The following is a 57,671-nucleotide window of genomic DNA, read 5'->3' as shown; positions in this document are numbered from 1 at the left end:
CGGCGATGAGCAGCCGGGGCTGGCAGGCCACCGCCATGGCGATCAGGGCACGCTGGCGCATCCCGCCGGAGAGCTGGTGGGGGTACTCCTTCAGCCGCCGTTTCGGATCGGGGATGCCGACCCGGTCGAGCAGCTGCGCCGCCTCCTTCGCCGCCTTCTCCCCCTTCATCCCCCGGTGCCGGGTCAGCACCTCGGTGACCTGGAGTCCGATCGGCACGACCGGGTTCAGCGACGACAGCGGATCCTGGAAGATCATCGCGATGTCCCGGCCCCGGATGTCCCGTCGTGACCGGTCGTCGAGCTGGAGCAGGTCGGTGCCATCGAAGACCGCCTTGCCGCCGACCCGAAGGCCCGGCTGCTTCGGCAGCAGACCCATGATCGCCAGCGAGGTCACCGACTTGCCGCAGCCGGACTCGCCGACCAGGCCGACCACGTCGCCCGCGTCGACGGAGAAGGAGACGCCGTCGACGGCGCGTACGGTCCGCTGGCCCCGCCGAGCGAAGGTGACGGAAAGATCTTCGACATCAAGCAGTGCCATGCCGCACCGCCCTTTCGTTCATAGCCGTGGAAGTCGGGCGCGCACCGCTCATGCTCGCCACACCTACTTCCGCAGCTTCGGATCGAGGGCCTCACGCATCGCCTCACCGAGCAGGGTGAACCCCAGCGCGGTGATGATGATGGCGACCGCCGGATAGATGGCCAGCTCGGGCCGGACGCCAAGATACTGCTGGGCGTCGGCCAGCATGACGCCCCATTCGGGGGTCGCCGAGTCGGGGTTGCCGAGTCCGAGGAAGGACAGCGCGGCGGCCTCGATGATCGCGGTGGCCAGGGTCAGCGTCGCCTGGACGATGACCGGAGCGACCGAGTTCGGCAGTACGTGGGTCAGTGCGATCTTCGACTTACGCACCCCGAGCGAGGTGGCCGCCAGCACGTAGTCGCTGTTGGACTGGGCGATCATCGAACCGCGCAGCAGCCGGGCGAAGACCGGCACGGACACCACGCCGACCGCGATCATGACCGTGGTCAGGCTCCGGCCGAGCAGCGCGGCGATGCTGACCGCGAGGAGCAGGGCGGGCATCGCCAGCAGCATGTCGATGAACCGCATCAGGGTGCTGTCGATCCAGCGCCCCCAGCGGCCGCCCAGGCCGGCGGCGGCACCCGCGATACCGCCGATCAACATGCCGACGGCGAGACCGATCAGCGTGGCCACCACGCCGACCAGCAGGGTCTGCCGGGCTCCGACGATCATGCGGCTGAAGACGTCCCGGCCCTGGTGGTCGTAGCCGAACCAGTGTTCGCCCGAGGGTCCGGGGATCAGCCCCGGCTTGATGACGCCTTCCCGGATGCCGATCGTGTCCGTCGGCCCGTACGGCACCAGGAACGGTCCGATCAGCGCGACCAGGACGAAGATGGTGAGGATGACCGCGCCGATGATGGCGGCCGGGTTGCGCCGCAGCCGACGGAAGGCGTCCTGCCAGAGGCTCACCCCGCGCTCGTCGTCGCGGGCAGCCAGTTCGGCGAGCCGGTCGATCTTCTCTCGCTTCTTGCCACTGATGGTCGTCATCGGACCCTCACCCTCGGGTCGATCAGGCTGTACGAGAGATCCACGATCAGGTTCACCAGCACGTACACCACCGCGATGATCATGATGAAGCCCATCAGGACCGGATAGTCACGCTGGTTGATGGCGTCGGCGAGGAAGGCGCCGATCCCGCTGAACGCGAAGACCGTCTCGGTGAGCACCGCGCCGGAGAGCAGGCCGCCGGTGAGCAGACCGATCGACGTCACCACCGGGAGCATGGCGTTGCGCAGCACGTGCCGGCGTCGGACGACGTTCTCGGTCAGCCCCTTGGCCTCGGCGGTACGGACGAAGTCCTCGTTGAGCACCTCGAGCACGCTGGCCCGGGTGATCCGGACGATGATCGCCAAGGGAATGCTGGCCAGCGCCAGCCCGGGCAGCACGAGGTGCCAGAGCGCGTCGGCGGCGGCGTCCCACTCACGGGTCATCAGCCCATCCAGGACGAAGAAGTTGGTGATCCGGGTGGCCCCGATCGTCGGGTCCTGCCGGCCGCTGGAGGGGAACCAGCCAAGGTTCTCCGAGAAGATCGCCTTCAACACGTACGCGAGGAAGAAGACCGGGATGCAGATGCCGATCAGCGAGCCGCCGACGGAGGCGTGATCGAGGAACCGGCCGCGTCGACGGGCGGCCAGGTAACCCAGCGGGATGCCGATGCCGATCGCGATCACCATCGCGGTGACGGTCAGCTCGACGGTGCCGGGAAAGCGCTGGAGGAACTCGGTGGTGACCTCACGCTTGGTGGAGATCGAGGTGCCCAGGTCGAGACGGACCATCCGCCGGACGAAGCGTCCGTACTGGATCAGGATCGGCTCGTCGAGCCCGAGGTTGCGGCGGATGGCGGCGCGCATCTCGGGTGTGCCCCGCTCGCCGAGGATGGCGGTCTCGGGGCCGCCGGGCAGTCGCCGGAGCCAGATGAACAACAGGATGGAGAGCCCGAACAGCGTGGGTATCAGCTGAAGCAGGCGTCTGACGATGAACCGGAACACGGCGGCCTCGAAAGGGGTGCAGGGATCACGGGCGGGCGCTGTGGGTAACAGCGCCCGCCCGCGGTCAGTGCGTCAGATCAGGACTTGAACTCGGCGGTGGCGAACCGCTCGTCGGTGAGCGGGCTCGCCTTGACCCCGGTCACGTCCTTGCCGAACACGATGGCCGGCGGCGCGTGCGAGATCGGCACACCCGGCAGGAAGTTCATGATGTCGGCGTTCAGCTCCTTGTAGAGCGCCACCTTGGCCGCCTGGTCCGCGGTGGAGTCCGCCTGCTTGAACTTCTCGAACAGGGCCGGGTTGTTGAAGCCCCACTCGTCCTTCTGCCGGTCGAAGAACGTACCGATGAAGTTGTAGCCGTCGCCGTAGTCACCGGTCCAGCCGAGGAAGTGCAGGTCGTGCTTGTTGCCGGAGGTGGTGGCGTTCAGGTAGTCCGGGCTCCACTTCAGCGGAATCGGCTCGATCTTGATGCCGGCCGCCTGGAGGTCCGCCGACACCAGCTCGAAGAGGTCCTTCGGGTTCGGCATGTACGGGCGGGTGACCTCGGTCGGGTAGTGGAACCGCAGGGTCAGGTCCGACGCGCCGGCCTCGGCCAGCAGCGACTTGGCCTTCTCGACGTCGTACTCGTACTTGGTGACGTCGCCGTTCCAGCCCTCGACGGTGTCGGGGAAGAAGTTCACCGCGACCTGAGCGCCCGGGGGCAGCTTCGAGTCGACCAGGGCCTGTCGGTTGACCGCGTGAGCGATCGCCTGCCGGACCTTCAGGTCGGCCAGCTTCGGGTTCCCCTTCTGGTTGATGGCCAGGTAGAGGATGTTGAAGGCCGGGCGGGTCAGGAGGTTGAAGCCCTCGTTCTTCAGCGGCTCGACGTCGGCCGGTCCGACCAGGTCGTAGCCCTGGATGTCGCCGGAGCGCAGCGCCTGCTTACGGGCGTTCTCGTCGGAGATGGTCCGGAAGATGAGCGTCTTCAGCTTGGCCTTGTCGCCCCAGTAGTCCTCGTTGCGCTCCAGGGTCAGCGTCTTGTTCGGGACGTCCCAGGACTTGAACTTGAACGGGCCGGTGCCGGTCGGGTGCTCCGTCGCGTACGCCGGGTACTTGATGTCGTCGGCGCTGCCCGTGACGTTGCTGGCGTCGTAGTCCTGCAGCGCCTTCGGGCTGTGGATGGAGAAGGACGGCAGCATCAGGGCGGCGGGGATCTTGCTGGAGACCCGGCTGAAGGTCAGGGCGACCGTGGTGGGGTCGGTGGCGGAGCAGGACTTGAAGAGGCTCTCACCCAGGGTGTCGTCCTCGTTGGCGGCGAAGCCGCCCATGATGTCCTGCCAGTACGCGGTCACGTCCGGGCTCTGCATGAGGCCCTTGGCGTTGTACCAGCGGTCGAAGTTGGTGCAGACGGCCTCGGCGTTGAAGTCGGTGCCGTCGTGGAACTTCACGCCGGAACGCAGCTTGAACGTCCAGGTGGTGCCCGCGGCGTCCGGCTCCCAGGACTCGGCGAGGCCGGGGCTGACCTTGGTGCCACCCTCCTCCGGGCGGACCAGCGTCTCGAACACCTGGCGGGCCACGCGCAGCGACTCACCGTCGCTGGCGAAGCTGGGGTCGAGCACCTTCGGGTCTCCGGCGACGCCGAAGACCAGGGTGTCCTTGTTACTACCGCCGGAACCTTCGCGGTCGCTCTCGGCACAGCCTGCTACCGCGAGGGCCGCGGCCGCCACGGCCGCGATAGCGACCTTCGGCCTGGATGCACGCATGGTGCTTCACCTCGTCCTTGGGGGTACGGACAACGTGGTGACAGGGTCACCGATGGCGGTGACCTTAGCCCCCGTTCGGACCGGCGGGAAATGGCTGTCGAAGCGGTTGGTACCGGATCGTGTCTTAATCGTTGGGACAGCGGCGAAAGGCCAGCACAGACGACCGGCAAAGAACCTTTTTGCCCGATTTGGTCGATGCAGATTTGTTACATCGACTGTCAGCCAGCCCGTCCACATGTCAGAACCCACAGTGGACCCCGGAGGGCCTCAGACGGCCCGGCGGCCCTCGAAGGCCCGGCCCAGGGTGATCTCGTCGGCGTACTCCAGATCGCCGCCCACCGGCAGCCCGCTGGCCAGCCGGGTCACCGCGATCCCCATCGGCTTCACCATCAGCGCGAGATAGGTGGCGGTCGCCTCGCCCTCGGTGTTCGGATCGGTGGCCAGGATCAACTCGCGGACCGCGCCCCCGCCGAGGCGGGTCATCAGCTCGCGGATGCGCAGATTGTCCGGCCCGATGCCCTCCAGCGGGTTGATCGCCCCGCCGAGCACATGGTAGCGGCCGCGGAACTCACCGGTCCGCTCGATCGCCACCACGTCCTTCGGCTCCTCGACCACGCAGATCACCTCGTCGGTGCGGCGCGGGTCGCGGCAGATCCGACACTGGTCGGACTCGGCGACGTTGTAGCAACTGGTGCAGAACCGCACTAGCTCCTTGACCTTGCGCAGCGCGCCGGCCAGCCGGTTGACATCGGCCGGGTCGGCGGACAGCACGTGGAAGGCGATCCGCTGGGCACTCTTGGGGCCCACGCCCGGCAGCCGGCCCAGCTCGTCGATCAGATCCTGGATCGCGCCCTCGTACATCTGCGGGCTCAGAACCCGGGCAGGCCGAGGCCGCCCATCCCGCCCGCGACCGGGCCCATCTTCTGCTCGGTCAGCTCGCGGGCCGCCTCGGTGGCGTTGTGCAGGGCGGCGACGACCAGATCCTCCAGCGTCTCCACGTCGTCCGGGTCGACGGCCTTCGGGTCTATCTTGATGCTCTTGACCTCGCCGGAACCGGTGACGACAGCGGTCACCAGACCACCGCCGGCAGTGCCGCTCACCTCGGCCTCGGCCAGCTCGGCCTGCGCCTTGGCGATCTGCTGCTGCATCTTCTGCGCCTGCTTCAGCATCTGCTGCATGTTCGGCTGTCCACCAGGCCGCACGATGACTCCCTCAACTCGCCCACTCTGCCGCCGCCACCCTAGCGCCCCCCACCGACCCACCCGCCCCGGCTCGCCGATCTTGCACTTCTGGTCGCCGTGATGCCGGTTTCGATGACATTTGTGGAGGCAGAAAGTGCAAGATCGGCGCTGAGTGGGGGTTGGGTCAGTCGCCGATCTTTTCGACGTTGCCGAAGGTCTCGCGGAGCAGGCGTACGGCCTGTTCCTCGCTCGACTCGCGGGCGGTCTTCTCGTCGATGATCTCGTCGAGTGGCTCGTCGCCCGGGTCGAAGCCCTCGTAGGAGGGAGTGGCGGCCGGCCGGGCACCGCCGGGCCGCCCCGCGCCACCGCGCAGCGGGCCGTCGAAATCCGGATCGTACGGTGGCTCACCGGCGAACTCCACGTCCGCGGTCTGCCGGGTCGCCTGACCGGTACGCGGACCCCGGCCGGCCGCCGCCGCCCGAGCCGCCGCGATCGCACTGCTCACCGCTGCGCCACCGGGACGACCGGACATGCCGTTGCCGTTGGTCGTCGCGGTCTGCCGGGGCGCGACGTTCCCCGCCGCACCACCCGAGCCAACGCTCCCGGCCAGCCCGCCCGAGGCGACGTTTCCCGCCAGCCCGCCCGAGGCAGTGCTCCCCGCTGCCCCACCCGTGGCGACGTTCACTGCCCCACCCGAGGCGGTGCTCGCAGCTGGACCGCCCGATCCGGCGGCGGCTGAGCCGCCCGCCGGGTCAGCACCGCGGCCCACCGGGACGCCGGACGGGGTTCGTCCGTCAGCCGAGGCGTGCGGCGTAGCTGCCCGAGGTGCGCCGGACGGGTCCGCCCCGATGTCGGGGGAAGAGACGCCGGGGCGGGCCGGCTCCGGCCAGTCGTCGTCGGACGTGCCACCGGCGGCGGGCGAAGTCGGGGCACTGCCACCAAGGCGGGCCGGCTCCGGCCAGTCGTCGTCATCGGTCACGGTGGCGGCCGGGTCACCCGGCCGTTCGGTATCGGAGGTGGCAGCCGGCCGCCTGGTGTCGGAGGCTTCACCGGAGCGACCTCGGTCGGCTCCCGGCATGGAGGCGCCCGGACCGGCCACCGGAGGGCTGACAGGGCCGGCGGCGGGCCCGCCCCGAGCCGAGCCGGCAGACACTCCACCCCGCTCGCCCGCCACCTCGCAGCGGATCTGCCAGCGTCCGCCCAACTCCTCGTAGAGCGCGTCGGTGAGCACCTGCGCGTGGTCGGACATCATCCGGGCCAGCACCGCCGACTTCACGGTCAGCACGAGGGTGTCGCCGTCGAGGTCGCGGACGACCGCGTCGCGCATCAGCGCCGCGATCCGCTTGTTGCTCCGGTTGACCTTGCCGACCACCTCCGGCCAGACCCGCCGCACCGCGACCGCGTCCAGCGCACCGGGGCTCGCCGCGCCGGGGCGGGGCGGCTCCGGGGTCGCCGGGTCCGGCATCACGGCCGACGGCGGCACGGCTCGCCGGGGCGTAACCGCACCGGTGGCCACACCATCCTGGGCGGCATCCCGCCGGCCTGGACGGCCGTCACCGGGTCCACCGGCCGGACCGGCAGTCGTCCCGTTCAGGCCGGCACGGTGACCCGCTTCGGCCCCACCACCCGCGGTGCCGTCCGTCCCCGCGATCGCGGTCGCGCCGTCAGGACCGGTCGACCCGTCGCCAGGAGAGGAATGCCCGCCGCCACGATCGGCCGACGGGGACGCGCTGCCACCACCGGCCGGCGGGGCGGCGCTCGCCGAGGGGGCGGTAGCCGGCGCGGCAGCGCCGGTCCCGGCCCGGGTCGCGGCGGCAGCCGCGGGCGCGGCGGGAGGCTGGGTGCGTACCGCCGGGGGGTTGGCGGCGGGCGCGGAGCTGGCGGTGGCCGGCGGCGCGTCGGTGCCGGCGAGGGTGAGCCGTCGCTCCATGCGTTCTAGGCGCTGGAGCAGGCCGCCGGTGGAGTCGTCGACGCCGGGCAGCAGCATCCGGGCGCAGATCAACTCCAGCAGCAGTCGGGGCGCGGTGGTACCGCGCATCTCCACCAGGCCGTCGTGCACGATGTCGGCACACCGGGACAGGGTGCCCGGGCTGAGCTGCTGGGCCTGGGCGGCCATCCGCTCGATCTGGTCGTCCGGCCCGTCGATCAGTCCCTTGGCCACCGCGTCGGGGACCTGCTGGAGCACGATCAGGTCACGCAGCCGCTCCAGCAGGTCGGCGGCGAACCGGCGGGGGTCGTGCCCGGCCTCGGCGACCCGGTCGACGGTGGCGTACGCGGCGGCGCCGTCCCCGGCGGCCAGGGCGTCGCACATCTCGTCGATCAGCGCCGCGTCGGTGACGCCGAGCAGCGCGGCGGCCCGGGCGTAGCTGACCCCGTCGGGCCCGGCACCGGCGATGAGCTGGTCTAGTACGGAGAGGCTGTCCCGGGCGCTACCGCCACCGGCGCGCACCACCAGCGGGAACACCGCCGGCTCGACCTGCACTCCCTCGGCCTCACAGAGCTGCTCAAGGTAGGGCCGGAGCACCTTCGGCGGGATCAACCGGAACGGATAGTGGTGGGTCCGCGACTTGATGGTGCCGAGGACCTTCTCCGGCTCGGTGGTGGCGAAGATGAACTTGACGTACTCCGGCGGCTCTTCGACCAGCTTGAGCAGGGCGTTGAAGCCGGCCGACGAGACCATGTGCGCCTCGTCGATGACGTAGATCTTGAAACGGCTGTTGGCCGGCGCGAAGAAGGCCTTCTCGCGCAGCTCGCGGGCGTCGTCCACGCCGCCGTGGCTGGCCGCGTCGATCTCGATGACGTCGATCGAGCCGGCCCCGTCCCCGGACAGCGACCGGCACGAGTCGCAGGTGCCGCAGGGCTCCGGCGTGGGACCGTGCTCACAGTTGAGCGAGCGGGCCAGGATGCGGGCGCTGGAGGTCTTGCCACAGCCACGCGGGCCGGAGAAGAGGTACGCGTGGTTGAGCCGCCCGCTGCGCAGCGCCTGCGACAGCGGCTCGGTGACGTGTTCCTGCCCGATGACCTCGGCGAAGGTACGCGGCCGGTACTTGCGGTAGAGCGCCAGTGCCACGGCGTCCCGCCTCCTCTCGACCGAGCCATTCTGCGCCGACCCGCCCCGCCTGACCACCCACCCCGCCGAGTCGGCGCTGGTGATCCACTCTCGGTCGCGCCATGTCCCCGCGCTGGTGATCCACTCTCGGTCGCGCCATGTCCCCGCGCTGGTGATCCACTCCGGTTGCGGCATCTTGCGGCCTCCGGCGGCCGGGAAACCCCGAGATGCCGTAACCGGAGAGCGCCGGAGACAGAAAGGCCTCCCGTGCACCCGGCAGAGCTCGCTTATCCTTGCTGCCTTCCGGCCCTGGGGAGGTTCACGAGATACCGCCGCACGGGAGGTACGCCCAGCCTACCCGACCGACCGTGGATCTTCAGGGGGTGGTGGGGTGGGCGACTCGGCGCGGACCTGTATCCTGGCTCGCGGAGGATTCGCCTAGAGGCCTAGGGCGCACGCTTGGAAAGCGTGTTGGGTTAACACCCTCACGAGTTCGAATCTCGTATCCTCCGCTCACCTGAGCAGCAGACGACAGGGCCGGTCCCCATGGGGACCGGCCCTGAGTCATCTCTACTGTTCACCGGCGACCTGACCGGCACCGTCGGCCGGGTCACCGGTCCGGCCGCGCGTACGCGACCTCGGTCGCGGCCCGGAGCGGGTACGGGTGTCCGGTCAGCGCAGCGACCGGAAGGCGGTACGCAGTTCCTCCGCCAGGAGTTGCGGCTGCTCGAAGGCGGCGAAGTGACCACCTCGGGGCAGCTTGTTGTAGTGGATGAGGTTCGGATAAGCCTGCTCCGCCCAACTCCTCGGGGTCACGTACATCTCGTCCGGGAAGACGCTCACGGCCGCCGGGACCGAGACACCCTTGGCGGCGAAGAAGGAGAGCTTGTTCTCCCAGTAGATGCGCGCCGCGGAGGTGCCCGTGTTCGTCAGCCAGAAGAGCGTGATGTTGTCGAGGACGTCGTCCCGGGTGAGACCGGTGTCCTCGCCGGCGAAGGCTCGGCAGATCAGGTCCAGGCTCGCCGCGTCGTGATCCATCAGGTACGTCGCCAGGGCGACGGGTGAGTCCGCGAACCCGGTGAGGGTCTCCGGGCGCGTCCCCATCATGAGGGCGTACGCGGAGTGCTGCCAGAAGAAGTTGAGCTGCTCGCAGGCCTTCCGTTCCTCGGCGGAGAGGTTGGCGGGCAGCGAGTCGAGCGGGTTGCTCGCGCCGCTGATGCCGGACTGCAGCAGCGCGTCGATGTCGGGTGGGACGACGCCCGGCATGTTGGTGTGGATGCCGATCAGTTCCGGCGGCCCCTGTAGGGCAATCACGTCGGTGATGAGCGCGCCCCAGTCGCCGCCCTGCGCCACGAACCGGTCGTAACCGAGACGCCTCATCAGCTCGGTCCAGGCGCGGGCGATGTGTTCGGGCCCCCACCCGGGCTCGGTCGGCTTGCCCGAGAATCCGAAGCCGGGCATGGACGGGATCACCAGGTGGAAGGCGTCGGAGGCGTTCCCGCCGTGCGCCGTGGGGTCGGTGAGCGGGCCGATGATCTTCAGTTGCTCGATGACGGATCCCGGCCACCCGTGGGTGACGATCAGCGGCAACGCGTCCTCGTGTCTCGACCGGACGTGGATGAAGTGGATGTCGAGACCGTCGATCTGGGTCATGAAGTTCGGTACGGCGTTCAGCCGCGCCTCCACCTTGCGCCAGTCGTACTCGTGCTGCCAGTAGCGCGCCATCTCCTGGCTGGTCTCCAGCGGCACGCCCTGGGACTGGTCGTTCACGGTCTGCCGCTCGGGCCACCGGGTGGCCGCGATGCGCTCCCGCAGAGCGTCAAGGTCCGCCTGGGGAAACTCGATCCGGAACGGCCGGATGTCGGCGGTGGGGCGGGTCATGGTCTTGACGGCCACGGGGGCCTCCTTCTCGGTCGTGTCGGTTCTCCGGGCGTCAGGTGCGGTTCTCCGCTCGCCGAGGCAGCTTCCAGTCCGGGCGCGGGAAGTGGCAGGTGTAGCCGCCGGGGTGCTTCTCCAGGTAGTCCTGGTGTTCCGGTTCGGCCTCCCAGAAGGGACCGGCCGGGCTCACCTCGGTCACCACCTTGCCGGGCCACAGGCCGGAGGCGTCGACGTCGGCGATGGTGTCCTCGGCGACCCTGCGCTGCTCGTCGTCGCAGTAGAAGATGGCCGACCGGTAGCTCACCCCGACGTCGTTGCCCTGCCGGTTCTTGGTGGTCGGGTCGTGGATCTGGAAGAAGAACTCGAGCAGGTCCCGGTAGGACACCTGCGCCGGGTCGTAGGTGATCTCGATCGCCTCCGCGTGCGTGCCGTGGTTGCGGTAAGTCGCGTTCGGCACGTCTCCGCCGGTGTAACCGACGCGGGTGTCGAGCACGCCGGGCCGCTTGCGGATGAGATCCTGCATCCCCCAGAAGCAGCCGCCGGCCAGGATCGCCTTCTGCGTCGCCATCGCTTTCCTCCCTGTGCTGAAAGGCCTAGGGGCCGAAGGTGAAGACGTACGCACGCAGGCCCGGTTGGTCGGTGAGGAGCGTCAACAGCCGGTTCCCCCGGGACGCACCGGCGACGAGTCGGATCATGCGTGCCCGGTCGATCCGCGCCACGCCGTCCGGACCGACGTCGGGGCCGCGCTCGTGGCCGATCGGGTTCCCGTCGAGCAGCACCTGGAGGGTCGCCGGCCCATCAGGTCCCGGGTCGACGACGAGGTTCACCTCGCCGGCGTCGAAGGGCAGCGCGAGTTCCCCGCCGCCGCTGACCAGTTCGACGTGATCGCCGTCGCTGCGCCAGTCGCCGGCCACCGCGTAGCTGCCCGGCACCCCCCGGTCGGCACCGAGGTACGTCTCCGGGGTGATGCCGAGGTAGGAAGGCTCCCCGGTGGCGGCGAACTCCACCGTCTCCGCGCTGACCGGCGGCAGCCCGGTGCCCGGTGCCCGGACCTCGATGAGCCGCCGGATCTCGGACTCCACCCGCTCGTAGGCGCCCTCACCGATCCACCGGTCGACGAGTCGCCCGTCCGCGTCGAAGAGGTACTTCGCCGGCCAGGCGTCATTGCGCAGGGCACGCCAGAACGCGTACTCGTTGTCCATTGCGACGGGATGGCTGAGCCCGTGGTCCCGGACGGCCTGGTCGATGTTGCCCGGGTCCCGGCCGAAGGCGAACTCGGGCACGTGCACGCCGACGACGCTCAGGCCGAGGTCGGCGTAGTCGCGGTGCCACGCCTTGACGTACGGGGCGGTGCGGATCCAGTTGATGCAGGTGTACTCCCAGATGTCGACCAGCACCACCCGGCCACGAAGGTCGTCGGGCGTCAGCGGCGGCGAGTTCACCCACCGGTCGACGGTGAACGGAGGTAGCCGCAGGGTCAGGCCGGTGGTCATGTCGGCACCTCCACCGCCGTGGCGCCGACGATGGCCCGCTGGCCGTCGTTCTGGACGTAGCCGACCACCATCGCGTTGCGGGGGTCGAGTTCCGGGGGCACGTCGAGTTCCACCCGGCCGTCGGTCACGTTGAGACTCGCCGCCGTGAAGGCACGGACGACGCTGTCCTGCCGGAGCCTTCGCCCGGCGTTCTCACCCCGGGGGACGTCGTTCTCCAGGCCGTCCTCCACGACCGCCACGTTGAGCGTGCCCAACGCCGGTGGCCGGTCCACCTGGTAGTCCACCGCCACCCGACGTCCACCGTCGCTGGTCTCGACCGACAGCGTCACCGGCGTGACGGGCGCCGCCGACAGGGCGGAGGTGATCGCCGACGACGCCGCCTGCTGGTTGGAGCCGACGAACTCGACGGTGCCGTTGACCACCATCTGCGGCGTGTACAGCCCTCCGGAGCCGAAGGCACGCGCGTAGTCCTCCTGGCGGCGGGTGTGCGCCGAATCGCCGTACGGGTCGGCCCAGCCGAGGTGGTCCCAGTAGTCGACGTGGAAGCCGAGGGTGAACACGCGCTGTCCCCGTTCCCGGGCGGCGCGCTCGATCTCGGACAGCACCTCCTCCGCCGGTGGGCAGCTGTCGCAGCCCTGGGAGGTGAACATCTCGACGACGGCGAATCCGCCGTCCACCGACGCGGAACGCGATGGGTCCGCCATGGGGTGCGTCCTCTCTCGGTCCGGTCTCGCTGGCCGCACTGCCTTCCCAGCGCGGCAGCGATCATGCCCGGGCCCACGGAGACCCAGTCCGGGACGTCAGGACGTCCACCGCCGCCGGAACGCGACGCGCAACGGACGTCAGGACGTGCGCAGCGGCCGGAACGCGGCGCGCACCTCGGCCGCGAACAGTTCGGGCTCCTCCCAGGCGGCGAAGTGGCCGCCACGGTCGACCTCGTTGAAGTACGCGACCCCGGGGTACACCGCCTCGACCCAGCTGCGCGGCGCGGGAAAGATCTCCCCGGCGAACGACGTGAAGGCGACCGGAACCGTCACCGGCGGAGGAGCCTGGCCACCCGTGGCCGCCCGGAACCGCCCGAACTCCCAGTACCAGCGGGCCGACGAGGCGCCGGTGCCGGTCAGCCAGTACAGCGTGATGTTGTCGAGGATGCTTTCCCGGGTGAGCCCGCCGACCGGCTGGCCGTCGACGAACGCCCGGGAGATCTTGTAGTAGCTGTCCGTGTCGTGGTCGAGCATCCACGCCGCCAGCCCGACCGGGGAATCGAGCAGGGAATAGCCGATCGTCTGCGGCCGGGTGGACTGCTCCAGGAAGTAGCCGAAGCCGTCCGTGGTGAACGTGTTGAGCGCCTCGTGCGCCGCGCGTTCCTGCTCGGACTCGTTCGGCAGTTTTTCCTTGAGGCCGATCGCCCCGGCGAGCAGGTTGACGTGGATGCCGAGCAGCCCCTCGGGTCCCCGGCGGCCCATCGCGTCCGTGACGGCCGCGCCCACGTCGCCGCCCTGGGCGACGTAATGCCGGTAGCCGAGACGGTTCATCAGCTCCGCCCATGCCCCGGCGATGCGGCCGTTCTCCCAACCGAGTTCGGTCGGCTCGCCGGAGAAGCCGTAGCCGGGCAGGGACGGCAGCACCAGGTGGAACGCGTCGTCGGGGGTGCCGCCGTGCGCGGTCGGGTCGGTGAGTGGGCCGACGGCTCCGAGCAGTTCGACGACCGAGCCCGGCCAGCCGTGAGTCATGATCAGCGGTAGGGCGTTCTCGTGCGGCGACCATACGTGGACGAAGTGGATGTCGACGCCGTCGATCTCGGTCGTGTACTGCGGCAGGGCGTTGAGCTTCGCCTCGCATGCGCGCCAGTCGTGCTCGGTCGACCAGTAGCGGGCCAGCTCCTGGATCGTCGCCAGCTGCACGCCCTGGGAGCGATCGGCGACGAGTTCCCGACCGGGCCAGCGGGTGGCCGCGATCCGCCGTCGTAGGTCGGCGATCGCGTCTTCGGGCGTGTCGAGCCGAAAGGGACGAACGTCCTTGTCGCTGGCCATGTTCTCCACCTACCGGATCGGGTCGAGCGGCGCGGGGCACCCGCAGAGCTGGGCCCACGCCCAGTCTCGCAGCGGCTCGACGACCGGCGGACCGAAACGCGATTACCAGCAGTTCAACCCACCGACCTCCAGCGAACGGTTGACGTTATATAACGGCAGCCGTACTATCGGCTCATGCAGGAACCCACCTTTCTGATCCTCACCGCACTGGCCGCGCAGCCACTGCACGGGTACGGGGTCATCCGGGCGGTCGACGAACTGTCGGCGGGCGAGGTCAAGCTGCGGCCGGGCACCCTCTACGGCGCGCTGGACCGGCTGGCCGAGCAGGGCCTGGTCACCGTCGACCGGGAAGAGGCCGTCGAGGGCCGACTGCGCCGCTACTACCGGCTCAGCGACGCCGGGGCCGCCGCATTGCAGACCCAGATCGAGCGACTACGCCGGCACGCCACCGCCGCGGAGATCCAACTCGGCAAGCGTCTCGGCGGCGCGCTGAGCTTCGGCCTGGTGATCGCCCCGACCGCCGGCGCGGTGACCGGATGACCGCCGCCTGGCCGGCGGCCGACCCCGGCGGCGCCTGGCCGACACCCGACCCCAGCGCCGCCTGGCCGGCGGCCGACAACCGCCTGGAGCGTGGGTACCGCAGGCTGCTGCTCGCCTACCCCCGTCGGCACCGACGGCGGCACGGCACCGAGTTGGTGACCACGCTGCTGGAGATGGCGGAACCGGGTCAGCGCCGCCCCCGGCTCGGCGAGGCCCTGCACCTGATCGCCAGCGGCCTGCGGCTGCGGTTCCGGCTGCCCGTCGGTCGTCCGCTCGTGGCGGTCGCCGCGCTGCTCACCGCGCTGACCATGGGCGGTTTCGGTGCCGCCGCCGGTTCGTGGCTGGGCGCCCAAACCTTCGCCGACCTGCCCGACGACGCCGCCTTGGCCCGGCTCACCCAGCAGGCCGGTGCAGGAAACGGTGCCGAAAACCGCTTCTACTCGACGTCACCGTGGACCGCCGAGAGGGCCTTCGCGAGCGGACCGGTGGATGGCGTCTGGGACGCCGAGCAGATCCGGCAGCGGTTCGCCGCCGATGGCTGGTCGGTTTCCGACCTCACCCCGAGCAGCGGCGGGGGGAGCATTTTCAACGATGACGGATCGATCACTTATGTCCCGTTACACGGCGCACGGTTCACCGCCAAGTCGAACGGACTGATCCTCCATATCGACGGCTCAATCCCCACAGACCCCCATCTCGTTGCGACAAGCGTAGGCCACGTCGGCGTAAATATGTGGCCGGAGCGCACCGCTGCGTTCCTGCCGCTTGTCGTCGTCGGCACCGCCGTCGGGTTGCTCGCCGGCTGGCTGGTGGCGGCGGCCGTCGCGTACCGGATGGCGGCAGCGCCGCCCGGACGCCGCCACACCGCCGCCGCGCTCTGGAGCGCGGCCCTCGTGGCGCTGGCCCTACCGGCGGTCGCCCTCTACGGCAACGTCATGCGGGTGTTCCGGGACGGCCGCGCCGAAGACGGCCCGCCGCTGACCGTGCACAGTGCCTTCACGCCCGGCGAGTACTACCCCTTCGGCCCGCACTGGCAGGTGCTCGGGCTCACCGTCGCCGGGCTCGTGGTCGCCGTCGCCGCGATCCTCGCCGCCCGTCCGGGCGAGCAACCACCACAGCCCACCGTCGTGCCGGGCTGACGCGCGACAACGGGGGAAGGGGCCGTTCCGACCGGGAGCGGCCCCTGGTCGCGCGCCGGGCCCGTCCCGGTCCGGCGCCCGCGACGGTACGCGGACAGCCTCCTCACCTCCGCCCACGCGCCCAGGATACGAAGCGCTCGAACAGCCCGACCGTCGACGTCCCGTCACCGAGTTGTGCACTGGCCTGCACGTACAGCGTCGCGAGGTGCACCAGCAAGGCGCCTCGATCGTCCCGGTACTCACCCAGCAGCCGGAGCTTCGCCGCGCTGCACGGCCACGCGACACCGCAGTTCCGGCACCGCCATGTCGGCCGCGACGGCGCATGGTCCGGGCGACGCCGACTCATCGGCGGAGCGCCCCGGCCGGGCGGCCCGCCCAGGCGCGGGATCCCACCGGCTGATCGCCGCTCCGGATCAGGCCGGCCGGCATCACGAACAGTTCGCGGCGCTCGACCGCGTCGCCCCGCGCGTCGAGCTGGTAGCACTCGATCCAGGTCCACCCGTCATAGGTGGTCAGGTCGGTGCGGTGCCGGATGACCCGCACCGTGATCGGGCGGACGAACTGTGGGGACGCCGCGCGGGTCAACAGGAGAAGTTTCCCCGGCACGATTGACCCGGGGCATTCGCACGGCTCGGGGCGGCGGCACCGGTGCGACCCCACGGCGGCCCGTTGGCCCCCGACAGCATTTCGCCGCGCAGCGTCTCCACCTTCACGAACGGCCAGCGACCGATTCACGGTGTGCTCCGGCACCGGTCACCTCCTTCCGTTCTCAGCCGGGCCAACCGACCGCCGCAGCCACCCCGCCCAACCACTGCGACCACCCGGACCCGAGCCCGCCCAACCACCGCGACCACCCGGACCCCGATACCCCCGACCACCGCAACCACCCCGCCGGCCAGCACAAGCACCACCACCACCGACCGCTGCCGCCGGGCACCGCGACGAACCACCAGCTCGCGCCGCCGCTGGTTCGTCGGGCTGAATCGTCTGTGCTCTCAGCTCGACAGGCCACACAGGTGCATCCACCCTTTCCCTCCCGGTTCTGCGACGGCGCGAGGTCCGAGCCGGCCCACCCGCAGCCCGGACCTGCCCACCGGTACCCAGCCGGCCCAACAGCCGTCCGGGCCGCCGACCAGCGCCCAGCCCGCCCACCCACGCGAGCCCACCCAGCAGCCCCGCGACCGATACGACACCGACACGCCCATGGCCGCCGCGTGCTGGATGGGGGCCGCCGTGGTTGCTCGCCCGGCGGCGGCCCCCGATGTCACGACCGCCGGGTCAGGGGGATGAACCTCCACCGGCCGCGCCATCTGTCCACAACTTGCCGCCCGTGACGAGACAACTACATGGCGTGTGGGTATGGTCGGCGGATATTCGAGACGTCCGATGGGAGGCGGCCATGAACGACGCGCTGCGGGTGGCGCTGCGGGACACCGGGCACACGATCGAGTCGCTCGCGGAACGCGTCGGTGTCGATCCGAAGACGGTCAGTCGGTGGTTGCTCGAAGATCGGATCCCGCACGCCCGACACCGACTCACGGCGGCAGATGCGCTCCGGAAGAATGTCTCGGACATTTGGCCGGACATTTCGAGACGTCGCGCGCTGGCCTGGTTCCGGCCGTGGCAGGAGATCGAGCGTGAGGCGACCACGCTTCGGTGGTTCGAATCCCTGGTGGTGCCGGGCCTGCTCCAGACCGAGGCGTACGCCCGCGCCGTGCTCGCGGGTGGCGGCCTGATCCCACGCAGCGAGGTGGAGCGGCTGGTCGACCACCGGATGTCCCGCCAGTTGATCCTGCGTCGCGAGGAGCCGCCACTGCTCACCGCCGTGCTGGACGAGGCGGTGTTGCGCCGCCCGGTGGGCGGCCCGGCCACCATGCGCGAGCAGTTGCTGGCGCTCGCCGAGGCGTGCGCCGAGCCGCACATCCGGGTGCACGTGGTGCCGTCCACAGTGGGCGAATACGCTGGGCTGAACGGCCCGTTCATCATCGCCACCGCGTCGGATCACCGCGTCGCCGGCTACCTGGACAACCAGTTACAGGGGCAGGTGGTCAGCGAGCAGGCCGAGATCGCGGCGATACTGGCCGCGTGGGAGAACGTGCGTGGCGAGACGCTGTCGCACTGGCAGTCGGTCGAGCTGATCAGGGAGGTGGCGGAGTCATGGCAGTGAACGACATCCCGGCGCTGTCCGGCGCCCGGTGGCGCAAGAGCAGCCGCAGCAGTGGCAACGGTGGTGCCTGCGTCGAGGTCGCCGGGAACCTGCCCGACGTGGTGGGCGTACGCGACTCGAAGGACCCGACCGGCCCGGCACTGGTCTTCACCCCGACCGCCTGGCGTGCGTTCCTCGCCGAGATCGACAAAGCCTGACCCCGTCGTACACATGTTCTATCCACAGGCTGTGGACGCCGGGTGAGCTACCAGCTCAGCGCGATCGTCGCGGACGCCGACCTGCTGCGCGAGGAGACCCGCGAGCTGGATCACGCCGTCCTCGGTGAGCTGCGGCAGGACTTCGCGTTGCTGCCGGTCACGCCGCAGCTCGTGCAGGAGCTAACCGGCACCCCGCCCGACTACACCATCGACGAGCCCGACCCGGAGCGCCCGTTCACGCTGGTCCTCTCCGCGGCGCTGACCGAGGTGCTGGCCCGCTGGTCGCTGCGCGGTCCGGTGGCGTACGTCGAGGCGGAGTTCGCCGGTGGGGCCGGGCACCAGGCGGCGGCGGTCTGGTTGGCCGGCGACCTCGCCTGGGGGCCGCGCTTCGACGCGGCGTTCGACGGGCCACGCCCGGAATGGCCGATCAACGCGGCGCTGGTCGAGCTGGGCGCGGAGCCGGGCCGGTGGATCGACCCCTTCGCTGAGCTGGGATTACACGTCGAGCGGAGCACCGAAGGCTGGCTCGCGCACGGGCGGCGCGGGCTCAGCGCCGACTACTGGGACGAATTGGCCGACGAATGGGAGGCTCGGCAATAACCTCTGCGCCCCCGTCACGTTGGGGACTGGGGGATTCTGATGAAATTGCGACAATTCGGCTTCATCGCCGCACTGCTTCTGGCTGCCTCGGCATCGGGTAGCGGAGTCATGCCACCGGACACCATTGCCGTCCGCGAGCCCGTCGCCTCGGTCAGCGTCGTCGATCTCGACGGGGTGGCCGAGGTGGACTTCGGCGACTCGGAGAGCGAGCTGACCCGGCGTGGCATCCTGCGTACCGACGTCGACGCCTGCGGCCCGACGCTGGCCGGGCACGACGAGATAAGCCCGATCTTCATCGACGATCGGCTGGTGCTGCTCTGGGCCGGCGACCCGGTCCGCACCCCCGAGGGGATCACGGCCGGCTCACCCATCGCCGATGTCCAGGCCAGCTATCCGACCGTACGCGAGCTCCACGCTCCACAGGGGACCCACCGCTTCGACGGCCTGCTCGCCCGCGACGGCGACCGCGCGTACCTGTTCCTGCATGACGGCGAGACCGTCCGCAAGATCATTGTCGGCTACGCAACCTGGGCCCATCGCCTCTTCGTCGAGGGCCACGCCCCCTGCTGACCAGATCTTGGTGCGAACCTGCCCTCCGAGGGGCGCGTCCGCACCAAGATCTCGCTGCGGGTGCTCAGTAGTAGAGGCCGCCGGTCTGGGGGGTGGCGAGCCGACGGCCGTACCACTTGGGCCAGACGAAGTCGGTACGCATGCTCAGGCCGCTCCACGAGGCCGACTGCGGGACGAGCCCACCGGAGCCGCCGTGGAACAGGGCGACCAAACCGGACCCGAGCCCTGCCGAGTCGCCGGAGACCTCTTCACCGGGCGACGTCACCACCGCGTCCAGCGGGCCGGTGCCGTTGAGGTTGAGGATCGCCACCGAGCCACCGAACCGGTCGCCCCGCTCCGCGCCACCCGGGACCACGGCGTGGTCCTGGTCGAAGCCCTGGGAGCCGGTGCCGGTCAGCCCGGAGGCCGATCCCTTCAACAGCGCGACGGTGCCCGCCTCAACCTTCGTGCCGATCGCCTCACCGGGCGCGCCCACCAGCACGTCCGCCCGGCCGTCGCCGGTCACGTCACCGACCGCGAGCGTCGCGCCGAACAGGTCACCGGCCTCCGGCGATCCCGGCACCCCGGCCGTACGCTGCGAGAAGAGCTTCACCGAGCCGCTGGAGAGCCCGGTCGAGTTGCCGGGGAAAACCGCGACCATGCCCTCGTTACCCTTCGGGCTCTGCGCGTACGGCGCACCGGCGATCACCTCACCCGACCCGTCGCCGTTGACGTCGCCGATCGCGAGCGCCATGCCCAGGTCCCACACGTAGCTGTCGCTGCGGCCCGTCGCCTTGCGCAGCGCCGCCCCGGTGACCGAGGTGGCACCGCTGAGCTTCACCCCGCTCGCCGAGCCCCACATCAGCGTGAGCATGCCGCTGCCCGTCGACGAGCTGCTCTGGTTCTCCTGCGGTGCCCCGATGACCAGATCGGCGTACTTGTTGTTGTTGACCTTCCCGATGGCGAGGGTCCATCCGAAGTGGTCGCCGCGTTCCGCCGAGCCGGGCACCGCCGCCTGGTTCTGGTGCAGGTGCTGGGCACCGGTCGCGCTCAGGCCACCGACCCCGCCGTACAGCACGGTGACCGCGCCGGCCTCCCTGATGGTGCCGATCGCCTCGCCGTACGCCCCGATCGCCAGGTCGTCCCGGCCGTCGCCGTTGAGGTCACCGGCGGCCAGCGCCGAGCCGAACCAGTCCTCCTTCTCGGAGGTGTCCGGTACGCCGGGCGAACTCTGGTTGAAGTGCTTGGCCGAGCCGATCGCCAGGCCGGTGCTGCTGCCCGGGATCACCCACACTCCTCCGGCGTGCACCTTCGCCGTCGGGTCGTACTCGCTCAGGTCCCCGCTCGCCAGGTCGTCGTAGCCGTCGCCGTTGAAGTCCCCGGCGGCGAGGACCTCACCGAAGGTGACCCCACCGCCGGCCGGCGAGATGAGGCTCGTGTAGTAGTCGACGTGCGGCGCCGACGAGTAACGCACCACCACCAGACCGGCCGGCGACTCCGGCATCGTGTGCTCGAACGGGTCCGCCGAGGCCGCGATGTCGTCGACGCCGTCACCGTCGAAGTCGGACCGGGTCTGCCCGGTCCCCTTGACCGGGGTGGTCGCCTTCGCCACCCGGTGCACCTGGAGGGTGACCCCCTCCCGGGTGACGGACCGAACCTCAGCCGCCGCCCCGGCGGGCGTACCCACCGCCAGGCTGGCCACCACCGCCAGCACCGACACTCCGGCAACCCTACGCCGCACTGTGACCCCCGCTTTCATGGCCGCTTCAGCGGCCTGTGCAGAAACAACTCGACGACTCAGTACCACGGACCACTGCTCTGCGGACCGGCGATCTGCTGGCCGTAATGCTGCAGTTCGAAACGGTTGGTGTTCAGGGAACGACCGCTCCAGGAACCGGCCTGGGCGACGATCCCGCCCGAGGAGCCGTGGAACCGGGACAAGGTCGCGGAGGGGTAGCCGGCGATGTCGCCGGCGACCTCCTCCCCGGTCGATGCCACGAGGGCGTCCAGCGGACCACTGCCGTTGAGGTTCAGCAGCGCCACCGAACCGCCGAACCGGTCACCGCGTTCGGCACCGCCCGGCACCACCGAGTGGTTCTGGTCGAACCCCTGAGCACCACTGCCGGTAAGTCCGGACGAGGAGCCCTTGAGCAGGGTGATCATGCCTGCCTCGGCCTTCGTACCGATCGCCTCGGTGTAGGCACCGACCAGCACGTCCGCCCGGCCGTCGCCGGTCACGTCACCGGCCGCTAACGTCGCGCCGAACCGGTCTAGGTCCTCCGGCGAACCCGGCACCCCGGTCGTACGCTGGGTGATGATCTTCACCGCGCTACCGGAGAGGCCGCCGGTACGTCCGGTGAAGACCGCGACCAGGCCACCGTCCAGGTGCGGGGTCTGGGCGTTGGGCGCCCCGGCGATGACCTCGCCCAGCCCGTCCCCGTTCACGTCACCGATCGCCAGCGACATGCCGAGATACCAGGCGATGGTGTCCTTGCCTCCGGCCGCCTTGTACACCCCCGCGCCGGTGACCGAGGTAGCCCCGCTGAGCTTCACCCCGGTCGCCGAACCCCACATCAGGGTCACCATGCCGGTGCCACTGGCTCCGCTGCCGTCGTTCTCGTGCGGCGCGCCGATGACGAGGTCCGCGTACTTGTTGTTGTTGACCTTGCCGATCGCGAGCGACATGCCGAAGTGGTCGCGGCGCTCCGCCGAGCCGGGCACCGCGGCCTGGTTCTGGTGCAACTGCTGGGCCCCGGTGCCGGTCAGGCCACCGCTTGCGCCGTACAGGACGGTCACCGCGCCGGCCTCCTTGATGGAGCCGATCGCCTCCTTGAAGGCACCGATCGCGAGGTCGTCCCGCCCGTCGCCGTTGATGTCACCGGCCGCCAGCGACGCGCCGAAGGCGTCGTAGTTCTCCGAGTCGCCGGGAACGCCCGGGGAACTCTGGTTGAAGTGCGTGGTCGAATCGACCACCAGGCCGTTACGGCTGCCCGGAATGATCCAGACACCACCGCCCCGGGTCTTGTTCCGGGTGTCGATCTCGTCGGCATCGCCGATCGCCAGGTCGTCGTAGCCGTCACCGTTGAAGTCGCCGGCCACCAGCGCGATGCCGAAGCTCGATCCGGTGTCCGTCGTCATGGCCCCGATGAAATAGTCGACCTGCGGCGCGGAGGAGTAGCGCACCACGACCACCCCGGTCGGGTAGTACGGCAGGCTGTGGTTGAGGGTGCCGGCCGAGGCGGCGATGTCGTCGACACCGTCTCCGTCGAAGTCGGAGCGCGTGGCCCCGGTCCCCTTCACCGGGGTGACCGCCTTCGTCACCCGTTGGTACTGCATTATCAGCCCGTCCCGGGTGATCGTCCGGAACTCGTCCGCCGCCTGCGCCGGCGCACTCACCGCCAGCCCGGCCAACACCGTCAGAACACTGAGACCGGCAAGCTTTCGCCGCATCGAAATCCTCGCATCCCCGTAGTCGCTCCCACATCCTAGGGACACGTAGATCAATAACCATGTCCGGTCGGCCAGACACGACGAGCCGGACGGGCGGAAACCGGACGGGCGGCGCTGTCAGGAAGCGGAACGCCCGGCCGGTCCTGACGGACCGTGCCGGGCGTTCTCGCTGTTCACGAGCGGTGGCGGAGGGATTTGAACCCTCGGAGGGCGTAAACCCTCACACGCTTTCGAGGCGTGCTCCTTAGGCCGCTCGGACACGCCACCGCCGACGAGGGTACAGGACCGCCGGTTCCGACACCGAACCGGTCCCGGGCAGGCTGGCCTGGCAGGATCTCTGCCATGAGTACGCACATCGGCGCGAAGCCGGGCGAGATCGCCGAGCGGGTCCTGATGCCGGGTGACCCCCTGCGGGCCAAGTGGATCGCGGAGACCTTCCTCGAGGGCGCGAACTGCTACTCGACGGTCCGGGGGATGCTGGGCTTCACCGGCCGCTGGAACGGCGTCGAGGTTTCGGTGCAGGGCTCCGGCATGGGCATGCCCTCGGCCTCGATCTACGCCCACGAGCTGGTCAACGAGTACGGGGTGAAGTCGCTGATCCGGGTCGGCTCGTGCGGCGCGCTCACCGAGGATCTCCAGTTGCGCGACGTGATCGCGGCGATCGGGTCGTCCACCGACTCGAACATGAACCGGATGCGCTTCGACGGGCTGATCGACTATGCCCCGGTCGCCGACTTCGGGTTGCTGCGTACCTCGGTCGAGGTGGCCGAGCGGCGTGGCATCGCGATGCGGGTCGGGCCGATCCTGGCGGCGGACGCCTTCTACACCGACCGGCCGGACCTGTACGACAGCCTGGCGGAGTACGGCGTGCTGGCGGTGGAGATGGAGTCGGCGGCGCTGTACACGATCGCGGCGCGCTTCAAGGCCCGCGCGCTGACCCTGCTGACGGTGAGCGACCACATCAAGACCGGCGAGAAGACCACCTCCCAGGAGCGGGAGCAGACCTTCAGCCAGATGGTCGAGATCGCCTTGGACACGATCACCGCCTGATCGGATCACGCTGCGTCCCGCCACCCCCCGTGCGGTGGCGGGACGCTCTGCGTCGGCGTCGGTGTGACAGCTTCCACTCGGTAAAACTATACGACCGGTCGTTCTTATTTAGTACGCTCGCCGCATGACCGTTGACGGCCGGCTCGCCCGGGGCGAGCGCACCCGCACCGCGGTGCTGGACGCCGCCGTCAGCCTCGCCTCCGCCAACGGCCTCGACGGGCTCTCCCTCGGGCACCTCGCCGAGTCGCTCGGCGTCAGCAAGTCCGGCCTCTTCGCGCACTGGCGCTCCAAGGAGGAACTGCAACTCGCCACCATCGACCGGGCCGTCGCCCAGTGGCAGGAGCGGATCATCGGCCCGGCGCTGCGCGCTCCCCGGGGCGTACGCCGGATCCACGCGCTGCACGAGGCCCGGGTCGACTTCTACGCCGGCCGGGTGCTGCCCGGCGGCTGCTTCTTCGCCACCACGGAGTTCGAGTTCAACGCCCGTCCGGGCGCGGTGCGCGACCGCCTCACCGAGGTCTTCGCCGCCTGGACGAGCTTCCTGGAACGGCTCGTCACCGAGGCGGTCGAGCTCGGCGAGCTGCCCGCCGACACGGACGTCGCGCTGCTGGCGTACGAGATCGACGCGTACGGGATCGCCGCCGCCATGCGTTCCCGCCTGCTGGACCCGGAGGCCACCTACCGGCACGCCCGCCTCGGCGTGCTGGGTCGCCTGCGGGTGCTCTGCCCCGATCCCGCTCTGCTACCGGAAGGCCCCTCATGAGTCACGCAGTCGCCGAACAGCCCGCCGTCGAGTACGGCCACGTCGAGCAGGCCATGGTCCACTTCGACGACCTCGACGCGCTCGGCATCCTGCACAACGCCCGGTACGCGCTGCTGCTGGAGCGGGCGCTCACCGCGTACTGGTCCGACCGTGGGGTCGCCTACCAGGCCGGCCGGGCCAGCACGCCGGACGTGTTCCACGCCGTACGCGAGTTCACCATCAGCTACCTCGCGCCCGTCACCGGCACCGGCCCGATCGCCGTGCACTTCTGGCTGGAGCAGCTCGGCACCAGCAGCGCCACGTACGCCTTCCGGTTCCACTCGCTCGACGGCACCACCACGTACGCGGAAGGACGCCGCGCGGTGGTCCGCCTCGACCCGGCGACCCTGCGGCCGGCTCCCTGGACCGACGCCGCCCGCGCGGTCGCCACCACACTGCTCCGCGCGGCCTGACCGTCCTCCGCGTTGGCGTCCGCTACTACCGTGGTTGTCGATGTCCTGCGCACCGAAACGCCGAAGCGCGTGACCAGATCCGGTCGTGCCGACGTCCTGCTGACTCTGGCCAGGCTCGCCTCCAGGCCGGACGCGGTCAACGCGATCCTGGAGTGGGTCGCACACCGGACCGGCGGGGCGGCGGCGCTGGTGGATGCCGGCGGCAGGATCCGATCGTGCCCGCCGGTCAACCGCTCGCCCGCAGTGTCCCGGATGCTGGCGACGGCGGCCGACGCGGTGCCCGACCTGGCCGCAAGTGGCACCCCGTCGGCGGTGCTCGGCAGTTCCGCCGACACAGCGCTCCATCTCGTCCGCCTCGGCAGGTCCCGAGCGTCAGGCGAGGCAGTCCGGGCACCGTACCTCGCATTGGCGGCACCGCGCCGGGCCGGCGACGGGACGCTGCTCGCCGACGTCGCGCGGACCCTGAGCCTCTGCTGGCGGCTGGCGGAGGCCGAGAGCACCCGGCAACGGGTCGCCACTGCCGAGGCACAGACCCGCGAAGCGGTGCTGCACCTGCTCGTCGTCGGTGACGTGGCACCGGCCCGCCGGATCGCCGAGGTGATGCGCCCACCTCTCGCAGACACCGTCCGGGTGTACGTGGTCGAGGGCCCCGCTCGGCATCGGCTTGAACTCGCCAGCCAGTTGGAGCAGGCCTCCTCCGGCCGCACCTGGCTCGTACCCTGCCCGGTCCGGCCCGGCCATCTGATCGCCCTCGTGCCCGGCGACCGCCCGACCGACGACGAGATGCTCCGGTGGATCTCCGCCCTGACGCCGTCCTGCCGGGTCGGTGTGAGCGAGGAAGTCGCCCTGCGCGACACGGCGGACGGGTACCGGCAGGCGTTTCATGCCCTGGCGGTGGCCCGGATCGTGCCGGACGGGCACGCCACCTTCGGCGGGAACGACGACCTCGGCCCGCTCACCGGCGGGCAGGGAGCGGCCTGGGCCCGAGCAGTCCTGGCACCCTGCCTCACCTACCGGCCGGGACGGCGCAGCGACCCCGGACCGAGGGACCTGCTCGACACCCTCGGATCCTGGCTCACCTTCGACCGGGCGGCGAGTCGTCATCTTCGGCTGCACCGCAATACTCTCGCGGCCCGGATCACCCTGCTCAGCGAGCTGCTCGGGATGGACCTGCACCGCGTGGGCGACCAGGCGACCGTCTGGCTGGCGTTGCGGCTGCGCGGCAAGGACCCGATCGTGCCGGCCGGTCCGCCACCCGGCCCCGACGCACTCGACCGACTGCTGGGCACCCCGGCCGCCGTCGCCTGGGCGCACGCACGTCTGCGCCCACTGGAAACCGGGGGCGGATCCGTCCTGCCGACCACGGTCCGTACCTGGTTGACCGCCGACACCCGGCTCCCAGCCACCGCCGATGCGCTCGGCATCTCCGTCCCGGCCACCCGCAAACGCCTCGTCCGGGCGGAGGAGGCGCTCGGCCGTTCGTTGCTGCGCGCACCCAGCGCCCGGCACGAACTCTGGCTGGCGATGCGCGCGATCGAGGTCGGGGAAGGTCGATCCGCGGCCACGCGAACCGCCGTGCGAATCGAAACCGGAATCCGAACCACTGTGCGGCCTGCTCCTCGCGGCCCGGATCTACGACGCCGTAGCGTCTGAGCCCAGACGCCGGGGGCCGAGGGGGACCTGCGGCGGACTCCGACGGGGGTGGTGGGGCGCCCCGGAAAGGTGGGCGTCCCACCAGAGCCGACCTCGCGGCGTTCGAGGCTCGTTCAGCGGAAGAACGCTCGCAGCACGGCAGCGTTCTCGGTTTCCAGGATGCCGCCGTACACCTCGGGGCGGTGGTTGAGCCGGCGGTCGCGCAGCACGTCCCAGAGCGAACCGGCGGCACCGGTCTTGGGTTCCCAGGCGCCGAAGACCACGGTGGAGACCCGGGCCAGCACCAACGCACCGGCGCACATGGTGCAGGGTTCCAGGGTCACCACCAGGGTGCAGCCGTCCAGTCGCCAGCGCCCCAGCCGCTGAGCCGCCCGCCGCAGCGCGAGCACCTCCGCGTGCGCGGTCGGGTCGCCGCTCAGCTCGCGTTCGTTGCGACCGATCGCCAGCTCACCGCCGTCCGGCCCGTAGAGCACCGCACCCACCGGCACGTCGCCGGACTGACCCGGGCCGGCCACGCCATCAGCCACGTCCGCCGGGCCGGTCACCGCGACTTCGAGGGCGCGGCGCATCCAGAGTTCGTGCCGCTGGCGTCGGCCGGTGCCGGTCGGGTCGGCCAGTCCCTCGTCCGCCCCCGGGCCGTACCGGCCGGCCGAGCCGGGCGTGGGTTGCCCCGGCCGGACCGTCTCCAGTGCCGGGTCGGTCACGTCGGACGGCTCACCGCCGCCGAGCGGAACCGGACCACCCGACGAGGCGGTACCGCCAGCCGGCTCAGACCTCACGCAGTTCCTCGACGTCGTCGACGCAGCCCAGCACCTGGCAGATCTCTGCGGTGACGTCGGCCGGCATCATCCCCTCGTGGGCGCAGAGGGCGAGCAGCCGTTGCGCGGGGATACCCAGGTCGGTCAGGAGATCCGCCTCGCCGACCGGATCGGCCTCCGGATCGACGGCCGGCTGCTCGCTGTCTCCGTCACCGGCGGCGGCCGGACGCGTCTCCTCGCTGTCGTCGAGCCCGGTCACCGACGTCTTCAGGTCACCGACCAGCAGGGCACCCAGCCGGGATTCCTCCGCGTACGCGGAGTCGGAGCCGAAGACCCGCAGGTCCTCCCCCTCGTCGAGGCGCAGGATGACCAGATACGTGTCGTCCGCCTCCACGAACAGCAGCGACACGTCCGCGTCGGGGGCAACGTCGCGCAGCCGCTCGGCGACCTCGTCGACGTCGGCGGTGCCCCGCAGGTTCAGTTCGGCGGCCGTCCAGCCGCCCTTCTCGCGCACGACGGCCGCAGCGAAGTACGACACGGTTCCCCCAAGTTGCCTCGGCACAGCACTCGCCGATCCGTTACGCGTGCACGTTAGCCGGTCGGATCGGCAGGCGACCGGTCAACGCCCCGAAGGGCCGGTCATTGAACCCTTTTCGACCTGGACCGCGCGGCGCGTGCACACCATCTCCGAGCCTGCGGTCCGACGGACCGCAAGGGGAGGTCGAAAAGGGTTCATTCCTGGGGAGGCATCTTTCGGCCGCTCAGCCGGCGAGGCGGCGGCGGGTGGCGATCAGTTGGCGGAGCCGTTCGGTGCGGGCGCGCTGTGGCCGTTCGCGCTCGCGTACCGCGCGCGCGTCCGCCAACTGCGCCAGAAGCTGAAGGCGGCGGCGGCTGCGATCGGGATCCAGCCGCGGAGTGGTCCAGGCCATACCGGGAGAGTGCCGAGTATCGGCCACGCAGTCAAGACGGGTTTCAGTGGCTGCGCGACGACGCACCGCAGTCGCCGCCGGTCGGGTCACCAGAGCGGCCAGTCGCCGCTGCTCGCCCAGCGGGCGGCGACCGCCGCGGCGGCGATGCTCCACCCTCCGGCGGTGACGATCGCGATGCCGGCGGCCACCCCGCGGTCACCGTGCCGGGCCAGCACCAGGGCCGCGAGCCAGGCCAGCCCGCCGGCGAGCAGGGTCCACCAGGCGTACCCGACGAGGCCGCCACCGAGCAGGCCGAAGAGGACCAGCCACACGAGCGTTCCGGTCGCGCCCGCCGCGACACCGGCACCGCCGACCGGGTTCGGCTCGCGGTAGGTGGGGCGCGGTGGCCGGCCGGTGGGAAAGAGGCCCGACGGGTTGTACGGCAGCACCGGTACCCACTCCTCCACGCGCACGGACGGCTCTGCCTACCACCGTATCGAGTCTGTCAGGATGGCCGGATGGTCTCGCTGACGATCGGACGCCGGCACGCGTACGCGATGCTGCTGCTCGGCCCGCTGTTGGCGGTGACCGGCTGCGGTACGCCCGACGCGCCGACGGGCGGCGACCCGACCGCCGTGACCAGTCCGACCGCCGTGACCGCGTCGACCCCCGCACCAGCGACCACCGGCGGGGCGACCGGGACGGCCCCCACGCCCGACACCGCGGACCAGCCGACGGCGACGGCGCTGCCGACGCCGCGCAAGGGCCTGCCACATGTCTTTCCGGTACGCGCCGAGAAGGTCGCCTACCACCCGACCCACTCGACGTACCCGGGGACGGACATCTTCGCCGACTGCGGTGAGCCCGTCGTCGCGGTCACCGACGGGACCATCGGTGAGGTCAGCCGGCGGGACCGGTACGACAAGCGCGGTCCACAGGGGCCGTACAACGGCGGCCTGTCCGTGTCGGTCATCGGCGACGACGGGGTGCGCTACTACGGTTCGCACCTGACCGAGGTCGCCGACGGCGTCGAGCCCGGGGTGCGGGTACGCGCCGGTCAGCGGCTCGGCACGGTGGGCCGGACGGGCAACGCCAACAATGTCTGCCATCTGCACTTCGGCATCTCCCCGCCATGCCTGGGCGAGGACGGCTGGTGGATCCGGCGCGGTGTGGTGTGGCCGGCGCCGTATCTCGACTCGTGGCGTCGCGGCGGCAACCGTGAGCCGGCGGCCGAGGTCGCCGCGTGGCACCGCGAGCACGGCTGCCCGAGGAAGCCGCCCGCCCGCTAGTACGCGTCATCCGCGTTTCATCAGTCCGAAACATTGACGCCACTCTTGCCGGTGAACTACCGTCCGCGTAACAAGAGAGCGCTCTCTCACGTAACTAACCTCACAATACCGACGAAGCGTGCGCCGACCGGCGCGGCCGGGCCGGCACGCGTTGGAGGAAAGATGAGACCTCCCGTCCCACGCCGCCCCCACCACCGGATGCTGGCCGCCACCGCCGCCGCGACCCTCGTCCTCGGCGGGCTGGCCGTCACCGCCGGCTCCGCGGCGCAGGCCGCACCGGTCGGCGCCGGCAGCTACACCACCACCCCCGTCGGTCCGCTCCCCGGCGGCTGCGGAAACATCGCCACCAACCCCCGGCAGTACGCCACCGCCGCCGCGCCACCGGGGGCGGTACCCACCAACGACTGGTGGTCGTCGCTGCTGTGGAAGCGCCTGAACTGCGCCTTCAGCGAGCCGCTGCACGCCCACCCGGTGGCGTACCAGCCCGTCACCGACGGGCTCGGCTTCTCCGCCACCTCGACCCCCACCGTCACCGGCACCGCCACCGGGGTCGGCGAGTTCAAGTACCCCTACGTCGAGGACATCCGGGTCGGGGTGGCCGGGCTCGGCGCACCCAACGTGCTGGTGGACGACTGGACCGACTGGACGGTCACCCCGTACTGGAACGACGGTTCCCGAACCCTGCGCGCCACGATCGGCCACGGCCTGCCGTTCACCTACTTCCGCGCCACCGGCGGTGACGCGGTGATCAACGCGACCGGCGGCAGCCCCACGGTCTGGTCCAACAGCGGCACCACGATCGGCTTCACCGTCCGGGGCCACGACTACGTCGCGTACGCGCCGACGGGGGCGACCTGGACGGTCAACGGCGGCCGGATCAGCTCGAACCTCGCCGGGCGCGGCTACTTCTCGGTCGCCCTGCTGCCGGCCACCGCCGACGCCACGGCCCGTACCCAGCTCGCCAACACCTACCGCACGTACGCGCACGCCCACGTCACCGGCACCCGCGTCGCCTACAGCTACAACCAGGCGACCAGTCGGGTGGAGACCCGCTACACCTTCACCACCACTCCGCGCGAGGGCACCGAGACGCGTACGGTGGTCAGCCTCTACCCGCACCAGTGGAAATCGCTGACCGGGGCCACCCCGATCACGCCGACCTACCCGTCGGCCCGCGGCCGGATGAAGGTGCTCACCGGGGTCGCCGAGTTCCGCACCTCGATGGCGTTCCACGGCGTGCTGCCCGAGGTGCCCGCCGTCGCCACCGGCACCGGCGCCGATCTGACCACCCTGCGCCAGCACCTGGCGGCGGTCCGGAGCAATCCGATGGACCAGCGCGGCAACGACACCTACTGGACCGGAAAGGGGCTCGGTCGGGCCGCCCGGATCGCCGAGATCGCCGACCAGGTCGGCGACACCGAGACCCGGACCTCGGCGCTGAACGCCATCCGGTCCACGCTCAACAACTGGCTGACCGCCTCGCCCGGCGAGACCGAGCGGCTCTTCTACTACGACCAGCGCTGGGGCACGCTCATCGGCTACCCCGCCTCGTACGGCTCCGACCAGGAGCTCAACGACCATCACTTCCACTACGGCTACTACATCGCTGCCGCCGCGACGCTGGCCAAGTTCGACCCGAACTGGGCCCGACAGGACCAGTACGGCGGCATGATCGACCTGCTCATCCGGGACGCGAACAACTACGACCGGGCGGACACCCGCTTCCCGTACCTGCGTGACTTCGACATCTACGCGGGCCACGACTGGGCCTCCGGGCACGGCGCCTTCGCCAGCGGCAACAACCAGGAGTCCTCGTCGGAGGGGATGAACTTCGCCAACGCCCTGATCCAGTGGGGGCAGGCCACCGGCAACACCGCCGTACGCGACGCCGGCATCTTCATCTACACCACCCAGGCGGCGGCGATCCACGAGTACTGGTTCGATGTCAACAACGAGAACTTCCCGGCCGCGTTCGGGCACAACAACGTGGGCATGGTCTGGGGCGACGGCGGGGCGTACGCCACCTGGTTCAGCGCCGAGCCGGAAATGATCCAGGGCATCAACCTGCTGCCGATCACCGGCGGGCACCTCTACCTGGGCCAACACCCGAACTACAACAGCCTCAAGTACGCCGAACTGGTGCGCAACAACGGCGGTGAGCCGACCGTGTGGCAGGACATCCACTGGCAGTTCCTCGCCCTCGGCGACGCCGACGCGGCACTGGCCAAACTGCGGGCCAACCCCGGCTACACCCCGGAGGAGGGCGAGAGCCGGGCACACACCTTCCACTGGGTCCGCAACCTGGCCGCCCTCGGCCGGGTCGACACCGGGGTCACCGCCGACCACCCGCTGGCCGCCGTGTTCAACCGAAACGGGGCCCGCACGTACGTGGCCAGCAACATCTCCGGCTCGCCGTTGACCGTGCGGTTCTCCGACGGGACGCAGCTGAACGTGGCCGCCGGGCGGACCGTCACCGGTGGCGCGCACACCTGGAGCGGCGGCAGCGGCGGTGGCGGTACGTCCCCGAGTCCGACGCCGACGCCGACTCCCACGCCCACGCCGACTCCCACACCCACCCCGACCAACCCGCCGTCCAGCTCGCCCGTGCGCTACCTGCTGTCGGGGGGCGGTCTGGCTGCCTCCGGTACCGCCGGCACCACCACCGTGGCCAGCGCCGGCGGCGCGAACCGCGACGGAACCCCGACCAACCCGGTGGTGTTCACCGCGACCGGGCTCAACCTCGACCACACCGGCGGGCAGACCGCGTTCGACCTGTTCCTCGACGCCGGCCAGGCGGTCGGCAACGGGGTGCAGGCGCGCATCTCCTACGACCTGACCGGTGACGGCAGTTGGGAGCGGGTGGAGACGTACCGCTACTTCGCCACCGACCCGGTGCCGGGCTGGGAGCACTACACCCAGGCCGCCGGGCTGCACTCCAGCAGCGGCTCCCTCGGCAACCTGCGGGGCGGGACCGTCCGGGTGGAGGTGTGGTCCGCGATCGGCAACAACCCCACCTCCCTCGGTGTCGGTGACCGTTCCCTCGTGCGACTGCCGTACGCCTGATCCCCGCCTTCGATCCGCCCCCGCGCCGCCGGTCGTACCCCCGACCGGCGGCGCGGCCGCGTAGGTTGCATGGCATGACCGAGCGGGATGCCATCGCCGACCTGCGCCGGATCGCCTTCCTGCTGGAGCGGGCGAACGAAGCCACCTACCGGGTACGTGCCTTCCGCTCGGCGGCGAAGGCGCTGGCCGCGCTGCCGGCCGAGGAGGTGGCCGAGCGCGCCCGCACCGGCAAGCTCACCGAGCTGGCCGGGGTCGGCGACGTCACCGCCCGCTGCGTGGCCGAGTCACTGGCCGGCGAGGAGCCGGTCTACCTGCGCCGGCTGGTCGCCACCGAGGGCACCGACCTGGATGCCGAGGCCACCCGCCTGCGTACCGCGCTGCGCGGCGACTGCCACACCCACTCCGACTGGTCGGACGGCGGCTCACCGATCGAGGAGATGGCGCTGGCCGCCGTCGAACTGGGTCACGAGTACCTGGTGCTGACCGACCACTCGCCGCGACTGAAGGTGGCCCGGGGCCTGACCGCCGACCGGCTGCGCCGGCAGCTCGACCACGTGGCACAGCTGAACGAGGCGCTGCCGGAGGGGTTCCGCGTACTCACCGGCATCGAGGTCGACATCCTCGCCGACGGCTCACTCGACCAGGACGAGGAGTTGCTGGCCCGGCTGGACGTGGTGGTCGGGTCGGTGCACAGTGGGCTGAACGACGACCGGGCGAAGATGACCCGCCGGATGCTGGCCGCCGTCGCCAACCCGCACCTGGACATCCTCGGCCACTGCACCGGCCGGATGGTGTCGTCGCGCCCGGCCGGCGTGACCGGACCGGGCGACCGGGGGCACCGTGCCCGGACCCGACCGGAGAGCGACTTCGACGCCGACGCCGTCTTCGCGGCCTGCGTGGAACACGACACCGCAGTGGAGATCAACTCACGGCCGGAGCGGCAGGACCCGCCGAAGCGGCTGATCCGGCGGGCACTGGAGGCCGGTTGCCGGTTCGCCATCAACACCGACGCGCACGCGCCCGGCCAGTTGGACTGGCAACGCTTCGGCTGCGAACGGGCCGCGCTCTGTGGCGTACCCGCCGACCGCGTGGTGAACACGTGGAGCGCCGACGAGCTGGTCGCCTGGACGCACCGCTGACCCGCCCCCGGTTTCTCCCGGACGAGGTCAGCGGGCGGGCTCGACGACGGGTGTCGTCGGGGCACCCGGACCCGCCGCCACCGGCCGACGCCGCCGACCGAGCAGGCCCTGCGACACGGCGACACCGACCAGCACGATCAACGCGCCGACCGGCTGGTGCCAGGTCAGTCGTTCACCGAGCACGACCGCGCCGATCAGCACCGCGAACACCGGGATCAGGTAGGTCACGGTGGACGCGGTGGTCGCCCCCACGATCCGGATGTTGCGCAGGTGGATCACGAAGGCGAGACCGGTGCCGAGCGCACCCAACGCCAGCACGGCCGCGAGCACCCGCAGCGACAGCGTGGTCGGCAGCGGCGGCGCACCGGCCACCACCGGTGCCACGATCGCGAGCTGGACCGTCGCGACGATCAACTGCGCCGCCGACAGGGACAGACCGGAGAGGGCGCTGCCGGCGATGAACTTCTTCTGGTACGGGATGGCCAGGCCGTAGCAGGCGGCGGCACCGAAGCACATCAACTGGCCGACGAAGTGGGCCCCACCGACGCCCTGCCAGACGCCGAGCACCACCATCACCCCGGCGAAGCCGAGCGCCAGCCCCACGGCACCGCGCGCGGTCAGCCGCTCGGTACGGAACACCAGCACCGCCAGCGGCAGCACGACCAGCGGGGTGGTCGCGTTCCAGATGCCGGCGAGCATCGACTCGACCCGCTGCTCGCCGTAGCCGAACAGGGTGAACGGCAACGCCACGCCGAAGGCGGCGATCACGACGAGGTGGCCCCAGACCCGAGGATCGCGGGGCAGCCGGTCACGTAGCACGGCGAGCACCACGAGCAGGGTCAGCGCGCCCGCTCCCACCCGGTAGAGGGTGAGGTGCAGCGGGTGCAGCTCGGCCACGCCGACCTTGATGAAGAGGAAGCTGGAACCCCAGATCGCGGCGAGGGCGACGAAACCGGGCAGCCAGCTCCGCAGCGCCGGTCGGTCAGGGGTGAAGTTGCCTGTCACCCCTGACACTCTGCCCCTGGGGTACGACATTGTCCTGCGGTTTTCGGCCGTCGTGTCGCGCGCCACAGAAACCACATACATTGGTGAAGCGTTGACCGGCCGAGGAGGTGTACACCCATGGCGATGCCGATGCGCTTCGACCCACTCGTCGACCTCGACGGCATGTGGACGACCCAGTTCGCCGACCGCTACCTCCCGTTGCCTGAGCTACCCGATGCGCGCTACGAGTGCATCGACGGGAGGTTGGTCATGACGCCCGCCGAGGTCGGCACGAACAGCTACGGCGAAATGAAGCTCGCCCGGCTGATCTCACCCTCTGCCGAGGCCCACAACTTCTACGTGTTCGGTCAGGTGAACCTGACCTTCTCCCCGCAGCGGTGGATCCAGCCGGACCTCACGGTGCTGCACGCGTTGCCGAAGACGGACGAGGAGGACCGCTGGATCCCGGCCCACCTCTGCACCATGGCCGTGGAGTTCGTCTCTCCCGGCAGCCGCCGGCAGGACTTCGTGGACAAGCCGATGCGCTGCGCCGAGGGGCGGGTGCCGTACTTCATGCGGGTGGAGATCTCGCGCCGGCTGCGGCACGCCGCGGTGGAGCTGTTCACCCTTGGCACGTTCGGTGGCTACGACACCCTCGCCAAGGCCGTCAGCGGTGACCGGCTGCGCGCCGACGAGCCGTTCCCGATCGACTTCGACTCCGCCGACCTGCTGCCCTGACCGGTTCGGCGGCACCATCTCGACGTCCGCCTCGCGTAGGGTGCGCAGCGTGGGAAGAATCGACGATCTCGCGGACCGCTACGTCGCCGACTGGGCCGCGCTGAGCCCGACGGGCGCCACCTTCGTCGGCATCGCCGGCTACGACGACAAGTTCGACGACCTGTCACCGGACGGGTACGCGGCGCGCGCCGACCTGACCCGACGCACCCTGGCCGAACTCGACACCATCGAGCCGGAGACGGAGGCCGAGCGCACCGCCCAGGAGGCGATGCAGGAACGGCTGGGCCTGGAGCTGGACCGGTATGCCGCAGGCGAGACGGCCAGCGAGGTCAGCGTCATCACCAGCGGGCTGCACGAGATCCGGATGGTCTTCGACCTGATGCCCACCGACGGGGAGCAGGCACGGGCCAACGTGGCCGCCCGGCTGAACCTCTTCCCGAGCGCCCTGGAGGAGTACAAGACCACCCTGCGCGAGGCGGCGGCCGCCGGTCGGGTCAGCTCGCGGACGCAACTGCTGGAGGTGGCCAAGCAGTGCGACGCCTGGGTGGATCCGGACGGCGACAACGTCTTCCACGGTCTGGTCGAGCGGCTCGGCGAGGAAAGCGCCCTCGGTGCCGAGTTGCGGCGCGGCGCGGCAGCGGCCACCGCCGCGACCGCCGAGTTCGGGCAGTTCCTGCGCACCGAGCTGGCTCCGCACGGGCGGGAGAAGCAGGCCGCCGGCCGAGAGCGTTACGAGCTGGCCTCGCAGTACTTCCTCGGTGCCCGGATCGACCTCGACGAGACGTACGCCTGGGGGTTCTCGGAGCTGGCCCGGCTGGAGGCCGACATGCGGACGGTCGCCGCCCAGATCGCCGGTCCGAGCGCCACCATCGACGAGGCCGTGGCCGCGCTGGACGCCGACCCGGCGCGCACCATCCGCGGCCGGGACGCCTTCCGCGACTGGATGCAGGAGCTGGCCGACCAGGCGATCAGCGACCTGAACGGCACCCACTTCGACATCCCCGAGCAGGTGCGGCGCATCGAGTGCATGATCGCACCGACCAGCGACGGCTCGATCTACTACACCGGCCCGAGCGAGGACTTCGCCCGGCCCGGCCGAATGTGGTGGGCGGTGCCGCAGGGCCTGACCGACTTCTCGACCTGGCGGGAGGTGACCACCGTCTACCACGAGGGCGTCCCCGGACATCACCTCCAGATCGGGCAGACCGCCGTCCGGGCCGACCTGCTCAACCGCTGGCAGCGGCTGCTCTGCTGGGTCTCCGGGCACGGCGAGGGCTGGGCGTTGTACGCGGAGCGACTGATGGAGGAGCTGGGCTACCTGGACGATCCGGGTAACCGGCTCGGGATGCTGGACGGCCAGGCGCTGCGGGCGGCCCGTGTCATCGTCGACATCGGCATGCATCTGGAGCTGGAGATCCCCAAGGACAACCCGTTCGACTTCCACCCGGGTGAGCGCTGGACGCCGGAGCTGGGTTGGGAGTTCCTGCGGGCGCACTGCCGGGTGCCCGACGAGATGCTGCGCTTCGAGCTCAACCGTTACCTGGGCTGGCCGGGACAGGCCCCGTCGTACAAGGTGGGCGAGCGGATCTGGCTGCAGGCGCGTGAGGACGCGAAGGCGCGCAAGGGTGCCGACTTCGACCTGCGGGAGTTCCACCGGCAGGCGCTCGACCTCGGCGCGCTCGGCCTCGACCCGCTACGCCGGGCGCTGGAGCGGCTCTGAGAAGTGGCCGCCCGGCACGGGAGCCGGGTGCCAGGGTCCGGTCGAAGTCCTCGGTTCGACCGAGGACTTCGACCGGACCCTAGGCGAGGTCGACCCGCAGTTTCGGGCGGGCGGTCAGTGTGTCGCTGGTGACGAAGGCCAGGTCCATCACTGGGTCGGTGAAGGTGATCGGGACGGGTGACGTGATCGGGAGGCCGTCCGGCAGAGGCAGGTCCGGCGTCAACGTGATCTTGATGCCGAGCAACCGGCCGACGAAGCGGGTGGCGTAGAAGCTCACGTCCCCCCGGACGGTCAACCGGTCGGTGGCGAAGCGCAGCGTACGCCCCGACGGCCCGGGCGCACGCAGCAGGAAGTCGTCGGTGACCGCGCGGTCCATCCGGAACTTGAGTGCGCGCAGCGTCCCGTCGACGGTCGGCAGTTCGACGATTCCCTCGAACCGCAGGGCGTTCATGGTCACCTTCGAGCCGGTGAGCCTGGACGGAGTCGCCGCGACCAGCGGCTGGCCGGGATCGACCGCGATCCGGGGCAGCGGCTCCCCCTCGTCGACCGGCTCCGCACCGCCGCTGGCCGGCGGCGTGCCGCACGGCCGCTGAGGTGTGGTCGTCGGGCCGGCAGTGGGGCTCGTAACGGGCCGGGCAAGACCGCTCGGCGATGGCGTCACGGCCGGCCCGTCGCCCTCCTGGTCCTCGTCGCCCTGGTCGTTGCTGCCGAACAGCCGGCCGATTCCGTCGAGGATGTCGCCGACGACGTCGCGGACACGCGGCCGTTCGTTCGTCGCCGGGCCGGACGACGGGGAGCCACTCGGGTCCGCGGGTGCGGTGGCGTCCGGACTGGGCGGTGCGGGCCGATCGCCCGGAGCCTGGCCGCCGGGCGGGACGGCAGGGCTGGGTGGGGTCGTTGGGGGGCGGGTCGGGCAGGCAGGTTCGGCGGTGGGCTTCGCCTGCGTCTGCCGGACCGGAACCGGCATCTCCCCGACCGACGCCGCGCGGACCGGAACCGGCGCCGCGAGGGCGACCGCCCCGGTCAGGACCACCAGCGGCAGGGCCACCGCGAGCAACCGGGTGCCCCGTTCGTCCGGCGGCGCACCGTCCCCGGCGGAGCTGGCAGGCGTGGCCGTGACGGCGGGGCCGGCCGGCGCGATCGGGCTGGCGGTATCGGCCGGCACGACCGGGTTGACCGGATCGGCAGGCCCGACCGGATCGACCGGATCGGCGGGTACGGCGGGAGCCGGCGAAGTGGTGGCCGGCATCCAGGCGAAGCCCAGGGCGCTGCCCACCACGCCGAGCAGCAGGCCGACGAAGAAGCCGCCGAGGTTGACCCCGATCAGGGAGAACAGCGCGGTCACCGCGCCGACCACCGCGTAGAAGATCCGCTGCTGCGGGCTGAACCACATCAGCAGGCCGCAGGCGACCAGGATGGTGGGGATCAGCCAGGAGAGAAAGCCGGTCGGCCCCATCTGGAACGACAGGCCGTCGAGCGACAGTTGGGTGGTGCCGAAGATCTCCACTCCGGCGAGTGCGGTGAGCAGTCCGCCCCAGAACGGTCGGGCCTGCCGCCAACGACGGAACCGGTGCCACGCCTCGCTGACCCGGCCGCGCCGGGCATGCTGTGGATCGACGGTCGTCACGTACGCCTCCAGCACGAAGGGCTGCTGGCCCGCGGCGTGCCCACCGCGGGCCCCGATGACCTCAGAAACATTCCTTCGCGTCGGCGCCGACGTTCACCTTGAGCCGCAGCCCGGTCAGCGTGAAGGTTCCCGCGTGGGTCGAGCGGGCCACCTGCCTGAGGTTCTTGATGGTCACCGTGTCGGCCTGCTGGCCGAAGGACTTGCGGGCACCCACGGCGCCCTCCGGCCCCGCTCTCAGCGTGGACGCGTCCTGGCCGATGTTGATGTTCTTGAACTCGGCGTCGCCCTCCAGCGAGTCCATGTCGATCATCAGCCCGCTCGCCCTGGCGGGCTTGCCGTCGCCGCCGGCCCGGATGGTCAGCACCACGTCCGCACCGGGGACCTTGACCGATTGACACAGGTTGTCCAGTTCCGCCCTACGGATGCCGGAGATCGCCACCGGGTGGGTCCTGCCGTCCGCCTCCTCGGCGATGCCGCCGTACTGGACGAAGCCCTCGCCCCGCAGCTCGGTGGCGGAGACCTTGAACGTCTGGCCCGACACGGCGAACGAGGCAGCGATCGCACCGTTGGCCATGCCGAAGACGATCGCGCCGGCGACCAGGGTCGCGGGCACCATCAGGGCGGCGAACCGCCCCCACCGGGTACGGCCCGGCCTGTCGAGTCGTTCCTGCACGTGGTCCCTCCTCAGTGGAGTCGCGCGGGCGGCCGGCCCAGAGACGGCGCGGGCGCGGGTGACCGGCTCCGAAGCGCGGTGCCGTGACGGTCGCCGCCCCTCTGTTACCGGCGGGTAACGAACGAGCATGATGGTGCACCCGTGCGGCACAGGTCACAAGAGGCCGATTACTTCGCAGTAACAAGACGGGGCGGGTCGCCTCGCCCACACGACCACGTGGCGTCATCTCTTCAAGCCCACAAGAGGCGCAATCTCCGCAAAAAGGCAGCCGATGGCAACCGTGAGCGACCAAACCATCGACAAGTTACGATTCCGTAACGAGGGTACGGGCCACGAACACGCTGAGGGGCGGACCGCACGGTCCGCCCCTCAGCGTCGTAGCTGGATCTGCTGCTACTGCTTCTCCGACTCGCCCTGCGCCGACCGCTGGCTCGGCACCGTGGACTCCTCGGACTTCCAGTTGGTCGAGGCGGGCGGGATCTCGTCGGTCAACGGTCCACCCTCCCGCTCGTCGTCCCGCACCGGCGGCTGGTCGACCCGGGTCGGCGCCGGGTCCGCGGCGGCGTGCCTGCCCACAGCCTCCGGCGTACGGCTACGCGAGACCAGCAGCGCGACGAGGATCAGCATCAGGCCGAGCACGGCGAGACCGAGCGGCGCGAACACACCGAGGATGTTGAGCCGGCCGCGGCTCTCCTCGGCCCGCTCGACGGAGGACGACACGGTCTCCTCGTTGTAGGAGAAGTCGGCGTCGAGCAGCGTGACCGGCGAGCCCGCGGCCGGCATGAGCACCTTCTTCTGCTGCTCCCGGACCTTCAGGTAGGAGCCGGTGACCGGGTCGACCCAAACCGTACGGGTGTTGCTGTAGACCACCTCACCCGAGGTGGACCCAGGGGCGAGCACACCGAGCAGCAGCGCCACCCGGTCGGCGGCCAGCGGCAGCTTCTCGTCGGTGATGACCTGCTCGTAGCGGTACGCCTCCAGGCCGTTGATGTCCTCGGTGCCCTTGAACTCGGCCATCCGGGTCTGCCGCAGGTCCCGGTCGAAGACCTCGTAGTTGTCCTGCTTGGAGCCGAAGGGGAACTTGTAGACCTGACCCCCGAACGAGATCTTCTCCGGCGTGCCGCTCTCGTCGAGGTACTGCTCGTTCCACTCGACAGCCGCACCGGAGACCCGGTCCAGTGCCAGCTCGGCACCGTACGCGCTGACCAGTTCCTTGGTGTCGGTCCGCTCGACGGTCTGGCCGACCCGCCAGACCACCGCGTCACCGGCGAGGTCACCGCTGAGCGCCGCGGTCTTGGCGCGCTCCGGCGTGACCTGGACGGTGGACCTGAGGTCAGCCTGGTTGATGGCGACCGCACCGTTGGTGATCTGCAGGAACGTCGCGCCGCTGGCCTCGGCCACCGACGTCGTCGGCTCCAGGTCGTAGGGCAGTTTGGTCATCGCGGGCTTGACGACGAACACCAGCCCGGCGGCCAGCGCCAGGAGCAGTACGCCGCCGCCGAACAGCACGGCACCCACGGCGCGGTGCTTCATGTTTTCCTCCCTGAGGAGCTCAGTTTCGTCGGTATCAATCAGTGAGATGGCCGCGAGGTTACTACTTGGTCACATAGCAACGCGACCCCCGGTCAGCTCGGATTTCTCCACCGCGCCGGGCTGTCCCCCACCCGTCCGACGCAGTACGAGCACGAAGTTCCACGCCGCCACCTCCCGGACGCCGGGCACCCGGATCACCCACCGTGCCCACCACGGGTGATAGCGCGGCAGCGCGTCCACCACCTCGATGTCGCCGTTGCCCCGCGCCCAGCGCAGCGTGTCGGAGATCGAGACCGGGAAGAGCGTCTCCCGGAAGCGGTTCTTCGGCGGCCGTCCGGTCCGCCGCTCGTAGCGGCGGCGGGCCCGGTTGCCGCCGAGGTAGTGCCAGGGCGCGGTCTCGTGGCCACCCCAGGGCGACAACCAGGGGGTGTACGACACGAAGAGCAGGCCGCCCGGTCGGGTCACCCGCACCATCTCGTCGAGCATCCGGGGCGGCTCGGCGACGTGTTCCACGACGTTGGACGAGAACGTCACGTCCACGCTGCCGGTGCGGACCGGAAGGGCCGTGCCGCTGCCCCGCAACATCCCCGCCACCGACTCACCGGCCGCGGAGAAGTCGCCGACGTCCGGGTCCAGCCCGATGTAACGGGCACCGGCGGCCCGGAAGGCGGCGGCGAAGTACCCCGGGCCGCCGCCCACGTCGAGAACCGTCCGGCCGGCCAGCTCCGCGTACCCGGACACCTGACGCACCGAGTCGGTGGCCAGCAGTCCGTAGAAGTGGTCGGGGTCGGTCTGCTCCACGAGAAACGCCCGGAACAGGGTCACCGACCGGCGCAGCGAAGCGAAACGACGTCGCGCCGCCCGCCGCGTTCGGTAGTCCGCTGCCGTCACCGCGCCACCGTCCCGTCCTCGCCCTCGCCCCTGCCCGTGGCCACGTCCGGCGGCCCGCCGGACGTGCCCGGCGTCACATCATGCGGGATGGTCCGTGTGGGGCCTGCACCGGGGACCGGAACCACGGCGGCGACCACCGCACCGATCGCGACCAGCATCGCCGCCTGCACCCACGACCGGTACGCCCAGTCCTGCCCGTGGCCCTGCAACCGCCCGGTCACCGCGATCACGGTCGCCACGGTCAGCCCGCCGAGCACCACCACCGGCAGGGCTCGCACCGCCAACTGCCGCAGCAGCATCGCGGCCAGCACGATGGCCACCGGCAGCACCCCGCCCAACGCGGCGAGCAGCGCCACCAGCAGCACACCGATCGCCCAGGCGGGGGCCTCCGCCGGAATCGCGCCCGCCGCGTCCTCGTCCGTCGTCCGGCGACGCACCGGCCAGGCGGCGAGGAGGAGCACGCCGGCTGCCGCCGCCGCACCGGCCGCCAGACCGCCCCGGTACGTCCGGTCGGGGGTGAAGACCAGGCGGACCTCACCGCCCGAGCCGGCCGGCAACACCCACGCCTGCTGCCATCCGTCCACCCGGGAACGAGCCAGCGTCGCTCCGTCGAGAGTGGCCGTCCAGCCGGCATTGGCGTTCTCCGGCACCACCAGCAACGCCTGCCCACCGGCGGCGACCCGCACCGTGCGGTCGGTCGCCGCCCAGTCGAGCACGGTCACCTCCCGGTGCCGGGGCCCGGCGCCCGTGTCGTCGTCCGGCCGCAGATTCGCGTCCTGCACGACGAAGCCCGCCGAGGGTGAGGTGGCCAGCCGATGCCCGCCAGCCGGCAGGTCCAGCACCCCACCGTCCTCGCCGCAGACACGAACCGGTACCGGCCGCCCGGCCAGGACGTCCGAGAGGGGGGCCGAGATCGACGTGTCGTAACGGAAGCCGTCCAACTCGACGGTCGGTCCGTCGCCGCAGCGTTCCACCACCCGGACGTCGGTGTCGATGGGACGCAGCAGGCTCGCCAGGGCCGGGATCTCCACCTCCGCGATGCCCGCCGTGGCCGGCCAGCCGTTGCCGCGCTGATCGGCCAACCGGTACTCGGTCTCGCGCACCACGATCTCGAGCCGATCGGTACGCACCGCCGGGAAGCGGACGGTCCCGTCGGCGTCGACCGGCACCTGCACCTCACGGCCCGGCGTGCGAATCTCCACCAGTTGCGGAAGCGAGCCGATCGGCGAATCGGTGCCGCGCAGCCGCAACCGGTCGATCCGCCGCTCACCCGACCAGCTCAGGCGCAGGGTTGGGCGCAGATCCCCCGTGCCGGCCAGCCATGCCGTGTCGGGATCACCGTCGATCGCCGCGTGCGCGGCAACCGCCGGATCGCCGCTCAGGTGGGAGGACGAAGCCGCCTTCACCTTCGTACCGGAGAGCGTCAGCTCACCACCCGCGCGAGCCACCGCGGACAGCTCCATCCGGTACGTTCCGGCGGCCGGGTTGCGGAACAACCGATCCAGGCCCAGCGGCTCCTCACCGACCCGGGCCAGGAAACGGTCGCAGCGGATCACCGTGCCGTCCGGGCGGTCGGCCGCTCCGCCCGAGCCACCGTCCGGAGCCGGATCCGTGCCCGCCACCTGCACCGGGTAGCACGCCGGCCGATCGGCCGGTCCGCGGCTGAACGTCCAGCTGACCGGCGTCGACAGCCCGTCCGGAAGGTCGGTCGGGGCTCGCAGCGCACGGCGCGGATCGGTGTCCGGCAGGGACAGTTCCCGGATGCCGACGCTACCGTCGAGCCGGCCACCGGCCACCGCCAGCACCGTCACCCGGACCCGGCTGGTGGGGCCCGGCAACGTGTAGTACGAGTGCCCGCCGAGGGTCTGCGCCACCTCGTGATCCACCGAGCCCCGATCGGTCGTGACCCGGAACCGGGTCACCGGCCAGCCCACCGCCAGATCACTGACGAAGGCCAGCCGCACGCTGTCGACCTGGCGCGGGGTGTCCAGATCCACCTGGAGCCACTGCCCGACCGGTCCGACGAACGACGCCGAGTGCCAGGCGGTGGCGTACTCCCCGTCGACCGCGGCGAACGGCAGACGCGAAGGATCGGCCGGACCGAGGGTGTCCACGAAGCTCGCGGCCGAGGACGCGGTGACGTCACGGACGCCCTGGTAGGTCGCGGTCGTCTGGTGCCGTTCGGCGGAGAAGGGCAGCAGGTCGAGGGCGACGCGCCCCTGTCTCCCCGCCTCGTTGGCGGTCAACGTCTGGGAGAGGTTGTCGCGGACCCGGCCGATGTCGCGCTCCCGGCGTCGCAGTCCGTCCGTGACGATCCACCGGTCGCCCACCGCCTCCGGGGAGTCGTCCCGGTCGCCGGCGAGCACCACCGGTCGGTCCCGCTCCACCACCCCCTGTTCGAGCAGGGGAAGCAGCGACTCCGGACCGCCGCTGACCGTCGGCACGTCGGCGGTGAGCACCGCCGAGGCGGCCGGCACCGCTCGCTGCACCTCGTACAGCTCGATCGCCGGCACGGACCCGGCGCCCTCGTCCACCGGGCTGCCGAGCGTCCGGGACAGTGCCTCGGTGGAGCCGAACGTGGCCACCCGCGCGATGCCGGGCGAGTCGGCCAACGCTCGACGCAACACCGCCACCGGCGGCGCCTCCACCTGGTTCCGGTCGATGTCGTTGCGCAGCAGCAGGTGCCGGAAGCCGGAACGGGCGAGCAGGTCGGCCAGACCGGCCGAGCCCCGGCCGCTGGCCAGCACCTCCTCGACGGTGTCCATCATCCGGGTGTTGCCCGCCGAACCCAGCGGTACCTGGTTCCGGACCGCCCACGGCGCACCGGCCAACGCCTGCAACGGCTCGTCGACCGTGCGTCCCCAGTCGTACTGCCCGAAGCCCGAACCGGGAACCACCAGCGTGCGGGCCAGTGCGTCGCGGTCGGCCAGCCAGGTCGCCGCTGACCGCCAGTGCGGCGGCAGGTCGGACCAGCCCGGGCCCGGACGCAACAGGCCCAGCCAGGCCGGCGCGGCGGCACCCAGCACGAGCAGCAGCACCGGTACGAAGACCAGCGGACGCAGCCGGAATCCGGGCCTGCGGCGGGCCAGCGCGTGATGCATCCGGGTGGCCACCGCGTCCACGCCGTGCGCGAAGCCGAGCATCAACGGCAGCCGCAGCACCGGGTCGAGCTTGTGCACGTTGCGCAACGGCGCCAACGGCCCGTCCAGCAGGCCGCGGACCACCTCGGAGAGCGGACTGTCCACCGCACCGACGTAGCCGATGGTGAGCAGGGTCAGCCCGGTCAGGAAACCGGCCACCAGGAAGCGTCGTTGTGGCAGCAGGTTGCCGGCCAGGCCGGCCAGCCCGATCAGCGCCACCACCGCGGTGAGCGCCATCAGCGCCGGGTGGTCGATCAGCAGCCAGCCCGCCGGCCACCACGGCTCGCCCTGCACGATGTACGCGACCCACTGGTTGGTGCCGCGTACCGCCTGGAAGAGGGAGGCCACGGCGGTCGTCGTGGTGGACGACTCGATGTAGTCGAGGAACGGGAGGCTGTACTGGCCGAGCAGCAGCAGCGGCACGATCCACCACAGGCAGACCCCGATCACGCAGACGCACCACCAGGCGACCAGGCGCAGGTGCTGGGCGTCCCAGCGGCGGGTCAGCAGCCAGACGCCGGGCAGCAGCAGCGCCATCAGCACCACCGCCGCGTTGATCCCGCCCATCCCGAGTACGGCCAGTGCGGAGAGCGCGGCGGCCCGGCGTGGCGAGCCGATCCGGCGCACGGTCACCAGCGGCAGCAGCACCCAGGGCAGCATCGAGGCGGCCAGGGTCTCCGAGGAGAGCGCGCCGACCTCGGTGAGGATCCGTGGGGCCAGTGCGTACCCGAGCGCCGCCGCGTACCGCGTCGGTTCGGTGCCGATCTCCAGCGCCCGGGCCAGCCGCAGCAGTCCGTAGAAGGCGGCGGCCAGCAGCAGCGCCGTCCACAGCCGCTGGGTTATCCACGGCGGAATCGCCAGCAACTGCCCGGCGGCGAAGAACGGCCCCATCGGGAACAGGTAGCCGTACGCCTGGTTCTGCAACTCCCCCGAGGTGGCTTCCGGGTTCCACAGGTGCAGCGCCCGGGTCATGAAGTGGATCGGGTTCGCGGCCAGATCGAGTTTGGTGTCGAAGGTGACCTGACCGGGCCGCTGGCCGAAGGCGATCGCGGTGAGCAGCAGCAGCGACAGCACGGTGCCGGGCGAGCGGCGCAGCCGCTCCGGCATCCTCATCGGCGGCACTCCGGTGGCAGGCAGCTAAGGTCGGCCAGCGCGGAGAAGAAGATGCGTCGCATTCCGCCCGGCTGCTCGGTGACGAAGACCCGCCCGCCGGTGACCTTCGTGATGGCCCTCAGCTCCTCCGGGTCGATGTCCGCGCCGAGCCCGATGAAGATGATCGGCAAGGGGCGGCGCGGTTCCTGCAACCGCTTCAGCTCGGCCAGGAACTCCGCCCGCCCGATGGTGTCGTCGTCCTCGTTGCGCCCGTCGGTCATGACGAGCACCAGGTTGATCCGTCCCGGGATCCAGTTGCGGCGCGCGTCGCGGTACGCGGCCAGCGTGCTGTCGTACAGCCCGGTGCCGCCCTGCGGCTTGACCCGGACCTCGGCCAACGCCTCAGTCAGCCGTTTGCGCTGGCCAACCAGCGGGCCCACCGGCAGGATCTCGCGGTAGTCCCGGTCGCCGTCGACTTTGGTGGAGAAGACCCAGATACCGAGTTCGCTGTTGTCCAGCAGCAGTGCCGCCCCCTCCCGGGCGGCCCGCACCGTGGCGTCGAGTCGGGTGCCACCGCCCGGCACCTCCGCCGCCATCGAACCCGAGATGTCCAGCAGAGTGAGGATCCGGGCGGTGCGCTGCACGCCACTCCAGCCGGTCAGCACGTCGCTGACCGTCTCCTCGGCCGGCAGCGACACCGGCCGGCGTTCCTCGGCCAGCAGCCGGTTGTCGTCCGGCAGCGCCGGCGGAAAGCCAGCGGCGGTCCGGAACCCGTAACCGGTGAACACCTCGCGGGCCTCGCCGGCCAGCAACCTGTCGAGGAACGCGCCACCGGCGTCGCGGCCCCGCCCCTGCGCGGCAGGTAGCACCACGTACGGCAGGTCCAGCCAGGGCACGTCCACCTCCGGGTACGCGGCGACCAGCTTGCCGGTGGCGGCCAACGCGTTGTGCTCCAGCACCGCCTGTTCGCTGGCGGCGACGACGTTCGCCCGGCCGGGCAGGTCCCGGTTCGGGGTCAGCGAACTGGTGTCCCCGGCCGGGCTGAAGGTCCGCTCGGCGAGCCGTCGCAGCGTCGCCGCGACGGTCGCGGCCGAGTCCCCGTTGTCGTCGGCGAGCGCACGGGCCCCGAGCAGGGCACCGACCCCGGCTGGATCAGCCGCCGGATCGGGCAACCCCACCTGGACCGTGTCGGCGCGGGTACGCAGCACCGACGCCCAGGTCAGTCGCTTTGCGGGCCAGCCGGATCGGCGCGCGACGCGCTCGGTGACGGCCAGCACCACCGGGGTACTGGCCACCGAGGTGCCCTGGCCGGGCACCTCGAAGGCACCGGCGGCCCGGGCCCGGCGCAGCCAGAACGTCGACTCCGGCAGCCACGCGTCCGCCACCTCGCCGCCGTCGGCGAGTTCCCGGGCGACCTCGGCCGACGGTCGGGCGTGCACCTCGACAGAGACGCATGGTTGGCTGCCGGCGTTGGCTCGGGCCACCCGGTCGAGCGCCGGTGCGATCACCGGAGCGGCCACCACCCGCAGCCGGACCTGTTCGACGCAGGTCGGTGTGCCCCGATCGGCTCGGACGTACGCCACCGCCGCCCAGCCGGTCAGCAGCAGCACCAGCGCGGCGCTGAGCAGGACCACCGGCGAACGGCGGTTCAGGGCGCGCACCGGCGCGGGACGGTCGGCAACCACCGCCGCCTCACCTCCTCGTCACCCGCTGCGGACGATGCCCCGCCGCAGGTCACCACACCTGCCGCCACGAGATCGGCCACCAGACACCGGGCATCGCGCGCGGTCGCGCTGCACACCCTGCCAAGGTTTCGGTCCGTCGGCAAACCCCCGATCCACCACCCGTTATCGGATCGTCGTCGCCGGATCTGCCCATTGCGCACCCGGGCCGGACCGCCCTAGGGTGGCGCGATCGTGCTCACTTACTCACCGGTAGGAGCAGCGTGGACAACTCCGACACCCCCTCCCGCCACGTCCTGTTCCTCAACTGGCGAGACACCACCAACCCCGAGGGTGGCGGCTCGGAGGTCTACATCGAGCGGATCGCCGCCGAGCTGGTCACCATCGGTCACCAGGTAACTCTGCTCTGTGCCGCACACGACAAGGCCGGCCCGGCGGGAACCACCGAGTCCGGCGTACGCGTGCTGCGCCGCGGCTCCCGGATGACCGTCTACCTCCGGGCGGCGTTGCTCTGCCTCGCGGGCCGGTTCGGGTTCGGCCCGCTGAGCCGGCAGGGTCTCGGCCGACCGGACCTGGTCGTCGACGTCTGCAACGGCGTGCCGTTCTTCGCCCCGCTCTACGTCGGGCGTCCGGTCATCGCACTGGTCCACCACGTGCACCGCGAGCAGTGGCCGGTGGTGTTCGGGCCGTGGATGTGCCGGCTGGGCTGGTGGATCGAGTCCTGGCTCGCGGTCCGGCTCTATCGGCGGTGCCGCTACATCACCGTCTCCGAGGCGAGTCGCGCGGAGCTGACCGACCTCGGAGTCGACGCCGACCGCATCGACGTGGTGCCCAACGGGACGCCTCCGGTGACCGGTCCGTCGCTGCCCCGCACGCCCCACCCGTCGCTACTGGTCCTCGGCCGCCTGGTCCCGCACAAGCGGGTCGAGATCGCCCTGCGGACCGTCGCCGAACTCGCCGCGGAACTGCCTGAGCTGGAGCTGGTGGTGGCCGGACAGGGCTGGTGGGAGGAGCCGCTGCGCGAGCGGTGCGCCACTCTCGGGATCACCGACCGGGTGCGGTTCACCGGCTTCGTCAGCGAGGAGGAGAAGCACGCCCTGCTCTGCTCGGCCTGGCTCGCCCTCACCCCGTCACTCAAGGAGGGCTGGGGTCTCACCATCGTGGAGGCCGCCGCCCGCAGCACCCCGACGGTCGCCTTCAGATACGCGGGCGGTGTCGCCGAGGCGATGGTCGACACGGAGACCGGCCTGCTGGTCGACGACGAACAGGAGTTCACGGCGGTCGTCCGGGACCTGCTCGACGACGACGTCCGCCGCAAGGCGATGGGCGAGGCGGCGTTGGCCCACGCGGCCCGCTACACCTGGACGGCCACCGGTGCCCGGTTCGCGCAGCTGGTCAAGGAGGCGACCGCGCGCGACGGCTGACCGTCGGAGCGAACAGTCGACCCTGGACACGACGAAAGGCGCCCGCATGATGCGGGCGCCTTCGCACCGTTCGAGGTCAGCGCGTGCCGTACAGCGGGGCCTCGGTCTGCTCACTCACCTTGGAGTTAGCGGCCTCCTTGGCGGACGGGCTGAGCACGTTCGCCAGACCGACGCTGCCGAGCATGCCGAGCACGACCCCGAGTACCCCGACGGCGACGAACGCGGGCAGGTTCCTCATCCACCTTCTCCTTCCGCGGGACTCGCGTGCCGGGACGCTACCACGCGGTAGCACCATCGCGCAGTGCCCGAAGATCCGATGGCCAACACCACCGTTCCGGCCAGCAGGTGCGCCAGGCCAACCGGGCCGGGTCGGCTCGGCTCGGACGCCGGCCGCCACGCCGGATTCTCGTACAGCCTCAACTCGTCACCGACGTAGACCGGTCGCAGGCCGGCCAGCGTCGCCGGATCCGGCGCCGGACCGGCGGCGCGCTGCACCAGCACCCAGCGCGGACCCGCCGCCGCCACCGGCTCACCGGCCGCGAGCAGCTCACGCAGGTGGGCCGCGCGTGGATCCTCCCCGGCGACCGCGGTGCCATCCACACGCAGCGTGTCGTCGATCAGAACCGGCACGCCGAGATACCGGGGTGCCGGATCGATCACGACCTGGCCGCCGTTCCACGCGTAGCTCTGGTACTCCTGGAACGGCAGCGAGACGACCTCGCCCGGCCGCTCGTCGACCAGCCGAGCCACCGTCTCCCAGTCCGCCGGCCAGGCCACCGGCCGCAGCCGTCCCGCCCCGCCGACGGCCAGATCGGGCAGCACGGCCAGCGGCAGCAACGCCGCGCCGGCCAGCAGCACGCGACCGGTGGCCAGATCGAACCGGGCCGCGAGATGGTCGGCCAGTCGCTCCGCACCGAGCGCACCGGCGATCGCCAGCAACAGCACGTACGGCACCAGCAGCTTCTGCCCGTCCCGGAGCAGCCCGGCACCGGGCACGGCGGCCACCAGCCAGCCCAGCAGACTCGCCCCGCCGGGCAGCACCCCGAGCGCGGCCCCCAGCCACGAACCGGCCGCCAGCAGCCCGAGCCGACCCACGACCGGTCCGGGCCAGCGGCGCCGCAGCACCGGTACGCCGCACCCGGCGACCACCAGCACCAGCAACGTCGCCAGTGGTATCAGCCATCCGCTCCGGGACGCCGGGGTGGCCTGCCCGTTCCAGATACCGCCGGTGCCGGCGAGCGCCACCAGCGGCCCGGCCCAGTTCTCGGCGCGGGCCGCGAAGACCGCCACCCCGGCCGGATCGGACCGGCCGTCCCCCGCGCTGACGAACCCGGCCACCAGCCACGGCGCGTTCCACAGCAGCGTCGTACCCACCCCGGCCAGGGCCGCCCGGACCGCCCCCGGGTACCGCCCGACGAGCAGCACCGTGACCACCACCAGGGCGAGCAGCCCGCCGGTCGGGGTGATCGCGCACGCCGCCGCCGCCAGCAACAACCGGAGCAGGGCACCCCGCTCGGCGCCGCGGACCCCGATCGCGGCCCGCACCAGCCACGGCAACGCGGCGTACGCGACCAGCAGTCCCCACTGCCCGATCAGTAACCGCTCGGCCAGATACGGCGTCCAGGCGTACCCGAGCGCGGCGACCACCCGTACGCCGACCCGTCCAGTCGGCACCAGCCGCGCGGCACCGAGCGCAGCCAGGTAGAGGATCGCCACCAGTACCAGCCGTTGCAGCAGCCAGCCCGGGAACAGTTGATTGGCCAGTGCCACCACCGCGTCCTGCGGGACGGCCCGGGGCAGTGCGGTGGCGGGGGCGATCATCTCCCAGCTCAACGCCGAACGGGGCACGAAGACCATGTCGTAGCGCAGCACGTAGCCGGGGAGGGCCAGCGGCGCGAGCACCACCGCCGTCACGGCGGCGGCCACCGCGTGCGGCACCAGCCGTTCCCGCATCCGTCGACCTCACCAATGCCGGTGCGCGGCGGCCGGCCGCGCTGGTGGCGGCCACTGTACGCGGCCGTCGTCGGCCAGGCCCGGCCACCACCGAACCATCCGTTGACCTGATGGGAACCGCCTCGACGGGTGTGGCAGTCTTCCCGCCATGGCATCGAACCCTTCACCTCCTCTTGCGGTCCCTCGGGAGGCAAGGTCGAACGCGGTGCGCTCGGTACAGGTTGACGAGGGTTCGACGGACGCGGACGGTACGGCCGCACCCGGCCGCGTCGGCGGCTGGCTGGCGGGAGACCGGATCCGCACGGCGGCGCTCGCCATCGTCGCAATCAGCGTGCTGTGGCGTGCCCAGGTGGCCTCCCGCGGGTTCCTGGCGGCAGACGACTACGTCATGATCACGCAGGCGGCGGAGACCGACCTGACCATCGGCCACCTGTTCACCCTCTACAACAACCACCTCATGCCCGGTGGTCGGTTGCTCACCTGGCTCATCACCGAACACCTAGGGATGACCTACTGGCCCTACGTGCTGCTGATGGCGCTCGGCCAGGCGGTCCTCGGAATCGCCTTCTTCCGGCTGCTGCGTCGACTGCTGCGACCGTCGTGGCTGATCCTCCTGCCGCTCGCCGCGCTGATGTTCAGCCCGTTGACCCTGGAAGCCACCTCCTGGTGGGCCGTCGGAGTCAACATGCTGCCGATGCAGATCGCCATGGTGCTCGCGGTGGGTGCACAGGTCGGCTACGTGCAGACCCGACGTAAACGGCACCTGGTGACGCTGGCCCTCTCCGTGCTGTTCGGCCTCCTCTTCTTCGAGAAGGCGATCCTGGTCGTGGCACTGGTCTTCCTGCTCACCGCCGCGCTCTACGCCGACGGGGGCTTCTTCCGCACCATCTGGACCACGATCCGGCGCTGGTGGCCGTCGTGGTTGCTGCTGACCGCGCTGTCGCTCGGGTTCCTCGCCGCCTACCTCGGCAATTCGGAGTCCTCCCTGCGGCGGCCGGCGTCGGCCGGCGAGGTGTTCACGTTCCTCACCCAGATGCTCGGATCCACCGTGGTGCCGGGCCTGGTCGGCGGACCATGGCGGTGGCTGGGGGCAGGGGACGGTGCTCCCGTCGCGGCACCGCCGGAACTCGGCACATGGGTGGCCTGGACGATCTTCGTGGCCCTGGTCGTGGCGACCGTACGCCGTCGCCGCCGCGCTGGACGCGCCTGGTTGCTGCTCGGGTCGTACCTGATGCTGGTGGCGACGATGCTGGCCGCGACCCGGCTCGGGTCGACCTTCAGCGGGGTGGCCGGCGGTGTTCCCCGCTACGTGAGTGACGTCGTCGTGGTGGCCGCCATCTGCCTCGGCGTCGCCGTGGTCGGGCTGGCCCGGCCGGCGCGGGTCTCCCTCGCGACCACACCACCCGTCGTCGACACACCGTCGGCGGCACCCGAGGCCCTCCCGGGCCCGATCAACGGGGAGGCCCCGGAACGGAACCTCGCGCCGGCCGCATCGAGCACCGCCGCACCGCCGGCCGATTCGGCCACGTCGCCAGCCGACTCAACCGCGACGGCGGCCGGCTCGGCCACTCCAGTCCTGGCCGAGCCGGTCCGGACCGGACGGCCCACGCAGGTGGTGGCCAGGCTCGGCGTCATCCACGCCGAAGCCCCCGTCGACCCCGAGCCGGAGCCAGCACCGGTTACCGAGCCGGACGTGACCGCGCCGCCGACGCCGGACGCCGACCCCGCGCCGCACGACACCACCGCAGTCCGTGAACCGGATCCGGCCGTCGAGCCGGACCGCACCGGCTCTCCGGATGCCGGTGACACCTCGACCCCGCGCGAGACCGACGATCAGCCGGCCGAGCCGGACCCACGCCCACCCACCACCAGACCGGCGAGCGCCGCCGCCGACTCGATCGAGCCTCCCCCTCCCGGGCTGCTCGGCCCGCTTCCGGAGCGCTACCGGGAGGCGGTGCACGTGATGCTCGCCCTACTGCTCGTCGCCGTCGGCCTGGGCACGGTCTGGACCACCTCCCAGTACAGCGACGAGTGGGCGGCCAAGTCGGGCCGGTCGTACGTCGACACCGTCCGGATCGAGATGGCCAGCGCGCCACCCGACACGGTGTTCTTCGACGCTCCGGTCCCGGACAACGTGGTGCCGAACCTGTCCTGGCCGTACAACCTCCAGTCCCGGTTCTTCCGCGCCTTCGGCACCCGCCCGACCTACGTCGACGAGGCCGACAACGTCTCGGTGCTGGACTCCCTCGGCCGGATTCAGGTGGCCACGATCGTCGGCAGCACGATCCAGCCGGGCCCTCAGGAGGGCTGCGGCTACCTCGTCTCCAGTGGGCAGACGGTACGGATGCCGCTCAATGAACCCCGGCAGGACTGGCACTGGGTGGCCCGGATCGCCTACCTCAGCTCGGCGGACGGCACGGCGACCCTGCGGCTCGGCACCGGCACCGCCGAGTTCCCGGTCAGGAAGGGCCTCAACCAGCGCTTCTTCCGCATCATCGGTGGCGGGGACGCCGTCGAACTGACGGTGACCGGGAGCGAACTGTCGTTCTGCACCAACGAGATCGCGATCGGCAACCCGGCCCCGAAGCCCGAGTAGGTCCGCGACGGTCCGGTGCGGGCGGGGCTGTCGGCACTGCCGAGCTGCCGGTACCGTCGTCCGGTCGGGCCGTCGTCCCGACCGGATCCGCCGGCCCGGAAACGCCGGGTCGTCCCCGCGGACGGCTGACACGACGCGGAGTGGCATGGTCCAGACCACGAGCAGGGACGTCGCGCGGTTGCGACTCGGCGCGGCCGGTGCCGCGGTCACCGTCGCGACCGTGGTGACCAATGCGCTGGCGTACGTCGTCCCGGTGCTGGGTGCGCGCCGGCTGAGCGCCGCCGATCTGGGTGCGCTGGCGACGGTGCTCGCGCTGGCCGCGATCGCCGCGGTACCCGGTTTCGGTCTGCAGATCGCGGTGGCCGCGCACCGGGCCCGTTGGGGTGGCGGTGGCACCGCCCGCCTGGGGCTGCGAACCGCGGCCGTCACGGCTGGGGTCACGCTCGCCGCGGCGCCGGTGCTCACGATCGCCCTGCGGCTGCCGATCGCGCTCACGGTGCTGCTCGCGGCGACCACGTTCGCCACCGTGCTGAGCGGCCGGTGGCTCGGCGAACTGCAGGGGGATCAACGTTTCCTGCGACTCGCCGCGGCGATGGCCGTGTTGGCCGCCGGACGCTACGGCGGGCTGGTCGCCGGGCTGCTGCTCGGCCGAGGGCCGGAGACCTGCCTGCTCCTGGCCACCCTGACCGGCCTGCTCGCCCTGCCGCTCCTGGCCCGTCTCGCCAGCCCGACCACGGACGCCCCACCGGCCGTCCCGCCGACACCCCACCCGGCGGACGTCGACGCGGCGGTGACCTCTTCCGCCCGGACCACCGGTGCGACACGCCTGGGGGCCCGGCAGGTGATGACGGCGTGCGGAGCGACGCTGGCGATGCTCACCATCTCGTACGCCGACCTGATCCTCGCCCGTCAACTCCTGCCGGCGGCCGCCTCGGGCGCGTACGCCGTCGGTGCGGTACTCACCAAGGGTGCGCTCTGGGCTCCCCAGGTCGTCACGTTGCTGGTGTTGCCCCGGCTGGCCCGGGGGGACCGGCGCGCTCGGCTGGTGGCCCTGACGCTGATCCTGGCCTGCGGCGCGGTTCTGGTGGTCAGCTCGGCGGTCGGCGGTGAGCTGGCCTTCCGGCTGGTCGGCGGCGCCGACTACCTGCACCTGGCCGGGTCGGCTCCGATGTTCGCGGCCGTCGGAGCGCTCTACGCCGTGGTGTTCATGCTGGTGAACGACCGGGTGGCGACCGCCGCACGATGGCCCGCCGCACCGCTGTGGCTGGCGACGGCCGGTCTGGCGGCAGCGGCCACGCTGATCGCGCCGCGCACGGTGACGGGAGTGTTGACCTGTTCGCTGATCGCCGCCGCCCTGGGCGCTCTGGCGATGGCCGCGCTGGTGTTCCGTCGGGGGCGCGCTGACACACTAAGCCCACCACCGTCACCGTGAGTGACAATCACGGTCCGCATGACACGCCGAACGGGCGCAAGTGGCGCTCCGGAGGGGCTCGGACTCCCCGACGGCGGTCTGGTTGGCTACCGTAGTTCTCTCCCGGAGTAGGGATCCCGGCTCCGCATGCGGTATGTCGCTAAGAGGTAGTTGTGACGCTGTACGGCGAAGAACGTCCACCGCCGGCCGATGACCGGCCCACGGTGCAGGTGACGGCGGTCAGCTGGCCGGTCGAGGAGCCGGTGCGACCGGCGCCCGTCCCACCCAGCGGTGACCGACCCCGGTCCCGCAGATTCCGGCTCCTGCTCGCCTCCGGCGTAGCCACCGCCGTGCTCGGCTCGGTCGGCGCGGTGGCCGTCTGGGCGTACGCCGGCGATGTGCCCCGCGGCACCAGCGTGCTCGGCACCGAGCTCGGTGGACGCAGCCGGACGGAGGCGGCGCGCGAGCTGCGGGCGCACCTGGACCGCCGCGCGGCCGAACTCCAGGCCCCCATTCAGGTACGCGTGGGCGAGCGGACGGCCGAGATCAACCCCGCCGAGGTCGGGCTCACCGTCGACGTGGACGCCACCGTCGCCACCGCCGCGGCGACCAGCGCCCACGCCGTGGACCGGCTGGTCGGCTCCCGGGAGATCGAGCCGGTGGTCTCGGTCGACGAGAAGAAGCTCGAAGCAGCGTTGAAGAAGCTCGTCGGCGACCAGGGCCGGAAGATGACGATGCCGGCGATCACGTTCTCCGGCACCAAGCCGAAGGTGCGCTACCCGAAGCCCAGCCTCACCATCGACACGGAGCATTCCGCCCAGGTCGTCAAGGAGGGCTGGCTGAGCGGGCAGCCGGTGACGGTCCCGCTGGTGGAGAACCACCCGGCCACCACGGCCGAGGAGGTCGACCGCCTGGTCGCGGAGCTGGCCGAGCCGGCGGTGGCGGCACCGGTCAAGCTGACCACGGACCGTGGTGCGGTGACCATCCCACCGGAGGCCATCGCGAAGGGCCTCCGGTTCAAGGCGGACAAGACCGGCAAGCTCACGCCCAGCGTGGATGTCAAGCAGCTGCGGGCCGCGCTGGGAAACAAGCTCAGCGCGGTCGAGGTGGCCCCGAAGGACGCGACGATGACCATCTCCGGCGGAAAGCCGAAGGTGGTCGACGGGCGGGCGGGCAAGCAGGTCGACACCAGCAACCTCGGCCGTGACCTGCTCACCGTCCTGCCTCGCGGCGATGACCGTACGGTCTCCGCGGAGCTGAAGCCGGTCGAGCCGAAGCTCACCGCGGAAAAGCTCCGTGGGCTGGGCATCAAGGAAAAGGTCTCCTCCTTCACCACCAACTTCACCGGTGGGCTCTCCTCACCGCGCAGCCAGAACATCGTCACGATCGCCAACGACGTGAAGGGCACCGTGGTGCTCCCCGGCGAGACGTTCTCGCTCAACGGCCACACCGGGGAACGCGGGTACGCCCAGGGCTACCGCGACGCGCCCGTCATCCTCGACGGCAAGCTCGTGCCGGGCGTCGGTGGCGGCACCTCACAGTTCACGACCACCCTCTTCAACGCCACGTACTACGCCGGTCTGGAGGACGTCGAGCACAAGCCGCACTCGTACTACTTCACGCGCTACCCCGCGGTCATCGAGTCGACCATCTTCTGGCCCGATCTCGACTTCAAGTTCCGCAACAACACCGACTACGGCGTCCTGATCGACACCTCGTACACCGGCAACTCGGTGACCGTGTCGATCTGGAGCACGAAGATCTGGGACAGCGTGAAGACCGAGTACGGGCCCCGACGGAACATCACGTCGCCGAAGACCGTCTACCTCGAGCCGGGGCCCAGCTGCATTCCCGCCAATGGCAGCCAGGGCTTCACCCAGGACGCGTTCCGGGTCATCAAGAAGGACGGCAAGGTCGTCAAGCGGGAGAAGTTCAGCTGGACCTACAGCGCGGAACCACGCTTCATCTGCGGCAAGGAACCTTCCTGACGCCCGCCGAGCACGAGCTACCCCACGGCCCCGCCAGCTTCGCGCCGGCGGGGCCGTCCCTTGTCGAGGCTCCCCCGTCGAACATCGGCCGCTACGCCTGACGACCGGCTTCTCGACGGTGCCGCTCAGGTAAGTCATCGGGAGACGGCATCGGAATCATGCGTTCCTCCTGCACCCGGATCTCCGCGCGAGATCGATGGGCAGCAGGATGCCAGATCTCCTCGAACGGGCCCATCACCTCGCCGCCGATACCGCGGCGACGAACACGTACTCCCAGCCAGGCGAGCGCGCCCAGGATCGCGGCCAGACAGGCAACCACCGCCAAGAACACCAGCGCACCATCCACGAACCAACCCTAGGACAGGTCTGACGCCCCTTGCGACCTTGGGAAGGGACGTAAGCCGGGAGGCGCCTCAACGCGATTCAGGGCCACCCCCTTGGTGGGGTGGCCCTGAATCGGAAGAATGTCCGGCGGTGTCCTACTCTCCCACACCCTCCCGGGTGCAGTACCATCGGCGCTGGAGGGCTTAGCTTCCGGGTTCGGAATGAGACCGGGCGTTTCCC

The 57,671-nt window shown here is 71.2% G+C and carries 48 protein-coding genes, 2 tRNA genes, 1 rRNA gene and 1 other RNA gene (1 of these 52 running past the window's edge); 20 read left to right on the top strand and 32 right to left on the bottom strand.

The genetic code is table 11. The features are described 5' to 3' along the window. The 8 genes from SM447_RS09690 to ffs all read right to left on the bottom strand — a co-directional run. On the bottom strand, positions 1-538 hold the start of the coding sequence (locus tag SM447_RS09690; RefSeq protein WP_474572429.1) for an ABC transporter ATP-binding protein. It extends 578 nt beyond the left edge of the window; the window shows 538 of its 1,116 coding nt (coding positions 1-538); it begins with the start codon at positions 536-538; its stop codon lies off the left edge, out of view. Positions 539-601: 63 nt separating this feature from the next. Then, positions 602-1,564 (bottom strand): ABC transporter permease, encoded by a 963-nt coding sequence (locus tag SM447_RS09685; protein WP_474572428.1) that lies wholly within the window; start codon positions 1,562-1,564, stop codon positions 602-604. Next, a complete protein-coding gene (locus SM447_RS09680) occupies positions 1,561-2,565 on the bottom strand; it encodes an ABC transporter permease (RefSeq protein WP_474572427.1) in 1,005 nt (334 codons plus the stop codon). Before SM447_RS09680 ends, SM447_RS09685 begins: the two co-directional genes overlap by 4 nt. Before the next feature lie 77 nt (positions 2,566-2,642). After that, the gene (locus SM447_RS09675; RefSeq protein ID WP_474572426.1) at positions 2,643-4,304 is read right to left on the bottom strand and encodes an ABC transporter substrate-binding protein; all 1,662 of its coding nucleotides are present in this window, start codon (positions 4,302-4,304) and stop codon (positions 2,643-2,645) included. A 267-nt stretch (positions 4,305-4,571) separates the two neighbouring features. Further along, positions 4,572-5,165, bottom strand: coding sequence for a recombination mediator RecR (gene recR, locus SM447_RS09670; protein ID WP_474572425.1), 594 nt, complete (start codon positions 5,163-5,165; stop codon positions 4,572-4,574). 8 nt (positions 5,166-5,173) lie between these two features. Then, positions 5,174-5,482 (bottom strand): YbaB/EbfC family nucleoid-associated protein, encoded by a 309-nt coding sequence (locus tag SM447_RS09665; RefSeq protein ID WP_474572794.1) that lies wholly within the window; start codon positions 5,480-5,482, stop codon positions 5,174-5,176. 187 nt (positions 5,483-5,669) lie between these two features. Next, complete coding sequence (locus SM447_RS09660; protein WP_474572424.1) at positions 5,670-8,555, bottom strand: DNA polymerase III subunit gamma and tau; 2,886 nt, start codon at positions 8,553-8,555, stop codon at positions 5,670-5,672. Between the two features lie 235 nt (positions 8,556-8,790). Continuing rightward, an RNA gene (gene ffs / locus SM447_RS09655) (signal recognition particle sRNA small type) lies at positions 8,791-8,880 on the bottom strand. Between the two features lie 81 nt (positions 8,881-8,961). Between ffs and SM447_RS09650 the strand changes: the two genes are divergently transcribed. Further along, positions 8,962-9,046: transfer RNA gene (locus SM447_RS09650), tRNA-Ser, on the top strand. Positions 9,047-9,206: 160 nt separating this feature from the next. Here the strand turns inward: SM447_RS09650 and SM447_RS09645 are convergent. The 5 genes from SM447_RS09645 to SM447_RS09625 form a co-directional block, all read right to left on the bottom strand. Continuing rightward, positions 9,207-10,430 (bottom strand): epoxide hydrolase family protein, encoded by a 1,224-nt coding sequence (locus tag SM447_RS09645; RefSeq protein ID WP_474572423.1) that lies wholly within the window; start codon positions 10,428-10,430, stop codon positions 9,207-9,209. 37 nt (positions 10,431-10,467) lie between these two features. Then, positions 10,468-10,980, bottom strand: a complete 513-nt coding sequence (gene msrA, locus SM447_RS09640) for a peptide-methionine (S)-S-oxide reductase MsrA (RefSeq protein WP_474572422.1) — start codon at positions 10,978-10,980, stop codon at positions 10,468-10,470. Positions 10,981-11,005: 25 nt separating this feature from the next. Beyond that, complete coding sequence (locus tag SM447_RS09635) at positions 11,006-11,905, bottom strand: redoxin (RefSeq protein ID WP_474572421.1); 900 nt, start codon at positions 11,903-11,905, stop codon at positions 11,006-11,008. Beyond that, a complete protein-coding gene (locus tag SM447_RS09630) occupies positions 11,902-12,609 on the bottom strand; it encodes a DUF1223 domain-containing protein (protein WP_474572420.1) in 708 nt (235 codons plus the stop codon). The genes SM447_RS09635 and SM447_RS09630 overlap by 4 nt, the downstream gene beginning before the upstream one ends. A gap of 138 nt (positions 12,610-12,747) precedes the next feature. Continuing rightward, positions 12,748-13,938, bottom strand: coding sequence for an epoxide hydrolase family protein (locus tag SM447_RS09625; RefSeq protein WP_474572419.1), 1,191 nt, complete (start codon positions 13,936-13,938; stop codon positions 12,748-12,750). A gap of 174 nt (positions 13,939-14,112) precedes the next feature. On the opposite strand from SM447_RS09625, the gene SM447_RS09620 reads away from it, so the two are divergent. Continuing rightward, a complete protein-coding gene (locus SM447_RS09620; RefSeq protein ID WP_474572418.1) occupies positions 14,113-14,478 on the top strand; it encodes a PadR family transcriptional regulator in 366 nt (121 codons plus the stop codon). Next, positions 14,475-15,617 carry a hypothetical protein gene (locus tag SM447_RS09615; protein ID WP_474572417.1) on the top strand — a complete coding sequence of 381 codons (1,143 nt, stop codon included), beginning with the start codon at positions 14,475-14,477 and terminating at the stop codon, positions 15,615-15,617. The genes SM447_RS09620 and SM447_RS09615 overlap by 4 nt, the downstream gene beginning before the upstream one ends. A gap of 342 nt (positions 15,618-15,959) precedes the next feature. Here the strand turns inward: SM447_RS09615 and SM447_RS09610 are convergent, their stop codons facing one another. Continuing rightward, a complete protein-coding gene (locus tag SM447_RS09610; RefSeq protein WP_474572416.1) occupies positions 15,960-16,202 on the bottom strand; it encodes a hypothetical protein in 243 nt (80 codons plus the stop codon). Between the two features lie 814 nt (positions 16,203-17,016). Between SM447_RS09610 and SM447_RS09605 the strand changes: the two genes are divergently transcribed. Genes SM447_RS09605 through SM447_RS09590 form a run of 4 tightly spaced genes read left to right on the top strand, consistent with a single transcriptional unit; the run spans position 17,017 to position 19,151 of the window. Continuing rightward, positions 17,017-17,784, top strand: coding sequence for a Scr1 family TA system antitoxin-like transcriptional regulator (locus SM447_RS09605; RefSeq protein ID WP_474572415.1), 768 nt, complete (start codon positions 17,017-17,019; stop codon positions 17,782-17,784). Then, the gene (locus tag SM447_RS09600) at positions 17,775-17,981 is read left to right on the top strand and encodes a DUF397 domain-containing protein (RefSeq protein WP_474572414.1); all 207 of its coding nucleotides are present in this window, start codon (positions 17,775-17,777) and stop codon (positions 17,979-17,981) included. Before SM447_RS09605 ends, SM447_RS09600 begins: the two co-directional genes overlap by 10 nt. Before the next feature lie 42 nt (positions 17,982-18,023). Further along, entirely contained in the window at positions 18,024-18,581 is a 558-nt protein-coding gene (locus SM447_RS09595; protein WP_474572413.1) for a hypothetical protein, read from the top strand. A 39-nt stretch (positions 18,582-18,620) separates the two neighbouring features. Continuing rightward, on the top strand, positions 18,621-19,151 hold the full coding sequence (locus SM447_RS09590) for a hypothetical protein (protein WP_474572412.1): 531 nt from the start codon (positions 18,621-18,623) through the stop codon (positions 19,149-19,151). A gap of 64 nt (positions 19,152-19,215) precedes the next feature. On the opposite strand, the gene SM447_RS09585 is transcribed toward SM447_RS09590, so the two are convergent. The 3 genes from SM447_RS09585 to SM447_RS09575 form a co-directional block, all read right to left on the bottom strand. Continuing rightward, the gene (locus SM447_RS09585) at positions 19,216-20,850 is read right to left on the bottom strand and encodes an FG-GAP-like repeat-containing protein (protein ID WP_474572411.1); all 1,635 of its coding nucleotides are present in this window, start codon (positions 20,848-20,850) and stop codon (positions 19,216-19,218) included. A 77-nt stretch (positions 20,851-20,927) separates the two neighbouring features. Then, entirely contained in the window at positions 20,928-22,580 is a 1,653-nt protein-coding gene (locus tag SM447_RS09580) for a hypothetical protein (protein ID WP_474572410.1), read from the bottom strand. Between the two features lie 180 nt (positions 22,581-22,760). Further along, positions 22,761-22,847, bottom strand: a tRNA-Ser gene (locus SM447_RS09575). Between the two features lie 75 nt (positions 22,848-22,922). Between SM447_RS09575 and deoD the strand changes: the two genes are divergently transcribed. From deoD to SM447_RS09555, 4 genes are all read left to right on the top strand, one after another. Continuing rightward, a complete protein-coding gene (deoD, locus tag SM447_RS09570; RefSeq protein ID WP_474572409.1) occupies positions 22,923-23,630 on the top strand; it encodes a purine-nucleoside phosphorylase in 708 nt (235 codons plus the stop codon). 124 nt (positions 23,631-23,754) lie between these two features. After that, positions 23,755-24,393 carry a TetR/AcrR family transcriptional regulator gene (locus SM447_RS09565; RefSeq protein ID WP_474572408.1) on the top strand — a complete coding sequence of 213 codons (639 nt, stop codon included), beginning with the start codon at positions 23,755-23,757 and terminating at the stop codon, positions 24,391-24,393. Beyond that, a complete protein-coding gene (locus tag SM447_RS09560) occupies positions 24,390-24,845 on the top strand; it encodes an acyl-CoA thioesterase (RefSeq protein WP_474572407.1) in 456 nt (151 codons plus the stop codon). The genes SM447_RS09565 and SM447_RS09560 overlap by 4 nt, the downstream gene beginning before the upstream one ends. Before the next feature lie 69 nt (positions 24,846-24,914). Continuing rightward, positions 24,915-26,498, top strand: a complete 1,584-nt coding sequence (locus tag SM447_RS09555; protein ID WP_474572406.1) for a helix-turn-helix domain-containing protein — start codon at positions 24,915-24,917, stop codon at positions 26,496-26,498. 113 nt (positions 26,499-26,611) lie between these two features. Here the strand turns inward: SM447_RS09555 and SM447_RS09550 are convergent, their stop codons facing one another. The 4 genes from SM447_RS09550 to SM447_RS09535 all read right to left on the bottom strand — a co-directional run bounded on the left by SM447_RS09550 (position 26,612) and on the right by SM447_RS09535 (position 28,631). Next, a complete protein-coding gene (locus SM447_RS09550) occupies positions 26,612-27,067 on the bottom strand; it encodes a nucleoside deaminase (protein ID WP_474572793.1) in 456 nt (151 codons plus the stop codon). Between the two features lie 199 nt (positions 27,068-27,266). Continuing rightward, positions 27,267-27,794, bottom strand: a complete 528-nt coding sequence (locus SM447_RS09545; RefSeq protein ID WP_474572405.1) for a tRNA adenosine deaminase-associated protein — start codon at positions 27,792-27,794, stop codon at positions 27,267-27,269. Positions 27,795-28,017: 223 nt separating this feature from the next. Continuing rightward, the gene (locus SM447_RS09540) at positions 28,018-28,185 is read right to left on the bottom strand and encodes a hypothetical protein (protein ID WP_171023025.1); all 168 of its coding nucleotides are present in this window, start codon (positions 28,183-28,185) and stop codon (positions 28,018-28,020) included. Between the two features lie 86 nt (positions 28,186-28,271). Then, the gene (locus tag SM447_RS09535; RefSeq protein WP_474572792.1) at positions 28,272-28,631 is read right to left on the bottom strand and encodes a hypothetical protein; all 360 of its coding nucleotides are present in this window, start codon (positions 28,629-28,631) and stop codon (positions 28,272-28,274) included. Positions 28,632-28,682: 51 nt separating this feature from the next. Between SM447_RS09535 and SM447_RS09530 the strand changes: the two genes are divergently transcribed. The 3 genes from SM447_RS09530 (at position 28,683) to SM447_RS09520 (ending at position 33,655) form a co-directional block, all read left to right on the top strand. Continuing rightward, on the top strand, positions 28,683-29,453 hold the full coding sequence (locus SM447_RS09530; RefSeq protein ID WP_474572404.1) for a M23 family metallopeptidase: 771 nt from the start codon (positions 28,683-28,685) through the stop codon (positions 29,451-29,453). A 162-nt stretch (positions 29,454-29,615) separates the two neighbouring features. Further along, positions 29,616-32,516, top strand: a complete 2,901-nt coding sequence (locus SM447_RS09525; protein WP_474572403.1) for a glycosyl hydrolase — start codon at positions 29,616-29,618, stop codon at positions 32,514-32,516. A 74-nt stretch (positions 32,517-32,590) separates the two neighbouring features. Further along, on the top strand, positions 32,591-33,655 hold the full coding sequence (locus SM447_RS09520) for a PHP domain-containing protein (RefSeq protein WP_474572402.1): 1,065 nt from the start codon (positions 32,591-32,593) through the stop codon (positions 33,653-33,655). A 27-nt stretch (positions 33,656-33,682) separates the two neighbouring features. On the opposite strand, the gene SM447_RS09515 is transcribed toward SM447_RS09520, so the two are convergent. Continuing rightward, on the bottom strand, positions 33,683-34,690 hold the full coding sequence (locus SM447_RS09515; RefSeq protein ID WP_474572401.1) for a DMT family transporter: 1,008 nt from the start codon (positions 34,688-34,690) through the stop codon (positions 33,683-33,685). Between the two features lie 87 nt (positions 34,691-34,777). On the opposite strand from SM447_RS09515, the gene SM447_RS09510 reads away from it, so the two are divergent. Together SM447_RS09510 and SM447_RS09505 are read left to right on the top strand one after the other, a co-directional pair. After that, positions 34,778-35,377 (top strand): Uma2 family endonuclease, encoded by a 600-nt coding sequence (locus SM447_RS09510; protein WP_474572400.1) that lies wholly within the window; start codon positions 34,778-34,780, stop codon positions 35,375-35,377. A 49-nt stretch (positions 35,378-35,426) separates the two neighbouring features. Next, positions 35,427-37,097 (top strand): DUF885 domain-containing protein, encoded by a 1,671-nt coding sequence (locus SM447_RS09505; RefSeq protein WP_474572399.1) that lies wholly within the window; start codon positions 35,427-35,429, stop codon positions 37,095-37,097. 79 nt (positions 37,098-37,176) lie between these two features. On the opposite strand, the gene SM447_RS09500 is transcribed toward SM447_RS09505, so the two are convergent. The 6 genes from SM447_RS09500 to SM447_RS09475 form a co-directional block, all read right to left on the bottom strand. Next, complete coding sequence (locus SM447_RS09500) at positions 37,177-38,739, bottom strand: DUF6114 domain-containing protein (protein WP_474572398.1); 1,563 nt, start codon at positions 38,737-38,739, stop codon at positions 37,177-37,179. 46 nt (positions 38,740-38,785) lie between these two features. Continuing rightward, positions 38,786-39,397, bottom strand: coding sequence for a DUF6230 family protein (locus SM447_RS09495; RefSeq protein ID WP_474572397.1), 612 nt, complete (start codon positions 39,395-39,397; stop codon positions 38,786-38,788). Positions 39,398-39,790: 393 nt separating this feature from the next. After that, positions 39,791-40,930, bottom strand: coding sequence for a cell envelope lipid trafficking protein PgfA (pgfA, locus tag SM447_RS09490; protein WP_474572396.1), 1,140 nt, complete (start codon positions 40,928-40,930; stop codon positions 39,791-39,793). 69 nt (positions 40,931-40,999) lie between these two features. Continuing rightward, the gene (locus SM447_RS09485; protein WP_474572395.1) at positions 41,000-41,821 is read right to left on the bottom strand and encodes a class I SAM-dependent methyltransferase; all 822 of its coding nucleotides are present in this window, start codon (positions 41,819-41,821) and stop codon (positions 41,000-41,002) included. Beyond that, positions 41,818-46,074, bottom strand: a complete 4,257-nt coding sequence (locus tag SM447_RS09480; RefSeq protein ID WP_474572394.1) for an alpha-(1->3)-arabinofuranosyltransferase domain-containing protein — start codon at positions 46,072-46,074, stop codon at positions 41,818-41,820. Before SM447_RS09480 ends, SM447_RS09485 begins: the two co-directional genes overlap by 4 nt. Then, complete coding sequence (locus SM447_RS09475; RefSeq protein ID WP_474572393.1) at positions 46,071-47,738, bottom strand: substrate-binding and VWA domain-containing protein; 1,668 nt, start codon at positions 47,736-47,738, stop codon at positions 46,071-46,073. The genes SM447_RS09480 and SM447_RS09475 overlap by 4 nt, the downstream gene beginning before the upstream one ends. 260 nt (positions 47,739-47,998) lie before the next feature. Between SM447_RS09475 and SM447_RS09470 the strand changes: the two genes are divergently transcribed. Next, positions 47,999-49,159 (top strand): glycosyltransferase family 4 protein, encoded by a 1,161-nt coding sequence (locus tag SM447_RS09470; RefSeq protein WP_474572392.1) that lies wholly within the window; start codon positions 47,999-48,001, stop codon positions 49,157-49,159. Between the two features lie 76 nt (positions 49,160-49,235). Here the strand turns inward: SM447_RS09470 and SM447_RS09465 are convergent, their stop codons facing one another. Both SM447_RS09465 and SM447_RS09460 read right to left on the bottom strand, forming a co-directional pair. Then, positions 49,236-49,397, bottom strand: coding sequence for a hypothetical protein (locus tag SM447_RS09465; protein WP_013736401.1), 162 nt, complete (start codon positions 49,395-49,397; stop codon positions 49,236-49,238). Beyond that, entirely contained in the window at positions 49,394-51,112 is a 1,719-nt protein-coding gene (locus SM447_RS09460; protein ID WP_474572391.1) for an MmpA family trehalose lipid delivery protein, read from the bottom strand. The genes SM447_RS09465 and SM447_RS09460 overlap by 4 nt, the downstream gene beginning before the upstream one ends. Positions 51,113-51,317: 205 nt before the next feature. Here SM447_RS09460 and SM447_RS09455 point away from each other — a divergent pair, with 205 nt between their 5' ends. The 3 genes from SM447_RS09455 (at position 51,318) to SM447_RS09445 (ending at position 57,107) form a co-directional block, all read left to right on the top strand. Beyond that, positions 51,318-53,708, top strand: a complete 2,391-nt coding sequence (locus tag SM447_RS09455) for a hypothetical protein (RefSeq protein WP_474572390.1) — start codon at positions 51,318-51,320, stop codon at positions 53,706-53,708. 145 nt (positions 53,709-53,853) lie between these two features. Beyond that, entirely contained in the window at positions 53,854-55,140 is a 1,287-nt protein-coding gene (locus tag SM447_RS09450) for a polysaccharide biosynthesis protein (RefSeq protein WP_474572389.1), read from the top strand. Between the two features lie 152 nt (positions 55,141-55,292). Further along, the gene (locus tag SM447_RS09445; RefSeq protein WP_474572388.1) at positions 55,293-57,107 is read left to right on the top strand and encodes a VanW family protein; all 1,815 of its coding nucleotides are present in this window, start codon (positions 55,293-55,295) and stop codon (positions 57,105-57,107) included. A gap of 91 nt (positions 57,108-57,198) precedes the next feature. Here the strand turns inward: SM447_RS09445 and SM447_RS09440 are convergent, their stop codons facing one another. Further along, the gene (locus tag SM447_RS09440; protein ID WP_474572387.1) at positions 57,199-57,453 is read right to left on the bottom strand and encodes a hypothetical protein; all 255 of its coding nucleotides are present in this window, start codon (positions 57,451-57,453) and stop codon (positions 57,199-57,201) included. A 120-nt stretch (positions 57,454-57,573) separates the two neighbouring features. After that, positions 57,574-57,671: ribosomal RNA gene (gene rrf, locus SM447_RS09435) — 5S ribosomal RNA — on the bottom strand; the annotation flags it as partial.

The organism is Micromonospora aridisoli (assembly GCF_056150025.1).
This window is presented reverse-complemented; position numbering and strand designations above follow the sequence as displayed.

Excerpts from the sequence above, each read along its gene's own strand:
- SM447_RS09685 (WP_474572428.1), bottom strand. The coding sequence starts at position 1,564 with ATGACGACCATCAGTGGCAAGAAGCGAGAGAAGATCGACCGGCTCGCC.
- SM447_RS09675 (WP_474572426.1), bottom strand. The coding sequence starts at position 4,304 with ATGCGTGCATCCAGGCCGAAGGTCGCTATCGCGGCCGTGGCGGCCGCG.
- recR (WP_474572425.1), bottom strand. The coding sequence starts at position 5,165 with ATGTACGAGGGCGCGATCCAGGATCTGATCGACGAGCTGGGCCGGCTG.
- SM447_RS09665 (WP_474572794.1), bottom strand. The coding sequence starts at position 5,482 with ATGCAGCAGATGCTGAAGCAGGCGCAGAAGATGCAGCAGCAGATCGCC.
- msrA (WP_474572422.1), bottom strand. The coding sequence starts at position 10,980 with ATGGCGACGCAGAAGGCGATCCTGGCCGGCGGCTGCTTCTGGGGGATG.
- SM447_RS09635 (WP_474572421.1), bottom strand. The coding sequence starts at position 11,905 with ATGACCACCGGCCTGACCCTGCGGCTACCTCCGTTCACCGTCGACCGG.
- SM447_RS09630 (WP_474572420.1), bottom strand. The coding sequence starts at position 12,609 with ATGGCGGACCCATCGCGTTCCGCGTCGGTGGACGGCGGATTCGCCGTC.
- SM447_RS09625 (WP_474572419.1), bottom strand. The coding sequence starts at position 13,938 with ATGGCCAGCGACAAGGACGTTCGTCCCTTTCGGCTCGACACGCCCGAA.
- SM447_RS09620 (WP_474572418.1), top strand. The coding sequence starts at position 14,113 with ATGCAGGAACCCACCTTTCTGATCCTCACCGCACTGGCCGCGCAGCCA.
- SM447_RS09615 (WP_474572417.1), top strand. The coding sequence starts at position 14,475 with ATGACCGCCGCCTGGCCGGCGGCCGACCCCGGCGGCGCCTGGCCGACA.
- SM447_RS09605 (WP_474572415.1), top strand. The coding sequence starts at position 17,017 with ATGAACGACGCGCTGCGGGTGGCGCTGCGGGACACCGGGCACACGATC.
- SM447_RS09600 (WP_474572414.1), top strand. The coding sequence starts at position 17,775 with ATGGCAGTGAACGACATCCCGGCGCTGTCCGGCGCCCGGTGGCGCAAG.
- SM447_RS09590 (WP_474572412.1), top strand. The coding sequence starts at position 18,621 with ATGAAATTGCGACAATTCGGCTTCATCGCCGCACTGCTTCTGGCTGCC.
- SM447_RS09580 (WP_474572410.1), bottom strand. The coding sequence starts at position 22,580 with ATGCGGCGAAAGCTTGCCGGTCTCAGTGTTCTGACGGTGTTGGCCGGG.
- deoD (WP_474572409.1), top strand. The coding sequence starts at position 22,923 with ATGAGTACGCACATCGGCGCGAAGCCGGGCGAGATCGCCGAGCGGGTC.
- SM447_RS09565 (WP_474572408.1), top strand. The coding sequence starts at position 23,755 with ATGACCGTTGACGGCCGGCTCGCCCGGGGCGAGCGCACCCGCACCGCG.
- SM447_RS09560 (WP_474572407.1), top strand. The coding sequence starts at position 24,390 with ATGAGTCACGCAGTCGCCGAACAGCCCGCCGTCGAGTACGGCCACGTC.
- SM447_RS09550 (WP_474572793.1), bottom strand. The coding sequence starts at position 27,067 with ATGCGCCGCGCCCTCGAAGTCGCGGTGACCGGCCCGGCGGACGTGGCT.
- SM447_RS09540 (WP_171023025.1), bottom strand. The coding sequence starts at position 28,185 with ATGGCCTGGACCACTCCGCGGCTGGATCCCGATCGCAGCCGCCGCCGC.
- SM447_RS09530 (WP_474572404.1), top strand. The coding sequence starts at position 28,683 with ATGGTCTCGCTGACGATCGGACGCCGGCACGCGTACGCGATGCTGCTG.
- SM447_RS09525 (WP_474572403.1), top strand. The coding sequence starts at position 29,616 with ATGAGACCTCCCGTCCCACGCCGCCCCCACCACCGGATGCTGGCCGCC.
- SM447_RS09520 (WP_474572402.1), top strand. The coding sequence starts at position 32,591 with ATGACCGAGCGGGATGCCATCGCCGACCTGCGCCGGATCGCCTTCCTG.
- SM447_RS09515 (WP_474572401.1), bottom strand. The coding sequence starts at position 34,690 with ATGTCGTACCCCAGGGGCAGAGTGTCAGGGGTGACAGGCAACTTCACC.
- SM447_RS09510 (WP_474572400.1), top strand. The coding sequence starts at position 34,778 with ATGGCGATGCCGATGCGCTTCGACCCACTCGTCGACCTCGACGGCATG.
- pgfA (WP_474572396.1), bottom strand. The coding sequence starts at position 40,930 with ATGAAGCACCGCGCCGTGGGTGCCGTGCTGTTCGGCGGCGGCGTACTG.
- SM447_RS09480 (WP_474572394.1), bottom strand. The coding sequence starts at position 46,074 with ATGAGGATGCCGGAGCGGCTGCGCCGCTCGCCCGGCACCGTGCTGTCG.
- SM447_RS09465 (WP_013736401.1), bottom strand. The coding sequence starts at position 49,397 with ATGAGGAACCTGCCCGCGTTCGTCGCCGTCGGGGTACTCGGGGTCGTG.
- SM447_RS09460 (WP_474572391.1), bottom strand. The coding sequence starts at position 51,112 with ATGCGGGAACGGCTGGTGCCGCACGCGGTGGCCGCCGCCGTGACGGCG.
- SM447_RS09450 (WP_474572389.1), top strand. The coding sequence starts at position 53,854 with ATGGTCCAGACCACGAGCAGGGACGTCGCGCGGTTGCGACTCGGCGCG.